Annotated in this window: 52 protein-coding genes, 2 tRNA genes and 3 CRISPR repeat arrays (1 of these 57 only partly in view); of the genes, 11 read left to right on the top strand and 43 right to left on the bottom strand. The window is 39.8% G+C overall.

Annotation, left to right across the window (positions count from 1 at the left end):
- From THETH_RS06180 to THETH_RS06150, 7 genes are all read right to left on the bottom strand, one after another.
- Window positions 1-521, bottom strand: partial view of an ABC transporter permease gene (locus tag THETH_RS06180; RefSeq protein WP_013932511.1) — the 5' portion only. It extends 406 nt beyond the left edge of the window; only the first 521 of its 927 coding nucleotides appear in the window; it begins with the start codon at window positions 519-521; its stop codon lies beyond the left edge, outside the window.
- Window positions 514-1,563, bottom strand: coding sequence for an ABC transporter permease (locus THETH_RS06175; protein WP_013932510.1), 1,050 nt, complete (start codon window positions 1,561-1,563; stop codon window positions 514-516). Before THETH_RS06175 ends, THETH_RS06180 begins: the two co-directional genes overlap by 8 nt.
- Complete coding sequence (locus THETH_RS06170; protein ID WP_013932509.1) at window positions 1,560-3,104, bottom strand: ABC transporter ATP-binding protein; 1,545 nt, start codon at window positions 3,102-3,104, stop codon at window positions 1,560-1,562. Before THETH_RS06170 ends, THETH_RS06175 begins: the two co-directional genes overlap by 4 nt.
- 40 nt (window positions 3,105-3,144) lie before the next feature.
- On the bottom strand, window positions 3,145-4,209 hold the full coding sequence (locus THETH_RS06165; RefSeq protein ID WP_013932508.1) for a BMP family ABC transporter substrate-binding protein: 1,065 nt from the start codon (window positions 4,207-4,209) through the stop codon (window positions 3,145-3,147).
- Complete coding sequence (locus THETH_RS06160; RefSeq protein WP_013932507.1) at window positions 4,206-4,955, bottom strand: nucleoside phosphorylase; 750 nt, start codon at window positions 4,953-4,955, stop codon at window positions 4,206-4,208. The genes THETH_RS06165 and THETH_RS06160 overlap by 4 nt, the downstream gene beginning before the upstream one ends.
- 5 nt (window positions 4,956-4,960) lie before the next feature.
- Window positions 4,961-5,881: a nucleoside hydrolase gene (locus THETH_RS06155; protein ID WP_013932506.1), complete on the bottom strand. Its 921-nt coding sequence runs from the start codon at window positions 5,879-5,881 to the stop codon at window positions 4,961-4,963.
- 144 nt (window positions 5,882-6,025) lie between these two features.
- Window positions 6,026-8,002 (bottom strand): methyl-accepting chemotaxis protein, encoded by a 1,977-nt coding sequence (locus THETH_RS06150; protein ID WP_013932505.1) that lies wholly within the window; start codon window positions 8,000-8,002, stop codon window positions 6,026-6,028.
- Between the two features lie 198 nt (window positions 8,003-8,200).
- On the opposite strand from THETH_RS06150, the gene THETH_RS06145 reads away from it, so the two are divergent.
- A complete protein-coding gene (locus tag THETH_RS06145; protein WP_013932504.1) occupies window positions 8,201-8,572 on the top strand; it encodes a CoA-binding protein in 372 nt (123 codons plus the stop codon).
- Here THETH_RS06145 and THETH_RS06140 read toward each other — a convergent pair.
- From THETH_RS06140 to THETH_RS06110, 7 genes are read right to left on the bottom strand one after another with little or no spacing between them, the layout of a single operon-like run.
- The gene (locus THETH_RS06140; RefSeq protein WP_013932503.1) at window positions 8,569-9,306 is read right to left on the bottom strand and encodes a YdcF family protein; all 738 of its coding nucleotides are present in this window, start codon (window positions 9,304-9,306) and stop codon (window positions 8,569-8,571) included. The two genes, THETH_RS06145 and THETH_RS06140, sit on opposite strands and share 4 nt — an antisense overlap.
- A complete protein-coding gene (locus THETH_RS06135) occupies window positions 9,303-10,481 on the bottom strand; it encodes a M20 metallopeptidase family protein (protein ID WP_013932502.1) in 1,179 nt (392 codons plus the stop codon). Before THETH_RS06135 ends, THETH_RS06140 begins: the two co-directional genes overlap by 4 nt.
- A 42-nt stretch (window positions 10,482-10,523) precedes the next feature.
- Entirely contained in the window at window positions 10,524-10,724 is a 201-nt protein-coding gene (locus THETH_RS06130; protein ID WP_013932501.1) for a ubiquitin family protein, read from the bottom strand.
- Window positions 10,706-11,293 carry a phosphate propanoyltransferase gene (locus tag THETH_RS06125; protein ID WP_013932500.1) on the bottom strand — a complete coding sequence of 196 codons (588 nt, stop codon included), beginning with the start codon at window positions 11,291-11,293 and terminating at the stop codon, window positions 10,706-10,708. The genes THETH_RS06130 and THETH_RS06125 overlap by 19 nt, the downstream gene beginning before the upstream one ends.
- The gene (gene yqeH, locus THETH_RS06120; protein WP_013932499.1) at window positions 11,290-12,408 is read right to left on the bottom strand and encodes a ribosome biogenesis GTPase YqeH; all 1,119 of its coding nucleotides are present in this window, start codon (window positions 12,406-12,408) and stop codon (window positions 11,290-11,292) included. Before yqeH ends, THETH_RS06125 begins: the two co-directional genes overlap by 4 nt.
- 4 nt (window positions 12,409-12,412) lie before the next feature.
- Entirely contained in the window at window positions 12,413-12,886 is a 474-nt protein-coding gene (locus THETH_RS06115; protein ID WP_013932498.1) for a YqeG family HAD IIIA-type phosphatase, read from the bottom strand.
- Complete coding sequence (locus tag THETH_RS06110; RefSeq protein ID WP_013932497.1) at window positions 12,876-13,103, bottom strand: DUF4911 domain-containing protein; 228 nt, start codon at window positions 13,101-13,103, stop codon at window positions 12,876-12,878. The genes THETH_RS06115 and THETH_RS06110 overlap by 11 nt, the downstream gene beginning before the upstream one ends.
- Before the next feature lie 249 nt (window positions 13,104-13,352).
- Here THETH_RS06110 and rplI point away from each other — a divergent pair, with 249 nt between their 5' ends.
- The 7 genes from rplI to trxB all read left to right on the top strand — a co-directional run bounded on the left by rplI (window position 13,353) and on the right by trxB (window position 18,217).
- Entirely contained in the window at window positions 13,353-13,808 is a 456-nt protein-coding gene (gene rplI / locus THETH_RS06105) for a 50S ribosomal protein L9 (protein ID WP_013932496.1), read from the top strand.
- Window positions 13,809-13,814: 6 nt separating this feature from the next.
- On the top strand, window positions 13,815-14,654 hold the full coding sequence (locus THETH_RS06100; RefSeq protein ID WP_013932495.1) for an MBL fold metallo-hydrolase: 840 nt from the start codon (window positions 13,815-13,817) through the stop codon (window positions 14,652-14,654).
- Window positions 14,655-14,672: 18 nt separating this feature from the next.
- Window positions 14,673-15,116 (top strand): NfeD family protein, encoded by a 444-nt coding sequence (locus THETH_RS06095; protein ID WP_013932494.1) that lies wholly within the window; start codon window positions 14,673-14,675, stop codon window positions 15,114-15,116.
- Window positions 15,113-16,036, top strand: a complete 924-nt coding sequence (locus tag THETH_RS06090; protein WP_013932493.1) for an SPFH domain-containing protein — start codon at window positions 15,113-15,115, stop codon at window positions 16,034-16,036. Before THETH_RS06095 ends, THETH_RS06090 begins: the two co-directional genes overlap by 4 nt.
- A complete protein-coding gene (locus tag THETH_RS06085) occupies window positions 16,036-16,542 on the top strand; it encodes a hypothetical protein (RefSeq protein ID WP_013932492.1) in 507 nt (168 codons plus the stop codon). The genes THETH_RS06090 and THETH_RS06085 overlap by 1 nt, the downstream gene beginning before the upstream one ends.
- Before the next feature lie 64 nt (window positions 16,543-16,606).
- Complete coding sequence (pdo, locus tag THETH_RS06080) at window positions 16,607-17,269, top strand: protein disulfide oxidoreductase (protein WP_013932491.1); 663 nt, start codon at window positions 16,607-16,609, stop codon at window positions 17,267-17,269.
- Window positions 17,270-17,272: 3 nt separating this feature from the next.
- The gene (gene trxB / locus THETH_RS06075) at window positions 17,273-18,217 is read left to right on the top strand and encodes a thioredoxin-disulfide reductase (RefSeq protein WP_013932490.1); all 945 of its coding nucleotides are present in this window, start codon (window positions 17,273-17,275) and stop codon (window positions 18,215-18,217) included.
- On the opposite strand, the gene THETH_RS06070 is transcribed toward trxB, so the two are convergent.
- From THETH_RS06070 to THETH_RS06055, 4 genes are read right to left on the bottom strand one after another with little or no spacing between them, the layout of a single operon-like run.
- Window positions 18,214-19,482: a HAMP domain-containing sensor histidine kinase gene (locus THETH_RS06070; RefSeq protein ID WP_013932489.1), complete on the bottom strand. Its 1,269-nt coding sequence runs from the start codon at window positions 19,480-19,482 to the stop codon at window positions 18,214-18,216. The two genes, trxB and THETH_RS06070, sit on opposite strands and share 4 nt — an antisense overlap.
- The gene (locus THETH_RS06065; protein ID WP_013932488.1) at window positions 19,479-20,159 is read right to left on the bottom strand and encodes a response regulator transcription factor; all 681 of its coding nucleotides are present in this window, start codon (window positions 20,157-20,159) and stop codon (window positions 19,479-19,481) included. Before THETH_RS06065 ends, THETH_RS06070 begins: the two co-directional genes overlap by 4 nt.
- 1 nt (window position 20,160) lies before the next feature.
- Complete coding sequence (locus THETH_RS06060) at window positions 20,161-20,661, bottom strand: hypothetical protein (RefSeq protein ID WP_013932487.1); 501 nt, start codon at window positions 20,659-20,661, stop codon at window positions 20,161-20,163.
- Between the two features lie 52 nt (window positions 20,662-20,713).
- Window positions 20,714-21,535, bottom strand: coding sequence for a DegV family protein (locus THETH_RS06055; protein WP_013932486.1), 822 nt, complete (start codon window positions 21,533-21,535; stop codon window positions 20,714-20,716).
- A gap of 118 nt (window positions 21,536-21,653) precedes the next feature.
- On the opposite strand from THETH_RS06055, the gene THETH_RS06050 reads away from it, so the two are divergent.
- A tRNA-Leu gene (locus THETH_RS06050) sits at window positions 21,654-21,744 on the top strand.
- A 52-nt stretch (window positions 21,745-21,796) separates the two neighbouring features.
- Window positions 21,797-21,883, top strand: a tRNA-Leu gene (locus THETH_RS06045).
- Window positions 21,884-21,905: 22 nt separating this feature from the next.
- On the opposite strand, the gene THETH_RS06040 is transcribed toward THETH_RS06045, so the two are convergent.
- Window positions 21,906-23,600 carry a M3 family oligoendopeptidase gene (locus THETH_RS06040; protein WP_407635674.1) on the bottom strand — a complete coding sequence of 565 codons (1,695 nt, stop codon included), beginning with the start codon at window positions 23,598-23,600 and terminating at the stop codon, window positions 21,906-21,908.
- A gap of 58 nt (window positions 23,601-23,658) precedes the next feature.
- On the opposite strand from THETH_RS06040, the gene THETH_RS06035 reads away from it, so the two are divergent.
- Window positions 23,659-24,237: an HAD-IA family hydrolase gene (locus tag THETH_RS06035; RefSeq protein ID WP_013932484.1), complete on the top strand. Its 579-nt coding sequence runs from the start codon at window positions 23,659-23,661 to the stop codon at window positions 24,235-24,237.
- A gap of 262 nt (window positions 24,238-24,499) precedes the next feature.
- On the opposite strand, the gene THETH_RS06030 is transcribed toward THETH_RS06035, so the two are convergent.
- The 24 genes from THETH_RS06030 to cmr1 (THETH_RS05920) all read right to left on the bottom strand — a co-directional run bounded on the left by THETH_RS06030 (window position 24,500) and on the right by cmr1 (THETH_RS05920) (window position 56,957).
- Entirely contained in the window at window positions 24,500-25,852 is a 1,353-nt protein-coding gene (locus THETH_RS06030; protein ID WP_013932483.1) for an ATP-binding protein, read from the bottom strand.
- A 536-nt stretch (window positions 25,853-26,388) separates the two neighbouring features.
- Window positions 26,389-28,356: a CRISPR direct-repeat array (repeat unit 30 nt; unit sequence GTTTCCATTCCTCATAGGTAGTGTCCAAAC).
- A gap of 267 nt (window positions 28,357-28,623) precedes the next feature.
- Window positions 28,624-29,868, bottom strand: coding sequence for a tetratricopeptide repeat protein (locus tag THETH_RS06025; protein ID WP_013932482.1), 1,245 nt, complete (start codon window positions 29,866-29,868; stop codon window positions 28,624-28,626).
- 21 nt (window positions 29,869-29,889) lie between these two features.
- Entirely contained in the window at window positions 29,890-31,107 is a 1,218-nt protein-coding gene (locus THETH_RS06020) for a DUF1998 domain-containing protein (RefSeq protein ID WP_013932481.1), read from the bottom strand.
- A gap of 267 nt (window positions 31,108-31,374) precedes the next feature.
- Complete coding sequence (locus tag THETH_RS10315; RefSeq protein WP_013932479.1) at window positions 31,375-31,794, bottom strand: YkvA family protein; 420 nt, start codon at window positions 31,792-31,794, stop codon at window positions 31,375-31,377.
- A gap of 21 nt (window positions 31,795-31,815) precedes the next feature.
- On the bottom strand, window positions 31,816-32,001 hold the full coding sequence (locus tag THETH_RS06010; RefSeq protein WP_013932478.1) for a hypothetical protein: 186 nt from the start codon (window positions 31,999-32,001) through the stop codon (window positions 31,816-31,818).
- A 28-nt stretch (window positions 32,002-32,029) separates the two neighbouring features.
- Window positions 32,030-32,668 (bottom strand): hypothetical protein, encoded by a 639-nt coding sequence (locus THETH_RS06005; protein ID WP_013932477.1) that lies wholly within the window; start codon window positions 32,666-32,668, stop codon window positions 32,030-32,032.
- Between the two features lie 427 nt (window positions 32,669-33,095).
- Window positions 33,096-34,991: direct repeats of the CRISPR family, unit length 30 nt; unit sequence GTTTCCATTCCTTATAGGTAGGGTTCAAAC.
- 586 nt (window positions 34,992-35,577) lie between these two features.
- Window positions 35,578-35,757, bottom strand: coding sequence for a HEAT repeat domain-containing protein (locus tag THETH_RS10515; RefSeq protein ID WP_013932476.1), 180 nt, complete (start codon window positions 35,755-35,757; stop codon window positions 35,578-35,580).
- Window positions 35,758-35,780: 23 nt separating this feature from the next.
- Window positions 35,781-36,005 carry a HEAT repeat domain-containing protein gene (locus THETH_RS10310; protein ID WP_013932475.1) on the bottom strand — a complete coding sequence of 75 codons (225 nt, stop codon included), beginning with the start codon at window positions 36,003-36,005 and terminating at the stop codon, window positions 35,781-35,783.
- A gap of 196 nt (window positions 36,006-36,201) precedes the next feature.
- Window positions 36,202-37,437 (bottom strand): TIGR02221 family CRISPR-associated protein, encoded by a 1,236-nt coding sequence (gene csx2, locus THETH_RS05995; protein ID WP_013932474.1) that lies wholly within the window; start codon window positions 37,435-37,437, stop codon window positions 36,202-36,204.
- A 21-nt stretch (window positions 37,438-37,458) separates the two neighbouring features.
- A complete protein-coding gene (locus THETH_RS05990) occupies window positions 37,459-38,091 on the bottom strand; it encodes a hypothetical protein (protein WP_013932473.1) in 633 nt (210 codons plus the stop codon).
- Window positions 38,088-39,212, bottom strand: a complete 1,125-nt coding sequence (gene csm5 / locus THETH_RS05985) for a type III-A CRISPR-associated RAMP protein Csm5 (protein ID WP_013932472.1) — start codon at window positions 39,210-39,212, stop codon at window positions 38,088-38,090. Before csm5 ends, THETH_RS05990 begins: the two co-directional genes overlap by 4 nt.
- A complete protein-coding gene (gene csm4 / locus THETH_RS05980; RefSeq protein WP_013932471.1) occupies window positions 39,187-40,185 on the bottom strand; it encodes a type III-A CRISPR-associated RAMP protein Csm4 in 999 nt (332 codons plus the stop codon). Before csm4 ends, csm5 begins: the two co-directional genes overlap by 26 nt.
- Before the next feature lie 6 nt (window positions 40,186-40,191).
- The gene (gene csm3 / locus THETH_RS05975) at window positions 40,192-41,013 is read right to left on the bottom strand and encodes a type III-A CRISPR-associated RAMP protein Csm3 (protein WP_013932470.1); all 822 of its coding nucleotides are present in this window, start codon (window positions 41,011-41,013) and stop codon (window positions 40,192-40,194) included.
- A gap of 10 nt (window positions 41,014-41,023) precedes the next feature.
- Complete coding sequence (csm2, locus tag THETH_RS05970; protein ID WP_013932469.1) at window positions 41,024-41,461, bottom strand: type III-A CRISPR-associated protein Csm2; 438 nt, start codon at window positions 41,459-41,461, stop codon at window positions 41,024-41,026.
- Window positions 41,462-41,464: 3 nt separating this feature from the next.
- A complete protein-coding gene (gene cas10, locus THETH_RS05965) occupies window positions 41,465-43,900 on the bottom strand; it encodes a type III-A CRISPR-associated protein Cas10/Csm1 (protein ID WP_013932468.1) in 2,436 nt (811 codons plus the stop codon).
- A gap of 221 nt (window positions 43,901-44,121) precedes the next feature.
- A CRISPR array of direct repeats spans window positions 44,122-45,336; the repeat unit is 30 nt; unit sequence GTTTCCATTCCTCATAGGTAGTGTCCAAAC.
- 287 nt (window positions 45,337-45,623) lie between these two features.
- Window positions 45,624-46,514: a type III-B CRISPR module RAMP protein Cmr6 gene (cmr6, locus tag THETH_RS05960; protein WP_013932467.1), complete on the bottom strand. Its 891-nt coding sequence runs from the start codon at window positions 46,512-46,514 to the stop codon at window positions 45,624-45,626.
- Between the two features lie 4 nt (window positions 46,515-46,518).
- Window positions 46,519-46,950, bottom strand: coding sequence for a type III-B CRISPR module-associated protein Cmr5 (gene cmr5 / locus THETH_RS05955; RefSeq protein WP_013932466.1), 432 nt, complete (start codon window positions 46,948-46,950; stop codon window positions 46,519-46,521).
- Complete coding sequence (cmr4, locus tag THETH_RS05950; RefSeq protein ID WP_013932465.1) at window positions 46,947-47,861, bottom strand: type III-B CRISPR module RAMP protein Cmr4; 915 nt, start codon at window positions 47,859-47,861, stop codon at window positions 46,947-46,949. Before cmr4 ends, cmr5 begins: the two co-directional genes overlap by 4 nt.
- 31 nt (window positions 47,862-47,892) lie before the next feature.
- The gene (locus THETH_RS05945) at window positions 47,893-49,953 is read right to left on the bottom strand and encodes a putative CRISPR-associated protein (protein ID WP_013932464.1); all 2,061 of its coding nucleotides are present in this window, start codon (window positions 49,951-49,953) and stop codon (window positions 47,893-47,895) included.
- The gene (gene cmr3 / locus THETH_RS05940; RefSeq protein WP_013932463.1) at window positions 49,937-51,040 is read right to left on the bottom strand and encodes a type III-B CRISPR module-associated protein Cmr3; all 1,104 of its coding nucleotides are present in this window, start codon (window positions 51,038-51,040) and stop codon (window positions 49,937-49,939) included. The genes THETH_RS05945 and cmr3 overlap by 17 nt, the downstream gene beginning before the upstream one ends.
- 14 nt (window positions 51,041-51,054) lie before the next feature.
- On the bottom strand, window positions 51,055-53,682 hold the full coding sequence (cas10, locus tag THETH_RS05935) for a type III-B CRISPR-associated protein Cas10/Cmr2 (protein ID WP_013932462.1): 2,628 nt from the start codon (window positions 53,680-53,682) through the stop codon (window positions 51,055-51,057).
- The gene (gene cmr1 / locus THETH_RS05930) at window positions 53,669-54,772 is read right to left on the bottom strand and encodes a type III-B CRISPR module RAMP protein Cmr1 (protein ID WP_041446409.1); all 1,104 of its coding nucleotides are present in this window, start codon (window positions 54,770-54,772) and stop codon (window positions 53,669-53,671) included. Before cmr1 (THETH_RS05930) ends, cas10 (THETH_RS05935) begins: the two co-directional genes overlap by 14 nt.
- Window positions 54,773-55,239: 467 nt before the next feature.
- Entirely contained in the window at window positions 55,240-55,632 is a 393-nt protein-coding gene (locus THETH_RS05925) for an HI0074 family nucleotidyltransferase substrate-binding subunit (protein ID WP_041446620.1), read from the bottom strand.
- Window positions 55,632-56,957: a type III-B CRISPR module RAMP protein Cmr1 gene (gene cmr1, locus THETH_RS05920; RefSeq protein WP_041446408.1), complete on the bottom strand. Its 1,326-nt coding sequence runs from the start codon at window positions 56,955-56,957 to the stop codon at window positions 55,632-55,634. The genes THETH_RS05925 and cmr1 (THETH_RS05920) overlap by 1 nt, the downstream gene beginning before the upstream one ends.
- Window positions 56,958-57,671 lie beyond the last annotated feature (714 nt).

The following is a 57,671-nucleotide window of genomic DNA, read 5'->3' as shown; positions in this document are numbered from 1 at the left end:
GCTGTTTTGGTTATCAAATAGTGAATCAAAAAGACACAAATGATCGCCAAATAAGTCAAAACGTTGTGACCACTTAGAACCTTTCCAACAAACGGAATTTCTCTCAAAATGGGTATCTCAATCCTTGGTATAACGTAGCTTCTCAGCGCAGCGGATGTTCCTTTTTCACCGGTTATTGTAAAGAGTAAAAAGACAGTCAAACCAGAAGAAAGGAGGTTGGTTGCAACCCCAGCTATGACAACATCTGTTTTCAAATTGAGATGAAAGTAAGCAAGCAAAGCCGCAACAACAACGGCTGATGCAACTGCCGAAAGTAAACCAACCCAAGGGTTTTTCGAAAAAGAAGCCACGATTGTCCCCGTGAAAGCAGACATTAACATCATACCTTCTATCCCAATGTTCACCGTTCCTGCGATGGAACAAATCAAAGCCGCCATGGTTCCAAAAAGAAGCGGTGTAGAAACCCTTACAACACTGTACCAAAAAGCAGGATCGAAGAACTGCTGAAGAACACTATTCACCTTTCATCGCCTCTTTCTCAATAACCTTTGTTTTGAATTTTTCCAGCAACGCTTCGGCGGTTATCAAGAATATCATTATCGCCTGCAGAACTATGACTATTTCCGGTGCAATACCGGTGGTTCTAGCCATCACGTTTGCTCCGGTTCTAAGATAAGCTATGAACAAAGCGCTCAAAGGAACAAGCAGCGGGTTGTTTCTTGCAAGTATAGCAACTATTATTCCATCGAATCCATATCCTGGTAAAGATTGCCAGACGAACCTTCGATACATTGCAGATATTTCTATTGCCCCACCGAAACCAGCTATGGCTCCAGATAGAATTTGAACCCAAAAAACCACACTTGATGTCTCTATACCGCTGAAAAAGGCAAACTTTTTGTTTGCACCAACGATTCTTATTTGATAACCAAATTTGCTCCTGTACACGATAAAACCAATCAAAAAGGCAAGCGCCAAATTGATGAACAAACCGCTGTTCAACCTATACCAAGTTAAGGTTGCAAGCCAAGCGGTTTCTGGAAATCTGTAAGAAACAAGTGCACCAGCCGCTTTGTCCCGAAAATAGTTGTTCACCAAGAAAAGGACAAGGTAGTAGGAAATGTAATTCATCATCAAAGAAGAAACAAGTTCGCTTGCCTTCCACTTTGCTTTAAACATTGCTGGAACAGTTGCCCAAATAGCACCAAATGCCGCACCAGTCAGCAAAGTAAGCAAAAGGTGAATATAACTTATGCGTGGAAAAGTCAGTGCACAAAGCATAGCGCCAAAAGCCCCGAAGAAAAATTGACCTTCTGCGCCTATGTTGAAAATTTTCGCTTGGAAAACCAATGCATTTGCAAGCCCAGTTGCAATCAAAGGAGTTGCGTTGTTGAGAAACTCAAAAAATCTTCGCTGCGTTGACAATGGACCAGATATGAAAAACCTAAAAGCTTCGTTTGGATTATCCGTCGTGAAAGACAGAAAAATGTACCCAACCAGCAAAGCGATCAAGATCGTAATTGCAAACCTTGCTAGTTCCAAAAACGCAAGTTTTCCCTTCATGTCAGATGCTCCTTTAAATAATCCCAACTTTGTCTTTTTACACCAAGCATGTAGTGTGCAAGCTCAGTTTCCGATAAATTTTGGTTTGCAAAATGTGCAACAATTTCGCCTTTATACAAAACTGCTACTCTATCAGATATTTGAAGAACTTCTTGAAGATCTGTTGAGATCAACAATACCGCCTTTCCCTCATCTCTCATTTGAAGCAATCTTTTTCTTATAAACTCACTTGAAGCAACATCGATTCCATGGGTCGGTTGACTTGCTATTACGATCTTACAATTGCTGGTGGTTTCTCGTGCAACTATGGTTTTTTGTATATTACCACCGGAAAGAAATCTTACAGAAGTACTTGGAGACTTGGCCTTTATGTTGAACATTTTTATCATTCGCTCGGCAAAGGCTAAAACTTTTGAAGGTCTGTAGATGACTTTCCCGCTGAACGGCTGTTGATAGTACCTATCGCTGATCAAATTCTCAGCCACCGACAAATCCAAAGCGCTTCCAACTTCAACCCTATCTTCCGGTATGTGCGCAAGACCAAGACGTCTTATTTCACCTGGATGCTTGTTCAATATATCAACGCCGTTCAACAATATTCGACCGGTTGCTTTTTCTCTCAAACCCGTGATTATCTCAACAAGTTCTTTTTGACCATTTCCTTCCAAACCAGCTATAGCAAAGATTTCTCCACCACGAACATAAAAATTCACGTTTTTCAAAATATGAGCACCATCTTCTCGGTAGTAGTTCAGATTTTTTACTTCCAATACAATTTTTCCAGGTTTGGCAGGCGTGCGTTCTATCTGGTATTCAACTTTCCTTCCTATCATAAGCTCAACGATATCCGTTTCGCTGACATCCTGGTTTTTGTAGGTACCAACTACATGTCCATTCCTCATAATTGTGATCCTATCGGATATCTGTTTAACCTCGTTTAATTTATGGGTGATGAAAATTACAGTTATTCCTTCTTTGGAAAGCTTTCGCAAAAGTTGAAAGAGTTCTTCAACTTCCTGTGGTGTGAGAACAGAAGAAGGTTCATCCAATATCAGTATCTTTGCCCCTCTAACCAAAGCTTTCAATATTTCAACACGCTGTTTTACTCCAACCGGTAAATCCATTACCTTTTCACAAACAGGTACATCGAAATTCAGCTTTTTTGCATAGTCTAAAACTATCTCTTCCATTTTCTTAAAATCAACAGCAAATGGTCCTTTTTTCGGTGCAATACCGAGCATGACGTTTTCGGCCACCGTGAAAGATGGTACAAGCATGAAATGCTGGTGAACCATACCTATACCATGTTTTATCGCATCCTTTGGAGATGAAAAGTGCACTGTTTTTCCAAAAACTTTTATTTCGCCACTGGTTGGCTTTTCCATCCCAAAGAAAATCTTCATCAAAGTAGTCTTTCCTGCCCCGTTTTCACCAACTATGGCGTGTATTTCTCCAACGTTTATTTGAACATTTACGTTTCGATTCGCAACAACACCGTTTGGATATATCTTTGTGATGTTAACGGCCTCAATCGCAACCACCTTATCACCTCAAAAAAACCGCGAGGAAGCGGGCGCTTCCTCACGGTCTAACGCTCATTCTAAGCTTATTGAGTTCATCTGGTGACATGCCGTAAGCAGAGCTTACTTTGATTTCACCTTTTAGAATCTTTTCCTCTATCTCTTTGATCTTGTTTCTGAACTCTTCTGGTACGATTTCTCTATAGTATTTGTTGTCGGCTACACCGACTCCACCCTCAAGAATTCCCAGTGCCTCAGCCTGCCCATAAATTAGTCTTCCTTCCAAGTGAAGTTTTATGGCTCTAAACAGCGAAAGATCAACATTCTTCATCATCGAAGTCACGATCCTTTTTGCGATCTCTATATCCGTGTCCTCGTAGATCAAAGCCTGATCAGAATCAACACCTATTGCCCACCTGTCGGCTTCTTTTGCTGCTTCCAAAAGTCCTATACCAGTGTTGCCAGCAACGTTGAAGATTATATCCGCACCCTGCCTGTACATTGCCAAGCTGAGCTCCTTACCTTTCGCTGGGTCGTTGAAGCTTCCAACGTATGAGATCAAAACTTTGATGTTTGGATTTATGTACCTTGCTCCTTCGATGTATCCAACAAGAAAGTCGTTTATGACTGGTATGTCCATTCCGCCAAGAAATCCGATGATCGGTTCAGGATTTGTCTTGGGCATACCGGATGTTGTTATTAAAGCGGCAAGAGCTCCTACCAAGAACGAACCTTCGTTTTGCTTGTAAAGTATTGAATAGACGTTGTTTAAACCTTTTTTCGAATAATCAACAGACGTGTCGAAAATTATGTATCTTTTCTTTGGATAGCGTGGGGCAATCTCTTCAAGTATCTCAACCATCTGCCATGTTCCAACAATGATTATGTCAAAGTCTTGGTCTGAGAGATCTTCAAGGTACGGTCTCCAGTTCGCTGGATTATAGCCTGCTTCGACTATTCTTATTTGAACACCAAGCATGTCTCTAGCCATGTAAACTCCTCTTGCAGCAGAATCAAAGAAAGACTTATCTCCAAGGTTTCCGTTGACTAACAATGCTACTTTCAATGGTTTTGCGAAAGTAGCCAATGTTAAAACCAAAAGCAATACAACCAGCAACTTCTTCATACCATCAAACCTCCTTTTATAAGAATTTCAATGGCTTTAATGGCTATCTTTATGGAATTTTCCAAACCTTGTTCGAATTTTGGCCCCGCTTGGATATAACCTTCCTCTGATAACTCTTCTCTTACAGTTAACACCGATCCTGTGAGAAGCCCTTTCAGTGCACCTATCACGTACAAAGCTCCCAACTCCATTTCAACAGCAAGAACACCCGCTTTTTCAAGTTGTTTTCCAATGTAAGAATGCCTTTCGGGGTCGAATTTTCTTCCGTAATATGAATCGGTGGACAACACAATTCCAACATGATATGGGTTTCCAACAACTTTAGCTGCCTCAATTAATGCCTTAACTACGCGAAAATCTGCAACAGCAGGAAACTCAGGCATTATATATTGTGCGGTTGTTCCATCCATTCTCACAGCAGCAGTCGCGATAACACTGTCCCCCAGTTTTAAATGCTTTTGAATCGCACCGGTTGTCCCAACCCTTATGATAACTTTGGCATTGGTTGTGGCAAGTTCTTCAATGCCTATTGCCATTGCTGGTGCACCCATTCCAGTTGACATAACACTAACTTTTTCCCCAAGTAAATATCCTGTGTAAGTTAAATACTCTCTGTTTTCTCCCACTTTTGTTGGATTCTCCAAATATTTTGCGACCCTTTCAACTCTGCCTCGGTCTCCAACGACTATTACATATTTTCCTATCGCATCTGGTTCTACTCTTATGTGATATCTTGGATCTTCCACAGCAATTACCCCCTCAGCTGAGAGATTTTTTCAAAGAAGATCTCAAAAAATTTTCCTCGATTAACTTTTGTTAAAACCCTTGCGTTCGGTCTTTTACCGCTTCTTTTCCAAATATCAACAACAGTTTGTCCACACGTGAGTTCACCTTTGGTTTCCACATCCACATAATAATCATCAAACTCAAAGATATCCGGTCTTACAAGGTACATGATCGTAGCAGGGTCGTGCAACGGTACTCCTTCTATTCCAAAAATATTTCTATAAGTTGATTTGAAAAATGTCAACAGGTCAGCCAAGATGTTGAATTTATCACCCATTTTTCTTAAACGTTCAACTTCTCTGTCTGTCGCAATTATCTGATGTGTCAAATCTAGCGGAGCCATAACAATCGGTACACCAGAGTTGAAAACGATCTTGGCTGCCTCGGGGTCAACAAAAATGTTAAATTCAGCAACTGGAGTAATGTTTCCAAACGCTATTCCCCCGCCCATGAGCACAATAGAGGATATTTTTTTGACAAGATGAGGGTATTTCAACATAAAAAGCGCAACATTTGTGAGTGGACCAGTTGGAACCAATACAACATCATCGTATTTTTCCAACATTTGAGCGATAAAGTCAACTGCATGAAGACTCTCTATACTCCTTTTTGGTTGGGGAAGCTGGGCTCCATCAAGTCCGGTGCTACCATGAATCTCCGGGGCAGTTACAAGCTCACGCAAAATAGGTTTTGCACAACCTGGATAAACCGGAACATCGATATCGAACATATCAAGAACTATCCTTGCGTTACGAGAAGTGTTAAAAAGTGTCGAATTGCCAGCAACTGTAGTTACACCAAGAAGTTCTATCTCTTTGCTCGACGCTGCAAGCAATATTGCAAAAGCATCATCGTGCCCCGGATCGCAATCGAGTATTATTCTCACGTTTTTTCCTCCTTTTTGCCGTGTTGTCACAGTTGTCACAATTGATTCTATCATAATATCAAAATTAAAGCCATCCAACTACTCATTGAAGAGAGCTGGATGGCCTGAAGTGTGACTTTTAAAGTTGAAAAGCTATTTCAACCATCAAAGCTTGTACTTCGAAGCTAACTGCTGCAAATCTTTAACAATTTGGTTGAGCTCATCCACCGCATTTGTTAGACCTTTCGTCTCATTCACTTGTTGTTCTATAGCCGTTGAAACCTCGACAAACGATTGTTTTAAAACCTCCATGTTGCGCACTATTTTGTCCATAGCGGCTGATATTTCTTGAACAGCCCCACTTTGCTCTTCACTTGTGGCGGCCAAATCATTTGTAAGCGAAGAGAATTTGCTAACTTCTTCAACCATTTCGATGATATTTTGAACGGCTTCGTTCATGATTTTAATCACATTCTTAAGCTCTCCTGCTACGTATTCTCCGCCTTTGGCAACAACAGCTGTTAAATCCCTTATTTCTTTTAAGGTCTCGGAAATGCTTTGGGTTGACCTTCTGCTTTCTTCTGCAAGCTTTCTTATTTCGTCGGCAACAACGGCAAATCCTCTTCCGGCTTCACCAGCCCTTGCAGCTTCTATGGCGGCGTTGAGAGCAAGCAAGTTGGTCTGCTCGGCTATATTGGATATGGTGTTTGTGATAGTTTCGATTCTTTGCGACATTTGAACGAGTTTTTCCATCGTTGTCACGGTTTCTTCAGTTGTTTTTGACATAGCGTTTATATTTTCCGCAAGCTTTTGTATTGAAGAAGAGGTTTTTTGACCTTTAGTTCTAAGTTCCTCAGCCTTTTCCGAAAGTTTTGCGGCATTCTTGGCAACGTTTTCAGCACCGGAAGATATTTCCTCAATACCACTGTTGACTTCGCCTGCAGATTCTGAAATTTCTTCAAGCATTCTGCGAGCATCGCTGGCCAAGTTGTTTATCTTATCTGAAAGTTCTGTGCTTTTTTCTATGTTGTCTTTCAATTTTCCAGCAAATTCGTTCGCAGTCTTTCCAAGCCCAAGTATTTTTGAAACGCTGTCTTTCAAATCGTGAACCAAACTTTCAAAAGCTTTTGATAGCTGACCAACCTCGTCTTTGCTTTGAACGGAAATCGTTTTGGTTAGATCACCTGAAGCTATTCCCCTTGAAAACTCTGCAAGATTTACTATTGGCTTTGTCAACCTTCTTCCAAAGATAAAACCTATCAAAACGCTTACGACGATTGCCGCTGCAGTTGCAAGAAAGCTATTTCTGAGAGATTCGATAAACGGCTCGTTCAATTCTGATTCCAAAACCGCAATATTCAGCATCCAGTCTGCGTTCTTAATCGGCGCCATGGCAACCATTCTTTTAGCTTTATCAAGGGTATACGAATAATGTGAAACTTTTGCCTTTGAAACTTCTTCTTCAAGACCTTTTAGAGCTGAATCTATTTCACTCAGCTTTTTTGAAACATATTTCTCATTCGGATGGGCGATTATTCTACCTGAAAGATCACATACATATGCATATCCTGTTTTTCCATATTTGATGGGGGAAATTACATCTTGTAAAGCTTTCTGTGGAAGAACTGCTCCAAGGATACCAGCCGCTCCTCCTTCATCGGAAGGAATCATCACTGCAAACACTATAGATCTTTCACCTTGCCAATCGATTGGAGCCACATAGTGAGTCGCTCCTCTTTCAAAAATAGCCTTGAAGAAATCTTTTTGCGACAAATCAAGTTCTAAGTCACTTGATGAAAAGGCTTTTCCTTGAGAATTAACCACAAACCAATCTGTGAAATCTGCCACCTCAAAATTTTTGCGTTTTCCGCTCAAAAGTGAAACCATCATAAGACGTTGGAACAAAGTATCTATAACTACATATGCTTGAAAATCTGGAGCAATAGTATTCAAAAGGGAAATTTTCGATTCAATCCAATTTCCCAACACGACAGCCTCTTTTTCAGCTTTTTGTTTTAGAGCATCTATTGCAAAATTTAACAGTTGCTTTCGAGATTGAAGAATATTTATAGTTGTCAGCACAACCGCTGTTAAAACAACTAAGACCAGCAATATCCCGACTACTTTGAACCTAATTCCCATTTTTCAAACCTCCTTCTTTGTTAAATTTTGTATTATATTCAAAATAAATCTACTAAATGCTTTTATATTCCAAATGTCATTGTACCACATCTTTTTTGCCTGTGAGCGTTTAATAAAAGTTAATTTTTCAAACACAACACAAGGAAAAAGAATTGTGCGGTTGCAATATTATAATAACTTGAGAAAGGAGGTGTTTGCATGAACCCAAAAGAGTTTAAAAAAATAGCAGTCATAGGAGCCAGTAGAAACAGAGAAAAATACGGCAACAAAATAGTTAGAGACCTTGCCTCAAAAGGTTTCGAAGTTTATCCAGTCAACGCATACGCCGACGAAATAGAAGGTATGAAGTGTTTCAAATCTTTGGAAGAGCTTCCAAAAGAAGTTGAACTTTTGGTTTTCGTCATACCCCCAGATCAGGGATTTCAAGAAGTCCAAAAAGCAGTTGAACTTGGTTTTAGAAGATTTTGGTTCCAACCAGGAGCTGGTTCCAAGGAAATAGAAAATTTTCTAAAAAGCCGGAATATTCAGTATGCAATGGGAAGATGCATAATGGTTGAAACAAGCTTTTAAAGCTCAAGAAGCTTGTAATAAATCATTCCAACAAGTTCGTGAATTGCAGAAAGGTTGGCATTCAAAGCATCTTTATTCGGTAGCAAGTCAATCCAACCTATGCTGTAATCGTAAAGATAGTTTGCAGGATACGGTGCTATCTCAAGCGTGGTTTTCTTGAAAGATAAAATTGATCTTTTCAGATGAACGGCGGATGTGACCAAATACAATCGCTTGAAACCGTATTTTTCTGCTATTTGTTCGGTGTACTTTGCATTTTGTCTTGTATTCTGCGCGGCAGGTTCTACAACGATCATTTGTTCGGGCATATAATTTTTTGCAAAATCTTTCATAACAACAGCTTCTGGAATCTTTTTCGTTCCAGGTATGTATCCCCCTGAAACTATCAAAGGAACTTGGTATTTTGTTGCAAGATTTATACCTGTAAGCATTCTAAAAACGCTGTTTGGACCAAGTTGATAACCGCTTGGAGTTTTTATAACTCCTCCTCCAAAAACCACCACCGCGTCTGGTTCAAAAGGTTCAACCCAGCTGAATTCTTTCTCAAGCGGCTGAACAAAAATCAAAATCCCCACGGCACTGCTCAATACATAAAACAAAACGCCTGTGAAAAACAAAACCATTGCCAAAGATTTCTTCAGCTTGTAAACCTTAAAGCCTAATGCAACCATTATGGTTACAAACAAGCCTGGTGGAAGAACAAAAGCTTCTAAAACTTTAACTATTGCAATCATACTTTGCAAAGTAAATTTTTCACTACTTGAACGTGCATTTCTACACCTATGGGTAAGCAGTCTTCGTCTATGTCGAAATACGGTGAATGATGGGGCTTATCCAATCCCTTCTTTTTGTTGGCAGAGCCAAGTAGATAAAAACAACCAGGAACTTTTTGCAAAAAGAACGAAAAATCTTCCCCACCCATAGTTGGTGGAACTAAAACCACGTTTTTCTTACCCACGACCTTTTCAGCCACCTTTGCGACAAACTGCGTCATTTTTTCGTCGTTCACAAGCGGTGGTGTGCCGTCTTTGTAATCTATTTCAGCTTTCAAGTGGTGTGCATCGGCAATCTTTTTGACTAAGTGTTGAATCTCTTTTTTGACCAACAATCTCGTTTCTTCTTTTAAAGCTCGTACCGTTCCTTCCATTACGGCATGTTCTGGAATTATGTTGAAAGCCGTTCCAGATTCGACTTTTCCAACGGTTACAACCGCGCTGTCAAGTGGATCTACTCTTCTGCTCACAATTGTTTGTAAAGCCATAACCAAGTTGCAGGCTCCAACTATTGGATCGTTGCAAACATGAGGAGTGGCTCCATGTCCCCCCTTTCCCACAAGAACTATTTTAAATTCGTCGGCACAAGCCATCATTGGACCAGGTCTAACACCGATCTTTCCACATTCCAAAGCATTCCAAACGTGTATTCCAAAGGCATAATCCACTTTCGGATCATCCAAAACTCCTTCTTCAATCATCGGCAAAGCTCCACCGGGAGGAAATTTTTCTTCGGAAGGTTGAAAAACAAAAACCACATTACCTTGTATTTCACTCGCGTGATCTTTCAAAATTTTTGCCGCAACAAGTAAAATGGCGGTGTGAGCATCGTGACCACATGCGTGCATTGCTCCATCGATCTTTGATCTATAAGGAACCTCGTTAAGTTCTTGCAATGGAAGCGCATCCATGTCGGCTCTTAAAAGTACCGTTTTTCCCTTTTTTGCACCTCTCAACACAGCTACAACACCTGTTTTGGCAACGTTTCTTTTGACCTCCAATCCCAATTTTTCAAGATAATCGGCCACAAACTGCGAGGTTTTGTAAAGATCAAAACCAATTTCTGGATACATGTGAAAATGTCTACGAAGTTCAACAACTTCGTCTTTCAAAGCTAAAGTTTCATTGCTCAACATTCTATAACACCCCCTATAAAAAACCGGCAAACCCTTTGAAGGTTAGCCGGCCGAGGTGACCTTTTTTATAACAACCTTTGAACCGCTTTTCACAACTCTGTCTTCGGTGTAAATTTCGTCGTTGACTATGACAACATGTTCCAACGGGTTGAGGTTCAGATCTTTCAATATGTCTATAACTCTTTTCGGTTTTTCGTATTCGTAAACCTTTCCTTTGTACTCAACTAAAATTCTACTATCCATACCAAATCACCGTTGTTCAGCATGGCAGCATTTGCCTCATCGGTGTCGATGTGAAAATCCAAAGCAAACTTGTCGCTCACTCTGACGACCACATCGTCGAATATGATCCTTCGTTCTGGCTTTTCGGCAAGGACTTTGACTATTTGCTTGTCCTTTACTCCATAATGTTCAGCATCCTTTGGATGCATGTGAATGTGTCTTTTTGCTATGATAACACCTTTTTCAACGACAACCACACCCTTTAGACCTATTATAACAATACCAGGCGTACCTTCGATATCACCAGATTCCCTGACGGGTGCGTTTATACCAAGTTTGAACGCATCAGTTCTTGAAATTTCAACCTGCGTTTCTTTTCTGACTGGTCCAAGAATTCTTACGTTTTCAATAGCTCCTTTTGGGCCAACGATGGTAACAGTTTCCTTACAAGCGAATTGTCCTGGTTGACTTAATGGCTTTAGCTCGGTAAGCTGATAGCCAACACCAAAAAGTGCCTCGAGATCTTTTTGAGAAAGATGAACGTGCCTGTTGCTCACTCCAACGTTGATACCAGGTTCTTTTTTGATCATATTTGCTCCTCCTTTCGAAGATTTCTGTATGGATTAACAAGTGCATTTCTTTTCTTGACCAAAACCGTTTCGGGAAGAGTCACCTTAACCTTGAAAGGTCCTCGTCGAACGCTCAACCAACCCAAGCCAGCGATTGAAAGCTCTTGGCCAATATCCAAGTCAAAGAATCGTTCAACCCATTTGACTTTTTCTTTCGAAGGCTGCGAAGATTTGCAGGGTGGAACAAGCATTTTTCCATAATGTTTTTCCCAAATTTGATCTTTCTTTGTTATGTTTGTAAGATGAAACTTCACCTTTTCGCTTGCAAAGAATTGGAAAATGGGTCTAAATGGTCCTTCGAAATCAAATTCAAAAACACACATTCCTCCAACGAAAAGAACGTTATCTTTGTCCGGTTTAAAAGTCATTCTGCTCAATTTTTTCACGGCCCAAATTTCAGCTTGGCATTCCACAGGAAGAAAGTCCATCAGCCGCTGGGAGGTTATCAAACCGGGTGTGTCGAAGATTTTGGTTTGAGAATCTTTAAGTTTAGCGCTTATTATATCAAGCGTTGTGCCAGGAAGAGATGTCACGGTAGCCTTTTTCCCCGACAGTTTGTTGAATATCGAAGATTTTCCAACGTTTGTCACACCAACAAAACACACTTTGTTGAACTTTTCAAGGAATCTATACAAGGAATTTATTCCGTAGTTTTTCTCAGCACTCAAAAGGAATATTTTTTCAAAATCATCAACGTTGACGCATGTTTTAAGCCAGCTTCTTATTTCGTCAATTTTAACGGCTTTTGGAATCAAATCGATTTTGTTCACAACAAGCGCAACTTTTTTTCTAGCCAAAAGTTTTTTGATTCTTTCATCGTAACTTCCTTCGAAATCCGAAATATCTATTATCCAAACTACTAATTCGCTTTCTTTTACAACCTTCTCAAGACTTTCCAAAACGTTTTGATCGATTCTCACAGGTTTTACCTTACGATAATGTTTTAGCCAAAAACACCTTTGACACAGGATTTCCTTTCCTTCCGCCTTTCTTTTTTTGAAAGCTTCAAGCGGAATGTAACCAGGTTTGTATTCATCGTCGTGCTGCAGTTCTACTCCACATCCAGGACACTTCATATTATCACCTTTTCCAAAGTGGTTTTGTTATCAATTCCAAAAATCGAAAGAACTTCGTGCCGAAAAATTCCTTTTTGCTAAGCGGTTCGACTTTTATCGTGTAAGCCTTCAAAAACTTTCCCACCAAAACATCGGTGAAAATTTGATCGCCAATCATCACAATTTGATCGTTTTTAACTCCTTTTTCCTTCAAAACTTTTCTTAACTTGAAGGCAAAAGGTTTTCCAGATCTCCAAAAAACCTCAACACCATCTAGACAAAGCTTTCTTGGTTTTCCGTTTGAAGCTATTAAAACCTCTCCTCCTGCTTCCTTGATTTTTTGAAGAATCTTTTCAAATCCATCGAGTATCTTTGAAGATCTCCAATAACCAAGCGTGTTGTCAAAATCGAATATGAAAAAGGTTTTCCCTTGTTTGATAAGTTTTTCAAAGTCTATATCGTCAACTTTTTCAACGATCATGTCGGGTTTAAATATCACCGTTGTTCACCCTCACATCCACCACTTCAAGCGGAATAAAGTTTTTCAACTCGTTGAGAAAATCAAGAACCTCATCCTTCAATCCCTCGGTCGTCAATATTCTCAAAAGCCCATTTTCGTACTTTCGAATGTTGACTAAATTGTCCTCAGCTTCAACTATGTATCCAAGGGTGTGAACATCTTCTCTTGCCATCTTCACATAGATGTCGTATTCCACAAACAACCACTCCTTCCAAAAAACATTATAAGTTATATTTTGAATGGTTGACACGGTTTTTGAAAATTTTGAGAAAAAGAAACAACCATCTAAGTTTCCTTGTCGAAAAACATCCACTTGCAATAGCAAAAAATGGCAAAATGGATTATATCAATTGGTGGCAAAATCGTGTTTTATAAAGTACAATATTTTTGAGAGATTTCAAGACATTATTTTATGATGAAGTATCAACCAAGGAGGGTGAAAAATATGAAAGTGATTCTTCTAAAAGATGTTCCAAATTTGGGAAAAGCGGGTGAACTTAAGGAAGTAAAAGATGGATACGCCAGAAATTACTTGATTCCAAACGGATTGGCGAAAATTGCAACCGATTCGGAGATAAAAAAATTAGAACATGAAAAAGCAATGAAAGCTCAAAAGGAAGAAGCAATTAAAAGAAAAAGCGAAGAACTTCTTAGAACACTGCAAAAATCGGTTCATAAGATTTCTGCAAAAGCCGGTGGAGGTGGTAAACTCTTTGGGGCTATAACCGGCGCCAATTTAGCAGAAATACTTTCCCAGCAAACAGGTTTGGAGATCGATAAAAAGTGGATCAACTTGGAAAAGCCCATAAAGGAAGTCGGACTGTACGATGTGGAGTTTCGACTGCCCGGTGGTGTGAAGGGAATTGTAAAAGTTGAAATTGTCGCCGAAGAGAAAGGGTGAAATTGATTGATACTGCAAATATACTCCAAAGCTTTGTATTCCACATGGGTTTATTACGCACCTGAAAGAATTCTTTTTGACGCTGGTGAAGGCGTTTCTTTAACGATGTCAAACAGAATTTACGCGGTGAAGTACGTCTTTTTAACGCATGGGCACATCGACCACATCGCAGGTCTTTGGTCAATTGTCAACACCAGGAACAACTCGATGGGAGATAGGGAAAAGCCACTTTATGTTTTTTATCCAAAAGGAAACAAAGCCATAGAAGAATGGCTTCAGTTCATTCGAAAAACGAGTGATGATTTGAGGTTTGAGTTGATCGATCAACCTGTTTCAGCCGGCGAGAGAATTTTCTTAAGACAAGCAGGGGGTTTTTCAAGGTACGTTGTTCCATTCAAAGTTCGTCACACAGGTTCAGATCCATGTTTTGGATACAGCGTGATAGAAACCAGAAAAAAGCTCAAAGACGAATACAAAAATCTTCCAGAAAGCGAGATCGCAAAACTTGCAAGAACACTTGGTTCAGATGCAATCACCGAAATTTACGAAAAAAAGTTGCTAACAATATCTGGCGATACCTACGGTATAGATCCACAAGATGCAAAGGACAGTGAAATTTTGGTACACGATTGTACCTTTTTGAAAGTATCAGACAGGAAGATGAACGCCCATGCATCCATAGAAGAAGTCATAGAAATAGCCAAACAAGCCAACGTTGAAAAGTTAATTCTTTACCACATATCCACGCGCTACAGTGGTAAAATAGAAAGGTACCTCAAGAATATCAAATTCGATGGAAACTTTCAGCTGATGTACGTCGATCCGGAAAGTCTTTTCACCTATTGAAGAGGGGGTGAAAAATAAATGGAACCTTTTGTCGTTTGGCTGATACTTGGCGTGCTGCTTGTAATTGGAGAAATACTAACCCCGACTTTCTTTCTGCTTTGGTTTGCAATAGCAGCCTTTGTCACGTCGGCCGTCAGCACGATGTTTGGAACACTTGTACAACTTTTAACCTTCATAGCTGTAAGTGCAATCCTTGTCATTCTTACAAGACCACTTGCGAAAAAGTTGGTTAAGCAAGAACCAAGAAAAATCCATATCGACGAAATCATTGGTAAAATAGCAACAGTTGTGGAAACCATTGACAACAAAGCTGGCAAAGGCCTTGTGAAAATCCAAGGTGATATTTGGAGAGCCTACTCTGAAGACGACACTGTAATCGAAGAAGGCAAAAAAGTTCAAGTGCTCAAAGTTGAAGGTGCCCATGTTGTTGTTAGAAAGGTAGAAGGAGGTGAACAGGGATGATAATAGCGTTGGGTGTGCTTGTTTTATTGATTCTCATAATAGCCGCAACTGGTATCAAAATCGTTAGACCTTACCAAAGAGGACTTGTAGAAAGGCTTGGAAAATTCCACAGAGAAGTCGGCCCAGGTTTACATTTCATCATCCCATTTTTTGACAGAATGACAAAAGTGGACATGAGAGAAATGGTCATCGACGTTCCACCACAAGAAGTCATAACCAAAGACAACGTCGTCGTAACAGTCGACGCCGTCATATACTACGAAGTCACGGATGCATACAAAGTTGTTTACAACGTAAACAACTTCCAATTTGCCACTTTAAAGCTCGCCCAAACGAACCTGAGAAACGTCATAGGTGAGCTAGAACTGGATCAAACGCTTACAAGTAGGGAAAAGATCAACGCAAAGCTTAGAACAGTTCTCGACGATGCAACGGACAAATGGGGAGTTAGAATCACAAGAGTTGAAATCAAAAAGATCGATCCTCCAAAAGACATAACCGACGCGATGAGCAAGCAAATGAAAGCTGAAAGAACAAAACGCGCTGCCATACTTGAGGCAGAAGGTATAAAACAAGCCGAAATATTGAAAGCCGAAGGTGAAAGGAACGCCGCGATATTGAGGGCAGAAGGAGAAGCGGAAGCGATCAAAAAGGTGGCTGAGGCAAACAGGTACAAACTCATCGCGGAGGCCGAAGGACAAGCCGAGGCAATTTTGAAAATCTTCAAAGCCATTCACGAAGGCAACCCAACCAACGACTTGATAGCAATCAGATACCTTGAGGCTTTGAAAGAAATAGCTAATGGAAAAGCAACGAAAATCTTCCTGCCGTTTGAGGCATCTGGTATACTTTCAAGCATAGCTGGAATTGCCGAAATTTTGAGAAAAAATGAAAAAGAGGAGGAAAGCCAAAAACAGTGATGGAAATTGTAACTGATTTAATCCTCGGTCTTATTTGTTCGTCCATTGGAATAGTAGGAGCGCTTTTACTTGCTTGGCTTCAGTTCACAGAAACTGTGATTTTTTCCCTGTCACCGTTTTCATCGATCAACTTCCTTGTGGTGACAGGGCTTTTGATCATGTACAATTCTTCATTCAGCAAAAACAGCATAGGAAGCGTTGTTATATACTGCATCATAGCCTTTCTTTACCACATAGGAAGGATAACAGAATATCTGGAAAAAGAAGACAAACGATTCCGAATTCTTTTCCTTTCCTTTGGATATACCAAAAAGGAATACGTTGGGATGTACCTGTTTAGAAAATCAACACACAGAAACCTTTCGTCGCTTCTTTCGTGCTGGGGACTTTTAACTACAGGCCTAGTTTTGTCAGACTTTTACGCCAACGCGTCGGGTAAGTTGATCTTAGGAGGATTGTTGATTATCCTAGGATTTACATCGGCTTTACTGGACAGAAAAGAATAAATTCCGACTAATATGGTAGAATTTTTATGGAAAACGAAGGCAAAACTTTCGGAGGTGCAAGAACATGGCATTGTTGAGCGAAAAAGACGTACAGTACTTGAAAAGAGCTTTTGAAGAACAGTTGAAAGACAAAGTGAAGATTTTGTTGTTCGTAGACGATGCAACTGAATGTGAATACTGCGATCTGACAAACCAAGTTTTAAACGAGCTTGCAAGCATAGACAACAGAATTGAGGTGACAACGTACCACATTAAAAGGGACAAAGAAGTTGCACAAAGATACAACATTGACAAAACGCCTGCCATTGTTATGCTCGACAAAAACGGTAACGACACAAGGATAAGGTTTTTCGGTATACCCTCTGGACATGAATTTTCAACCTTACTTCAAGATATAGTCGCTGTTTCAACTGGAAAACCCGTTTTATTCAACCAAAAGCAGATAGAAGAAATTAAATCGATAAACAAACCTGTGAACATCAAAGTCTTTGTCACACCGACTTGTCCGTACTGTCCAAAAGCGGTCTTGCTAGCTCACATGGCTGCCTTGGTGAATCCAAACATAGTTGGAGAAATGATCGAAGCAAACGAGTTTCCAGAGTTAAGTATCCGATATGGCATCGCGTCGGTACCTCATACTTTCATCAACGACAAAGTTGACTTCATCGGAGCCTATCCTGAAGGTGCGTTCATCAGAGAGCTTTTGAGGGCTGTAGGAGGCGCATAAAAAATGTTCTTTGATTTTCAGTTTGCAAAGCAAATCAAAGACTATTACGACGTTGTGATCGTTGGTGGTGGACCTGCTGCGCTTGGCGCAGCGGTCTACGCTCGTCGAGCAGGCTTGAGCGTGCTTGTTGTGGAAAAAGTTCTTGAGGGAGGGCAATTGAACTTCACAACAACTATAGACAACTACCTTGGCTTTCCAAACATCGAAGGAAAAGAGTTGGCTTCGAAGATGAAAGAACACGCCGAATACCTTGGCACAGAATTTCTTAACGAGACTGTTGAAGAGGTAATCTTGAATGGAGACTTGAAAGCCATTAGAACTGATTCTGAGAGAATTGTGAGCGGCAAAGTTTTGATGATCGCAACTGGGGCTGAACCAAAAAAGCTTTCCGTTGAAGGTGAAAAAGAACTTGCGGGAAAAGGAGTTTCTTACTGCGCAACCTGCGATGGTTATTTTTTCAAAGACAAAAAGGTCGCGGTTGTGGGAGGAGGAGATACGGCCATAAGCGATGCGCTCTATCTTGCAAGAATTGCTGAAAGCGTTACAGTCATCCACAGGCGCGACAAACTTAGAGCTGTGAAAAGCCTTCAAGAAAAAGCTTTTGCAACTCCAAAAATCAAGTTCATGTGGGATACGGTGGTTGAAAAATTCGAAGGCGATCAATACCTTAGAGCCGTTGTTGTGAAAAACGTCAAAACTGGAGAAACAAGCAAGTTAGAAGTCGATGGAGTCTTTATAGCCATAGGATTAACACCAAACTCTGGGCTAGTCAAAGACATAGTTCAACTCGACGAACAAGGCTATATAATCACCAACGAGTGGATGGAAACATCAGTTAAAGGGATTTACGCCATAGGTGATGTCAGAAAGAAAAACGTTAGGCAGATAATAACCGCTGTGGCCGATGGAGCTATAGCTGCCATCCACGCAGCGGAAAATTATTTCTAATCATTGAACAAAACTTCAAAGACATTCTTTCCTTGATCGTGGTAATACCTTATCTGTCCTTTATGAAGTTCAACGATGGCTTTTGCTATTGGCAAACCCAAGCCAAGCCCTTCTCCTTTTGTTTTTGAACCTCTGAAAAATCTTTCAAAGATTTTGTTTCTTTCTTCTTCTGGTATCGCTCTTCCAAAGTTTTCAACTTTGAAAATCACCGTGCTGTCGTCTTTATAAAGTCTTACAAAAACTTGGTTTGAACCTTCACAGTACTTGCAAGCGTTTTCCACTAAGTTTGTAAAAACATGTTCCATCAAATCTTTTATGCACGAGAAAGTCACCTTCGGTTGTATGTCAAGCTCGAATTCTATATGTGGAAACTTCTGCATGAGCTGTTCCAAAGATTCCATCAAAATTGAAGACAAATCCTCCTGCACGAAGTTCCCTTCCTTTTGATGTTGAATCCTAGCCAGCAAAAGCAATCCTTCAATGATTCGAACCATTTTGTTCAGATTTTTCAAGACAGATTCCAGTTCCTGGGAATGTTCTTGGTATGAAAGCAAAAATTCAACCTGCGCTTTTGCACTTGCAAGGGGATTTCTAAGCTGGTGAGACAAATACGAAGCAAAACTTCTGAGTTCTTCCATGGTTTTCTTCAACCGATCCAAAGCTTCGTTGATCTGAGTTTGAAGTTTAAAAACCTCCTTGCTGGTGGCTTGAACCTCTATTTTTTCCCTTAAACCTTTTGAAACTTCGTCCATCTGTAGCCCGATATCTTCAATTGGTTTAACAAGCTTTTCAACAAGCTTGCTTCCAAAGTACATTGCAAGCAGAATGACTCCAACCAAGGTTGAAATCAAACTGAACGCAAGCGTTAAAAGCATTGTATTCCTTTGCTTTGTGCTTTTTACTATTATCACTTTGTAAACCTCGAAAGGTTTTACAAAAACCTTGTAGCCTGAAAAGAAGCGAAAACCTTCTTGAAAAGAAACAAGCTGAAAAATCAAGTCGCTTGGGATTTGAAAACTTGCAATGGTTTTACCGTCTTCAACAACCAAAAATCCAACGTCCCTTTTGCCAAACAACGCCACAGGTTCTTTCGTCGGTTCTTCAAGATATCTGATCAAATCCGCCATGAAATATTCAAGTTCTCTGTCGATTTGATTTATTGAAAGTCTTTCCACCACGAAAAACAAAACCAAGGCTATCGAACAAAGGCTGATGATGAGAATCGACAGGTAGAACTTCTCTATACTCTTTCGAAGAGATTTCATAACCTTTCTTCCCATCGGAATCTATACCCAAGGGTTGGCACAGTTTCTATATACTTATCGTACCCAAAATCTCTCAACTTATTTCTAAGGTACGAAATATACACGTCCACCACGTTGCTTCTGATGTACCTTTCATTCTGCCAAACTTTTTCAAGAATTTCTTCCCTAGTGAAAACCACGTTTGGATTTCTAAGGAAAAACTCCAAAAGTTCGTATTCTCTTTTGCTAAGCTTAAGTTCAACATCTTTTATTCGAACGCTTTTAGCCTTCGTGTTGATTTTAAGATCTTTGAACTTCAACTCTTCGCCTTTAACCATTTGAGATCTTCGAATCAAGCTCGCTATTCTTGCCGAAAGCTCTCTCAAATCGAAAGGTTTCGTCAAATAATCGTCCGCGCCAAGAGAAAGCCCTTTTACCTTGTCTTCCACAGCATCCAAAGCGGTAAGCATCAGAACAGGAACTTCTATGCCACTTTCCCTCAACGCCTTGACGAACTCAAAGCCATCGATCCCTGGGAGCATTATGTCCAAAACTATGCAATCGTAACGATTTTCAAAGGCTTTATCCAACCCTTCATCGCCATCGGTTGCCGTATCAACCACATAACCTTCTTTTTCAAGAAACTTTTTAACGGTTTTGAGCAAATCTTCGTTGTCCTCGACGATTAGAATTCGCATGTCAACCACCTTGCACCTTCAAACTTTCAAAGTATTCACGTCTATCCTTTATCCAAATCACCGCAGTCGTTTTCATACTGACGGCTGCTACTTTTTCTTTAGTTCCAACTATCCAGCCTTCGTGAGTTGGATATGCAAACAAAACATTCTTTCCGATCGAAAGAATAGCCAAAGAAATCGCATTTTGAAGGTTAATGGAATAACTGTAATTGTCCATCTTTAAAGTAGACCTCGCAAGCATTCTTCCATCAATTGCAGAAATTTCAACTCTTTCCACAACGCTTAGAACAACCCAAACGTATTCATCTTTTGAAAGATCAAGGTAACAAACCATTGGATCCTTAATACCGCTTATCCTTACTGCATCCAAAATCGATACTTTTACCAAACTCAAGTCAAGAGCATCGTAAAAAGCTTGAATTTCTTTTATCCTAGCAAGAAAATCTTGCGAAAAATTGACCAGGGAAATGCACACCAAAATAAGCACAAAAATTTTTCTCACAAGCTTCACCCTTTTTTGTTTACCAAAAAGTGCTTAAAAAACGATTAAAGCCTCATTCTTTAACCACCAAAACACCAAAGGTTTCAGGTCCTGCGTGCGCAGCCACCGCTGGTCCTATCCGAGCAAGTCCAGCTATCTTCCCAAGTTTTTCCTGAAGCTTGAAAACAAGCCTTTCCATGGTCTTTTTTCCATATCCAGCGTAAACGGTTCGTCTGTCTGGTGCGAAACGTTCAACAAGCTCAACTATCTTGTCGATCATTTGCTCTTCACTTTTGGCAGTTGTGACTTTGTAAACTTCGCCTTCTTCGTCTATAGAAAGAATGGGCTTGAGGTTGAAAAGCTTTCCCATAAAAGCGCTCAGCTTTCCTATCCTTCCTCCTTTTTTGAGGTATTCAAGGGAATTTAAAACGAACAGCATCAAGGAACTTTTGTTGTATTCAAGTATCTTTTCTTGGGTGATTTTCTCGCCTTTAAGCAAATCTGCGGCAACGCGTTGAACTATATGAAAAATTTTCCCACTCACAGCTTTAGTATCAAAAACGTTGACTTTCTTCAAGCTCATTTGTTCGACCAACATTTTTATCATGTTGAAGGTTCCGCTCAGCTTACTGGAAACAGTTAAAACAACTATTTGCTCAAACTGTTTGCTCAACTTTTGCAGCAAACTCAAAGCGTCAGAAGGACTCGGTAAGGACGTGGTGATTTTCTTTCCTTTCTCGAGTTCTTCATAAATTTCCTCACAAGAGATATCCACTCGATCTTTGTATTCTTTGTTATCGATGAATATTCTAAGTGGCAAGATGTACAACGGAATCGGGCAAACGTAATCTTCAGGTATATCTATGGTGCTATCAACAACGATTGCACAATTCATTTTTCCTACCTCCAACATGAAAGTTTTTCATTTCAATTTTACAGCTTTTGCCGCGCATTTGTATTTAGATTTGCCCCCTTGAACTAAAAAAGATCGTGTGGTAGAATTATCAACGAGTGCCGAGGTGGCGGAACTGGCAGACGCGACTGACTCAAAATCAGTTGAGGGTTGACCCCCTCGTGCGGGTTCGACTCCCGCCCTCGGCACCAGCTATAGACAAATTGACTTTTAACATTTCAAATGTTAAAATAGTGTTGTAGTGCCGAGGTGGCGGAATTGGCAGACGCGCATGGTTGAGGTCCATGTGGGTTCTAGCCCGTGCGGGTTCAAGTCCCGCCCTCGGCACCAACCCCGCCAAAAAGGCGGGGTTTTATATTTTTTGTTTTTCGAGCCACAAGACAACCTTCTCTGCGACCTTTTTAATCGTCTCTTCCTCGAACGGTGAACTTAAATTTGCAAGTTTAACGAGTTCCATGAAGGATTTGCTTCCACCTGCATCGCAAAGCTTAAGGTAATCTTCGAAGGCTTTTTTCCTATTTTCTTCCCATTTGATCCAAAATTGGAAGGCACATATTTGTGCAAGAACATAGTCGATGTAGTAAAATGGGCTTTCAAAAATGTGAGTCTGTCTGTGCCACCTTCCACCGTTTTCCAAAAATTTATTTCCATCGTAATCGAGTTCTGGCATGTATATCTTCTCAAGACTTCTCCAAAGTTTTTTCCTTTGCTGCGGCGTCATCGATGGATTTTCGTAGACCAAATGCTGAAATTCATCCACAAGGGTTCCATAAGGTATGAAGAAAAGCGCAGACGAAAGATGTACAAACTTGGCTTTTTCGGCATCTTGACCGTAGAACAGCTCAAGCCATGGCCATGCAAAAAATTCCATGCTCATGGAATGAATCTCGCAAGATTCGGTCGTTGGCCAATAATATTCTGGAACCGTGAAATTTCTGCTTCGATAAACTTGGAAAGCATGCCCTGCCTCGTGTGTTAATACTTCCACATCGTCCTGCGTACCGTTGAAGTTGGCAAATATGAAAGGCGATTTGTAGTTGGGTATGAAATGGCAAAATCCTCCTGGATATTTACCTTCCCTGCTTTTCAAATCCATCAGCTCGTCTTCGAGCATGAAGTTGAAAAACTCACCGGTTTCCGGCGACATTTCTTCGTACATCTGCCTTGCCTTTTGAATTATTTCATCTGGTTCTCCCTTTGGCTTTGGATTTCCCTCTTTCAACACAACGCTGAAATCGTAGTACTTAAGAACATCCACTTCCAATCGTTTTCTTTGCTCTTCCCTAAGTTCTGAAACAACCGGTACAATGTACTTTTTTATCGCTTCTCTGAATTTTGCAACCATTTTTGGATTGTAATCGGATCTACCCAATCTATCGTAAGCAAGTTGAACGAAATTTTCATACCCCAATTTGTGTGCTATCTTTGTTCTAACCTCAACAAGCTGATCGTAAATCTTATCTGTTTTCTCTTCATTTCTCTCAAAAAACGAAAAGTAAGCCTCAGCTGCCTTCTTTCGAACCTGTCGATCTGCAACTTGCATGAAAGCCGCAACCTGCGGCAAGGTAAGGTTTTGCCCTTCAAAAGGTATCTTGGCCGAAGAAACTAGGTTTGAATACTCAGTTCCAAGTTTGTTTTCAAGAATTAGATCCTCAAGCACCTCTGGTTTGAATGTTTTTGTTTGAAGCTGAGCTATGGTGAAAAGCTGATTTCCAAATTCCTTTTGAAGTTGATCTTTAAACGGTGAACTCACAAGCGCTTTGTAAAGCTCGACGATTACACCCTCCATTCTTGGTGACGCTTCATCGAAGTATTCTTTCTCCTTTTTGTAAAAATCATCCAAAGTGTTCATGCAGTACCTTATGGTTGCAATAGCTGAAGCCGTTGAAAAATCGTTCCTAAGCTGGTTGATCTGGTTTAAAATATCCCGCGCTTGTTCAAAGCTGTTTGCTTTTTTGAAGCTTTCGATCAAATTTCTAAGCTTTTCCTCCAGTTGATCAACGTTCGGCCTTTGATAAACAAATTCTGAAAACTTCAAATCTATCACCTCCAAATACTATTTTATTGATAGAATAACTGGCAGATAAAACTAAAGGAGAGATGGGATGAAACTTTTCATCTTCGATGTTGGCAACGTTGTTTATTCAAACACCTCTGTGGCACCTAAGATAGCAAAATATCTTGGTATAACCTTAGAAGAATTCCTAAAGTTGGCAAAGTCAAGCGGGCTTGATTTGCTTCAAAAAGGTTTGATCAGCGTGGAAGATTTTTGGAGTAATTTTTCCAAACTTTTTGGCAAAAGCATTTCAGAAGATCTTTGGGCAAAATTTTTCGATCCATTGCCGATCGATGGAACAATTGAGCTCATCAAAAAGCTAAGAAAGCATTTTAGAGTGGTGGCAGGAACAAACACCATTTTATCACATTATGAAATACATCTGAAAAAAGGTCATTATGATATATTCGACGCAGTTTATGCATCACACGTGATACATTACACCAAACCAGATCCCAATTTTTTCATGTACATCCTTAAAAGTGAAAATGCCGCTCCGGAAGAAACGTTTTTCACTGATGACGATCCAAAAAACGTTCAATGCGCCTTAGCCTTGAAAATCAACGCCTTTGTTTTCACTGATCCTAAGGAGCTTGAAAGCAAGTTGAAACAGCTGCTTGGACATTGAATTTTGTAGCGGCGCTCCATTCTTCATAGATAGTATCCAAAATTTCAGCGTTTTTGTACGTTTTACACAGTTTATTCGTTTCTGTTCCCTATAAGTAGACCAAACGAACATTCGTTGAGACATTAAATTTTGAAAAGGAAGTGTTTCCATCCCTCATAGGTGGTCTGCAAGTCGTGGATGAACGCAAGTCTGCTTGTCGTCGGCCTCCAGTAGTTTTTGCATTATCATAGGTCGACGACAAGTTAGCTTTGCGAAGTAGTTGTTATTTGAAAATTTCCTCAAGATCAATCAGTTTTAATTCCTCAGATTCTTTGAGGTTTTCAAATCCGCTTTTTGAGTAAAGACAATAAACAACGTTGAGGTTATCCATCTGAAGTTCTTTCAAAAGATAGGGAACTTTACCTTTAAGTTTGTTCAGAGTTCTGTTGTCAACCTTTTTGTTGGTCCATTTGCATTCTCCAACGTATAAAATATCATTCTTTATGGCAACCAAATCTATTTCCACATCCTTTGACCACCATCTTCCAACCTTTTCTACACCAAACTTTCTTAAAAGATGCTGTCGAGCTATTTTTTCAAATGTGAAAGAGACATGTTGGTCAAAAGATGCAAGTATTTTTTCTTTTACTTCTTCTTTCTTCCCTCGGTGTATTAGATCCTTATAAACATGGAGGTATCTGAAATAAAACCTCAAATACTCATCCGAAATGCGGTAATGCGGCTTTTGCTTTGGTTTTTTGCTAATTGAAAATGGGAATTCCTTTTCCACAAACTTCAGATCAACCAATTTTGAAAGATAAACGTTTATGCTTTTGTAATCAACACCGGAATCTGCGGCTATTTCATTTGGCGTAGTCTTACCGTTGGCTATTGAAACGAGGATGGAAAAATAGTTCGAAGGATCGTTGAATTCCTCCAAGGTGATGAATTTTCCTTCGTCGACTAAAAATTCTCCAGGAGAAAGGATTTTTTCCATCAAAGCGGTTTCAAAGTCTTTGTATTCTGCAAATTCAAGAAGATAAATCGGTATGCCGTCTGTGATACTGTAGGCTTTCACATAATCTTCTTTGCTTTCGAAACTTAGAAATTTGATCGAATCAAAAAAATCAAGCGGGAGAATTTCATATTGCCCAGTTCTTCTTCCATACAGTGGGCTGTTTTGAGAAAGAGCAATTTTCTCAATTATTCCAACGTATGAACCACATAAGATGATTTTCACTTTCATCTTTGAAAAGACTTCGTCCCACCATCTTTGAAAGATACTCATAAAGCTTTCATCACGCATGGGAATGTATTGAAATTCATCAAATACGATGGTCTTTAAATTATTTCTTGATTCAAAAACATTCTTAAGAAGAGCAAAAAATTCGTCCCAAGAGGATATTCTCAAGGTTGGTGGTAGCTTCAAAATGTCTTTTATTTCATCGAGAAATCGGTTCATCAACTGCAGATTGTTCGAAAGATCAGCGGTGAAGAACAAAGCATTCTGCAAACAATTCTGGAGCAAAAAGGTTTTTCCAACTCGCCTTCTACCGTATATGACCAAAAGCTCGGCTTTGTTGCTCGCTACTTTTTTCCTCAAAAATTCACATTCCTTTTCCCTGTTTATGAGCATCTCCTCACCCCGTTGATATTATACACTTTGCAGAATCAAGATTTACCAAATTTGCATTTAATAAATTGGAATTTATACTTTTTCCAAAAAATGCATCTTATTCTGATTCAGATTTCGTTTCTCAAGCTTGGCTTGTGATATTACTGCTATTGTTAAGTTCTCGAAAGTCTTTTGAGTTCCCCCTTGCTAACCACCCGATTAAGGTTTGGATTTTCAAAACGTTGAAGTTCAATTCCAGGACTCCGGCAAGGTGGGCTATCTAAGCAGCCTTTATCCATTTTCTTTTTGCGGTGTACAAATAAGCGTATTAACATCCGTTAGATAAGGCGCTGACGAGTCTCTAAACTCCTTAGGTGCTGTTCGAACGAATGAATGATTAACATGCTCATAGATGAATTAACAGTTTCCCATTACTCATAGGTAGTATTCAGACAGCTAAAAAGAGGGTACACGCAGATGCGATGTTAGCGTTTCAGTTTCTCATCGTTATGCTCAAACAACCGACCTCTCTACCTGCCATGCGACCTGAATATATTGTTTCCACTCCTCATGGGTAGGGTTCAAACCCTTTATTCAGCACGGTTTCAACGTTTAAATTGGGGTTTCCATTCCTCATAGGTAGGGTTCAAACGGGTAATCGCGGCCAAAGCCGCCGAGAACCTTATTTCGGTAGTTTCCATTCCTCATAGGTAGGGTTCAAACCTGCTTCAACGAGCAGGTTGTGGTCCATTTGGTAGAAACGTTTCCATTCCTCATAGGTAGGGTTCAAACAACTTTCCAAGTACTATCTACTGCATACAGACACACGGTTTCCATTCCTCATAGGTAGGGTTCAAACCAGGGTGGATCCCTGCTGGGATCTGTCAATCCGTTACTGTTTCCATTCCTCATAGGTAGGGTTCAAACTTGAATTGTCCGTGGTATGGACCAATACGATCATCACTGTTTCCATTCCTCATAGGTAGGGTTCAAACATTACAAATTGGATTGCGGAAAATGTTAGTGCGTATGTTTCCATTCCTCATAGGTAGGGTTCAAACGTGAAAATATTGGTGATGAAATAGCCGCAGGAGGCTTAGTTTCCATTCCTCATAGGTAGGGTTCAAACTTTTTACTTGTCACAGATACCAGGGAGAAATTCCCGTTTCCATTCCTTATAGGTAGGGTTCAAACCCCCCCATACCCATGGCGGGCGCAAAATCTCAGAAGGTTTCCATTCCTTATAGGTAGGGTTCAAACCAGGGGTTCAGGATGTTCAGGTTCGTACTGGAAACGAAGTTTCCATTCCTTATAGGTAGGGTTCAAACTCGATGGTGTTCCGGGAAAGGTCAAAGGTATGAAACGTTTCCATTCCTTATAGGTAGGGTTCAAACGCATTAACGAGCGGGTTGCGGTCTGGTTGGTTGAAAAGTTTCCATTCCTCATAGGTAGGGTTCAAACTATATCTTATATCACACCACGACCAACTTTCTAATAGTTTCCATTCCTCATAGGTAGGGTTCAAACGGTATTGATGGATTTCGTTTTTGAATTGTTTATAGAGGTTTCCATTCCTCATAGGTAGGGTTCAAACCTATACAGATTTCCACATTCCGTCGTGGTCGCTCAAGTTTCCATTCCTCATAGGTAGGGTTCAAACTAGATGTGAGTGGTTCTGTAAACGACGAGGAACTCAAGTTTCCATTCCTCATAGGTAGGGTTCAAACCCGACTGGGAAGATAAGTTTTTTCTCGATTGGATGTTTAAAGTTTCCATTCCTCATAGGTAGGGTTCAAACCACTTACTCGAGAAACAACCTTTCTGCAGATTTCGAGTTTCCATTCCTCATAGGTAGGGTTCAAACGCGATACAATATAGTAAACGCCTTCCTGCTTTTCTGGGTTTCCATTCCTCATAGGTAGGGTTCAAACTCTTGCAAACGTAGCACTATATGCAATCAAGAAAAGGTTTCCATTCCTCATAGGTAGTGTCCAAACTTTCTTTATTAGAAAGTGATGTTTATGCTAAAAAAGTTTCCATTCCTCATAGGTAGTGTCCAAACACTAAATCTGCGCCCAAAATCAGGGCGCTAAAACAAGTTTCCATTCCTCATAGGTAGTGTCCAAACGTAGGTGTTAAAAGCGAATATGTCCCGGCAGGATTGTTTCCATTCCTCATAGGTAGTGTCCAAACCTTGACTGGATTATAGTTGGTATGAACGAATACGGCAGTTTCCATTCCTCATAGGTAGTGTCCAAACTAATTATGCGCTCATAAATAATTGTACCACATTCCCGTTTCCATTCCTCATAGGTAGTGTCCAAACAATTGGAAAAGTACCAAAGTTTTGTGAATTGGTATGCGTTTCCATTCCTCATAGGTAGTGTCCAAACCAGATTCCGATGTTGTTGGTGCAATGCTGTATGCTGGTTTCCATTCCTCATAGGTAGTGTCCAAACGGACAGTCTTCCGGCATTGGCATTGGAAGAAGAACTGTTTCCATTCCTCATAGGTAGTGTCCAAACCCGTTTTTTCTATATGTGATTATACCAGCATTTTTGGATTCTGGTCAAATTATATCACTTTTGCTTTTGCCAAGTCAACTTTTTGGAAATTCGTATAGCTAATTTGTCGTCGACCTGGGGGGTGAAGGTGGACTTGTGAGTGAGAGTTAAAAATATCTAACTTGAGTTTTGTCAGTCGTAGAGAATAAAAACTGTTTGTCGTCGACCTCCAGTAGTTTTTGCATTATCATAGGTCGACGACAAGTTCGCATAGCGAATAAATTTTGCCTACTCAACAACCACTATTCCCACAGCAGCCCAGCTTTCCATGCCCTTCTTTTTGTCATAGCTTTTGGTGGGATAGAATTTGACTTTTTTGTTTCGCAACTCGTGAGCGCTTTTTGGGGCATTTTCCACATCCTCTAACTTGAAATAGTAGCTTTGAGAGTCAGAAGATTTTATGAATCCAGCACCGTTGTTGATAACTTTTGCGACCGTACCTTCAAGTTGCTTTTCGTTTCTGAATTTGTTATCTTTCCAAAACTTCGCCAGTTCTGATCTGACATCTTGTTCTCTCATTTTTACGACGTTCTTGTCGGTCAAACTGCCATAGACTCTCTTGACATTTGTGTCGTTTTTCTGACCATCCTTCATCTTTTCCAAGGTTTTTAGATAGAGATAATAGTGCAAGTCCGCTTCACGTTTGTAGTTATGTGCCTTGAGAAAATCCGCGAAATTCAGGTAGAACGTCAACTTTTGCGAGTCACTTGCACTGTTAAGGGCGGTTCTGCATCCATATTTCAGCGCATTGTCAAAGTCTTTCATCTTAGCGTATATTTCAAAGAAAAGTTTTTGAACATACCAGTCATCTTTGTAAAGTAACACTTTTTCCAAGGCTTCGAGACCTTCTTCGTATTTTCCAATGTAAGAACTTGCACAGGCGATTCTATAATAAAACCATACCGGATCAATTAAATTTGATACTTTTAAAGCATTTCTACACTGTTGAATACATTCGTCGTACTTTTTAAGGACAAGCAGAATCTTGGTTTTCAATTGATACCATTTTTCTCTTTCAGATGGAAGCACCTTGTTTTTACCTGCTTTATCTTTATACTTTGAACTTTCCAACGGTTTGTCGCTGAGTTCATCAACATTTATCTTGTCCAACAGTTCATTCGCCGATTGCAAGATTTGCAATCCCTTTTTACGATCAGCCTTTTTAAGGGTTTCCGAGGCAAGAATAGAAACTGAGCGCAAAACAAAACCGTTCTTTCTCTCGCTCAGCGTTACTATCGTTTCAACGGTTTGGTGCAATTCTTCTAAGGATATTCGTTGGGATTTCAGCTTGAGGTTGAACAAAATCCAAGGAAGGTATCTGTTGACTTGCTTCGTCCAAAATGGGTCATTCTCATTCAAGATCGCAGTCGCAATCTCATAAGCTTTTTGAAAATCCTTAGCATTAAGATGGGTCTTCAACGAATTATACATCTCTCTGAGCATTTGATTGCTTCTTTTTGGTTGTTGATTCAAACGCCCCACCTCCAAGAATCATTATATCTTTATTCCAACAACGTTTTTATAGGCAAGTCGGTAAAAACAAAATTCATCAATGTAAGTGTCGTCAGAGGACGTCAGAAAGTTGATCTTTTCAACAACCCATTGCTGTTTTGATTTTATAACAATTTCATCAGCTCTTCCACAATATAGCTTGAGAATTTTTGCAAGATTTTTGTATTCCAAGTTGACTTTCTTCTGCTTATCCAAAGTGCTCTCGTAATATTCGAATTCCCGATTAATCAAAGAAGATTGCACACGGAACTTGCCCGTATTTGGCTCGGAGATTACAGTAACCTCTTCAACAACGGCAGATTCTTCATCACAGTATTTCGTTGTTTCATCCCTTTCAAATATGGATAGCTTCAAAGCTTTGATAGCTTTTTGTTTATCGAATATATACTCATAGTCAACCCTGCGGATCGCCATACAATTCGTGCAACCTTTAACGCAGTTGCACGTGTTAAGAGAATCGTACGCAACTTTAAGAATGTCCATAAAATTTTCTGCGATGGTCTCAAACTCGATCTCTTCGTTTCCTGTTCTATCGTAGAATAAAGCGAAAATGTGGTCTGAATCGTTGAGGTTCATTTTCTCATCCACAAGGAAAAAGAGCTCGTTTTCACCGTAGTTGAAAAGTTTCTCAATTGCCTTGCAGACTGCCGAGCAAAGGTTAATCACCATTGTGTAGTTGAAAAATCGCTTATCAAATCTAATAACTAAGCAATCTCTTGCGATCTCACAACCTATTGCTCCCGTGAGGTTACCATCCTCAGTTTTAACTTCGAAAGGTATGACGTTGTAATTTGATTTACCTGCAATGCGTTTTCCACATTCCCTGCCATTGTTTATGTACCTTATTCTGCATTTTTTTGCCAACCAAAACTTCATTGGGCTTTTTTCGTTTGAATCTTCCTGTACGTCGAAAGAGGAACATTTGACTTCAACGTACCTGTCATAGATGTATTTTTTCCTTTTTCTTGGCACATCGCTTTCTTCGATTTTGTAATGGATGAATTTATAGGTTAAAAGAGTTCTGTTAACTAGCACGTGATAATAACTGATTAAAGAGAACATTAAGAAAATCATTTTCAAAATACTTTTAGGCAATTTGGTATAAACATATGAAGATTCGCTATCTAAACTCATATATGGTCTAGGACCTGTCAACTTAAGAAGGAAAACTGCACCAATAAAAGAAATTGAAATAACCACTTCACCAGCTCCTCATCACTTCTGTTGTACCATAACCGGTTCCTGTTAAAACACCTCAGCTTGTGTCTGTAATGCTCCCAGAGTCTTTGAAGAATCTCATATCTTCAACTATTCTCCTCACTCAAACCTGCAGCCTTTAATCTCGATAAAACAAAACCCAAATAATGCTTCTTTAATTCAGCCGCAATCTCAAGCATTTCTCCCCCCATCGCATCACCGCCTCAGCCAATCCTTTCACTTTGTAAGCTGCCAACGTACGATTTGCACTCAGCAACCAAGTTGGATAAGTTTTCTGTAAATCTCTCTGCTTGGTTTTTGCTTTATGCGCTGTTGTTGGAAACGCTTTATCATCCTTCTGAAAATCGTTTGAAAATTGTACACTCCAGCGGCGATCATTTCCATGGCTGTTATTATGAGTAAAACATCGTCAAGCAAGCCGAAAAACGGAATGAAATCTGGGCAAAGATCAAGAGGCAATAGCACATAACCAAGCACCAACGAAGCGATGAGCAAAGCCTTTGGCTTGCCAATTAATCTAAGGAAAACCATAAAACGACGTACTATATAGACAATTTCTGGTACGTGATACCTTCTCAAATATCTCAAAACCTCGTTGAAAAGTTCATCAAGTCTTTTGTTCGAAACGAGATTTTTCAGACGATTGAAGAAATCACCCAAGCTTGCCATCTTAAGCACCCCCCAAAGTGTTTATTTCCTCTGTTTAAGCTCTTTCAAACCCAGTATACCTTTGACGATGAAAAAGACCGCAAGGCACACCACGAATATTCCAAAAATGTATGTTGTTACGATGATAATCACGGGTAAGGCAATCAACAGGATAACGGCGATACTTATCAAACCTATGGATCGAAGTGCATGAAGAAAATTCTTCAAAGTACACACCCCCTTGGTTTAGAGAAAATCACTCTTCCACCATGGATTTGCTCATCCTTACGTATAACTCTGTTGCCTTTACAATTAAACCGTAAATTTTCTTGAACGCCTCCTGTGCCTCGTCTCTCAGGTTCTGTACTTCTATTGTATAACCTCGTTCAGTCGGTAGCAAATTTGCTAAACTCTCAAGTTCTTGGACAGACAGATGAAGTACATTCAACGCGTCCTCCGTAACCTCACTGAATTTACTCAAAGCCTTCAGAAAATCCGACACGACCGAACTACCTCCTTTCATCAACCCAAGATAATTGTCCTCGTTACTGTAGACTTCCAAGTCGGTGTTTTCCGACATAGTTTTCATAATCGAGTCCACTTCGTTAATCACGATCGGTGTCTTGTACACGATACAACCTGGTTTTATCAGCGCACGCGTAAGCATTTTGATTGTTTTCTGCTTTTTCTTGTTCTTGATAATAGCCGTACCTATGACCAAGACTTCTTGCTGAGTCTGTGCCAGCACACCGAAGATTTTGAAGTATGCTTCAACATCTGACTCAAAATCCAATGGTTCGAGCATCATTGGTAGGCGTCCTTCGTTGTCCATTCCAGATAAATCCTTTAACCTTTGGTATTCCTCATCGCTCAGAGCATAGATGGGTTTGACCACCATCTCACCTCCTTTTTCCTCGCACAACAAACAATTTGCTCTCAGTTAGTCGAGAGTCATCCCAAAGATGCGTATGTTTGCAATGAGGAACAAAGCAAGCGAGAAGGCAAGAGCAAAATCTGGCAGGTTCGAAATGATTTCTTCGACTTTCAAAGAAGACTGAACGTCACACCGTATAGAGAATTTACACCGTATCTTGGGATTCTAAAATAGTAGCTTTTGAACAATTTTTAGTAGCAAATTATTACCAATAACCGTTCAACTTCAAGGTGTGCTTTTTGCTTTATTTTAAGCAGTTTCAATAAATGACATGCGCATTGCTGTTATCCACAAGATCTATTAGGTATCAGGATGGTGGTGTTTTCATTCCTTTTAGGTGACGCACACACGTTTGTTGCGGACATTACACTTTTGTGCCTGTAATACCGTTTCCATTCTTCATAGGTAGGGTCCAAACAAAAGCGTAAGGCAATCAATTGGTAACGGAAGACCGTTTCCATTCCTTATAGGTAGGGTTCAAACACGACAGAAGCAAGCTCGCACGGCTCGCACGACGAGTTTCCATTCCTTATAGGTAGGGTTCAAACACGGTAGGTCTTATTAGGGGTGATTATGAACGGACGTGGTTTCCATTCCTTATAGGTAGGGTTCAAACTTTGCACAGTTCCGAACTTACTGGTATACTCGAAAAATTTCCATTCCTTATAGGTAGGGTTCAAACGTTGAGGATTCCGTGCTTAAGGCGCTAAACATCAGGAACAAGTTTCCATTCCTTATAGGTAGGGTTCAAACTGTGATTCAAATTTATCAGACGTTTGTGTATACGTAGTTTCCATTCCTTATAGGTAGGGTTCAAACGCTCGCCCGCCTTCGCAGCGCCCGCTAAAACCAAAGTTTCCATTCCTTATAGGTAGGGTTCAAACGGATTTCAAATTGTACGTGACACCGTGTTCTGAATACGTTTCCATTCCTTATAGGTAGGGTTCAAACGTCAGAGATAAAAATGTGGTCACAGTCTATCACAATAGTTTCCATTCCTTATAGGTAGGGTTCAAACCTTAGCATACAATCTGCGCCAAGTGCAGACAAGCTGTTTCCATTCCTTATAGGTAGGGTTCAAACGATGCTTAACGAAAGACCAGATGCAGTAACAGATCCGTTTCCATTCCTTATAGGTAGGGTTCAAACAAGAATATAGACTAAGCGTAGGAACGGCGAAGAAAAGTTTCCATTCCTTATAGGTAGGGTTCAAACACAGCGGTTGGATAGATTGCCGGCATGTACTAGTACTGTTTCCATTCCTTATAGGTAGGGTTCAAACAATCTTTCAAGGCACTATCTCTTACACTCAGATACAGTTTCCATTCCTTATAGGTAGGGTTCAAACATTTTCCGAGTGATTACGGATTTCACGCGTATATATCAGTTTCCATTCCTTATAGGTAGGGTTCAAACCCAGAGAAGCCTGTTGAATTAACAAATTTGTCTAACGCGTTTCCATTCCTTATAGGTAGGGTTCAAACCTTTATAAAGCAAAAAATAAAAGTTACCGAATCAAAGTTTCCATTCCTTATAGGTAGGGTTCAAACTTTGCACAGTTCCGAACTTACTGGTATACTCGAAAAATTTCCATTCCTTATAGGTAGGGTTCAAACGTTGAGGATTCCGTGCTTAAGGCGCTAAACATCAGGAACAAGTTTCCATTCCTTATAGGTAGGGTTCAAACTGTGATTCAAATTTATCAGACGTTTGTGTATACGTAGTTTCCATTCCTTATAGGTAGGGTTCAAACACCTGGTCCATAGTACGAACGAACACATCATATGGTGTTTCCATTCCTTATAGGTAGGGTTCAAACTGAACGGGATCGATTGGACGCATTGGTGGAAAACATGTTTCCATTCCTTATAGGTAGGGTTCAAACTCATTTCGTGTATCGAATCAATTTTGCAAAAAAACAAGTTTCCATTCCTTATAGGTAGGGTTCAAACCAATGGCGGAAATTATCATCGGAGACTATACGTACGTTTCCATTCCTTATAGGTAGGGTTCAAACGATTGGAGGTGGTTGAATGATTACAATGAATGTAGGTTTCCATTCCTTATAGGTAGGGTTCAAACGTTAAGTGCTTCACTGTTGTTCAAAGATGGAAAGTTTGTGTTTCCATTCCTTATAGGTAGGGTTCAAACTGCATTAACATTTGAAGGTGGTGGAAGAATCAATCCTGTTTCCATTCCTTATAGGTAGGGTTCAAACTCAGCAATATATCCCGACAGATTCGAAGTTAGAGTTGTTTCCATTCCTTATAGGTAGGGTTCAAACCCGTTTTCTCTATATGTGATTATACCAGCATTTTTGGATTCCAGTCAAATTATATCACTTTTGCTTTTGTCAAGTCAACTTTTGGAATGTTTGCATAACTAATTTGTCGTCGACCTTGGGGGTGAAGGAGGTCTTGCGATTCAGAGTTAAAAATATCTAACTTGAGTTTTGTCAGTTGTAGTGTATAAAAACTGTTTGTCGTCGACCTCCAGTAGTTTTTGCATTATCGTAGGTCGACGACAAGTTCGACTTACGAACAAAATTACTGCGTACCAAAACCTTTGGCATGAAAGCTTAGAAAAAAAACAACGTGCAAAAGTTTATATGGCAGAGCAGGACAAGTTGAAAGCAGTGAAAGGATGCGTGTTTCTACTAAATATCAAACGCTTCTTTCTCATAGGTAGCAATCAAGTGTAGTTTATAAGTTTGACACCATTGTCATAGCAGTAGTTTCTACGTTATCATCGGTTATCAAGCAAAAAGAGTGATTTTGCTATTGCTTGTCATTGAAGAAAACAATCGAATTGACACAATTAGTCTTAAATCATTTCGAAAAATACTTGCCAGCTGATTTGCATCCATTTGTTCAGTACTTTTGACCAGTTATTTTCTCGAGCGCTTTTGATGCCGAACTGCGAACATTTTCATCATCATCCTTTAACGCTTGTATCAAAGGTTCAACAGCCCTTGAATCACCTATTTTGCCAAGAGCTTCGGCTGTTGATTTGCGAACGTATGGGTCACTATCCTTCAATCGTTCAATCAACGGCTCAACAGCCTTAGGATCACCTATTCTACCAAGAGCTTCAGCGCTAATTTTCTAAGAATTGAATCATTATCTTCCAGTGCTTGAATCAAAGGTTCAACGGCTTTTGGATCACCTGTTTTTCCAAGTGTTTCAGCTGCTAACCTGCGAATACGCCAATCACCATCCTCTAGTGCTTGAATTAGCTTTTCAATTCCTTTTGAACTGGCTATTTCGCTAAATTGATTGGTTTGTTGATTTTCAAACATCTCAAAATTCCCCTTTAATATGATAAGCTGATTATATTGTTTTTTGCTCTCATCAAGTCAGCTTTTGTAAGATTTTTTACGAATGATTTTGGGTTGATCTCAAAATAGTAAAATGAGTCGACAATAACTCAGCATAGCGAATAAATTCTGTTGCGATGTCTTTTTGAAAATGTATCCAAAAGGTTCGGGATTTTACCTATTCGCTGATGTGATCAAGCAATCTCCTAAGTTCGTCATAGATTCCCTTAGCTTTTTCGACAGCTGTATCTGCACGGATAGGTGATTCGCGCATTCCACAATGGGCTATGTCGTTTCTGACAGTTGATATATCCTTCCAAATTCGCCCCAAGGACGCTTTCAATTCATCTGGGCAGCTTGGTTCTATCCTACCATCTTTTTGCGATTCTTCCCTCTGTTCTTGTGCATATGAGTTAATCAATTTTTCTATCTCTTCCCTTTCACGTTGTTTTAACCATCGATCCTTCATACCACACGAAAAAAACAAGCAGTTGATGGCAAGCTCTCTCGCCAGCGTTAAGGCTTGAATTATCAGATTTTTCCTAATGCAGTAGGCAATTATGGCGAGTTGTTTTTCCAGGTTCTGTTTGGTTAATTTTTCTGCTTCCGCGTACGCAAGCTCAGAGATTTCCTTACTGAGAGTTTTGGCAATTGCAGCAAACGGTTTTGCCCAAGTTTGCAATTCAGCCTGAGCCCTGCCCAACATTGACAAAAGATCGTTGGCATCTTTCATCACTTCAATCGGGCGATTCATATGAAGGTTTAAAGATAAAGTCCGGAGCTTTTTACCTATTTCTTGTAAATGCGTTGGCAATTCAGAGGAGATTGTTCCACCACCCATTCGTAGTTTTTTCTGAGTATGAACAAGCTTTTCTGCAAAAATCTCTGCTGCTGCATAATTTACAAAGGCGTTCACACCGTTGATCCAATCCAAAAGATCAACCATAGCTGTAAGGTCAAAAATCGGGGCACAGTTATTCTCATCCCTTGCTTCGAAGGCTCCATACACAATGTGCTTGACTGTCACATTTTTGGTCTGTCTTAAGTACATCGCAACCGTAAAGACAATCAGCGGAAGACTTCTAAAGGCATGTGTTATATCAAGAATGATTTCATCTCCGTCCTTGACAATGTCTGCGCACTTTTCGAATATTTCCCAGAGCTGCCCTTCCGATTTGCCATCTGGTATATCCACTGGGTACAGTTTGTCTTTGAGCCGTTCTTGAAGCTTCGGTAGGTAACGCTCTTTGGCTTCTTTGGTGACGAATACATAAACCATGGAAGGTTCAAAAATGTGGTAAACAGCCTCTGGAAAAAGCTCTGTTGAATAGCTTTTTGCATTGCCATCGGTATCCACCCATGTGTATGTCACGGCTTGGTATTTGCCGGTGCCTAAAAAGCACAGCGCTTTCATACCCATCACCTTGCTTTGAATTCATCTTAAGCTAAACATTTCACAAAAGGTTTTGGCAAGTTCATCGGACGAAAAAATCTGTACGTCTCCGAAAAACTCCAATCTATCTGCCAAAAGTTTTTGCTTTCTTATCTCACCTTTCAATCTAATGAAGAATCGTACATCGTCGGGAATTGTGCCATATTTCAGCTTGTGGATTTGAAGTAAATACTGCCTCAAACACTCGGAAAACAATTCCGGAGATTGTTCATAGTCTATGCATCTTCCATCGAGATTTGCAAAAACACCGCTGAGAAGTTTTCCAGTTTTTCTAACCGGTGCGCTTCTGAGAACCACCTGGCTCAATTCAATTCCCTCGTGGTAGGCATTAAGGATTTCGTGAAAGTCAACAAAGTTTCTCCCGACTGACTCTATGAATGGACTTACCAAATATACTCGAAAATCCTTGAAAACCCACAGCCCATCCTGAACCTCTTTTTTGTTTTTCGTGATAATAGGACTGATTGAGAAGATGTCCGTTTTCATGATGTTTCGGACGATTTCAAAAAAGTCAGCATAGTATGAGAAGGGGAGAAAAATCCCATCCTCCCTTGCCACAAAGTGGAGGATCGCATAGTAATAGATTAGCTTTGTTTCGGTGATTTTGGATATCACATTATCTTTACCCTGATCCATCCTGGAATAGCTAAAATTTTCCCGTTGTTAAATACTATGCGTCTTGTTTTTGGGAATAGCTCAGGTTTGGCATTTCTGTAAGCAATTTCAGCAACTCTTTTGAGAGAATCTGGTTTTAGCAACATTCCAACGGTCTTTGAAAGATAGCCAGTTGAAAAACCAACCTGCAAAATGAACTCGTTTTCTCTAAGTTTTGGCATGTTGTCGAGAATCTTTTGATAAAGATCGGCAATCTCATAGATGCCGTATTTCTTGTAGAAATTCATCTCATTTTCTATATAATGCTTTGCAGCATGGTTGATCAACTTTGCCAGGAATTTGACAGGATCATCTACCTGAACTTCTACCTTTTCTTTCAATTTTTCAACAAACTGCGGATCGATTTTTATGGAACCAGTTACGCTCATTTTTGAAGGTAGTCCTTCAACAAAGTTCGAGAGAGCATCTTTGGGATTCTCAACGTTTTGAGGCTTTGCATACCATTTTGCTCTTCCATTGCATATGTTCAATATCTTGACTTCGAAAACTTCCAAATTTTCAGGCGAAATAGGATTCGAATCGCTGATTTGAAGATACTTGAAAACGGAAGCATACGGATCTCCGAATACTTGCCTTTCAACACCAGCATCGCTGATTTTATCATTAGTTTTAACTCTGGCTATTTCGTTATCGTAAAGTGCGATAAATTTCTTTTGAAGTGCCTTAGTTATGAAAGATCTTATGGCTCCTTTCAAAGATGAACCGGGTATGTAAACCTTCCCAGCGGTTTTGACAAAGCACGCAATCTCTTTCCTTGTTCCTGAGGGAAAAGTACCCCGAAAGTTCATCGCGTATCTTTTGCATTGTTCGACTTTTATTTGATACTTTTGAAGAATTCTTTTAAGATCGAACGACGCCACAGAGCCTTCAAGACCTAACAAAATCTCATCGAGCAACCTTTCGTTGTTCTTTGTCAAAGAAAGCAGTTTGTCAAAATCGATGACAACGATTTTGCCGTTTTCAAGGAAAAAATCTATCTCTGTCAGCTTGTCTCTAAGGTCTGAACATATGAAAAGTGGTGTGAGAACTGTTATCTCATAAGTTTTCGAGTGAGTTATCAATGAAACTCACCTCCTTGGGGAGGGGTACAGGAAACGTCAAACCGTACCTCAATGCTGGATGTTCCTTAAAGCTTGGTGGAGTTACATCAACGGCACGACCAAAAGCTTCCCCTTCAAAAACACTTCCCTCGATAAACATCCTCACAGCTTTTCGCTTGATGCCTTGATCTCCCTTGGAGTACAGATAACCAGACCTGTTAACAATATCGTAGTACCTGAATTTTTCTGCCTCTCCTTTGCGAGGATTTACCAGCGACAAAGTTGTGTAAAGTTGTGTTTCATCGTGCTGAGCGAATGGCAAATCCATCGGAACCGGAGCCGTTGCAAGCTCGAAGAACCCCAATCCAATTGACCTATCTCCACCTAAACCTTCATCTCCGAGTAGTTTAATTGCTGCAAAAATTTCCTTTTCCACGGATTCATCCAGTATTTCAATGTAGAACCACAAACCGGAGTTTTTGTGGTAGGAGTAAGTTGGAAAATAGTAAACATTTGAGGCTGAGCTGGTTCTATCAAGACTCACTCTAACTCTTTCCTGGGGAATTGCAAACGGTGTGAGTTTGTCAGCATCTTCCTTTTTGACAAACAATTCTCCAACCGTCGTGAATGAACCTTTGAAACCATTTAAAAGATTCTCTTCAGGGATATACTTGGCCTTTTTCAGTTTCTTTTCTTCTTCGTCTGGTGCATAGATTTTCAAATTCATCCCAAGCGGCTTGAATACAAAGAAGATATCATTTATGTAAGGCATCGTGGACGAGATTCTGAACGGAGGTTGACCTTCTAAGAAAGCTTGAACTAGTTTGGTTGTTCTTTCATCTCCGTATAACAAAGAATGACAGTTCATTATTCCGCTGAAGAGTGTGTCGGAATGGGATATGGTATCAACGGAACCGTGGGTTTTCTCCTTTCTTCCAAGATGAAATGGCGAATTAAGTTTTAGCTTGATCTTATAGACTTTTCCCCTTTTCATAGACGATCATTCCTTGGAGGAAATCTTTTGAGCAAAATCAGCCAGCTTTTCAGTCAATTGTTGGAGATTATCAGCCTGCAGTATTTCTTCCTCTTTTTTAGAACCTTCGTAGTACTCCTTACTTCTATAAGAAAGCTTTATATTCACGAACCTAACCTTACCTGATCCTCTTGATCCATGCCCTCCAAGATAATCGTCTTCGAGCAACTTCATAGCTTGAATGAGCTTCTCGATGAACTTTGTTCCATCATCTTGATTATCTACAACCAATCTGTTGACCACAAATTCTGCACTAAACTTAGCTCCGGCTGGTATTCTTTCAGTTTGCCTTGGGTTTGCTTTTGATGTAATTCTATCCAATGAGTTCTCCCACTTTACCTCAGTCCATTCCATATCCAAATAATCTTTCATTTCTTCACTGATCGAGTCTTCTACGAGTTTTGCGTCCCTAACAAGTAATCGTGTTGGAAGTACAGATTTTGTGAAATCACGCTTTTGACCGTTCTTAAATGTGTGATCACCATGGTTTCGACCAAACAACCCACACACTACACAATCTGGATCGTCGCACATGTGCATGTATATTTCTCCTTTTTTGCCCTCAATCAAAAGATTTTCCTTGACCTTTTCCTCGGCAAATTCCATAAGCGACCTCATCTTACCTTTTAAAGATGATCCTGGTATATATGGTTTCCCTTCAGCATCCTTGATAACGGGATTGTCATTTCCCCCTATTTCCATGCTGTTTCTGCCTGTGCCTATGTGAAGACCTGTTACGGCTTCTATTTCACAACTGACAACAAACTTACCTTTCAAAATCACGTTCATCGTGCTCACCTCACTTCACTGAAAAATACTTGTGATAAGCCACGATTGCCTCAAAGAAGTCTAAAAACCTTTTAAAATTCTCTGCATTTTTCTCTGCGACCGTAATCGCTTTCTTGACAATTTCGGCGAATTCTTTTAGTTCTGAGAACCTTCCAGCAGCATATGCAACCCTTGCTCGTACAAGTTTCATCTTGTACTTGTACGCAGGATCATTTGCCGAGAGTCTTTTGACCTCGGTGAAAATCCTCCTGAGCTGCGTTGGATTCACATTCGATATGAACCTCCCTGTTCCTTCCGCTACTTCAGAAAACACATTTCCATCTGGATCTTTCTGTGGATCGAGGGCAGTGTCAAGATTCTGCAAAATCGTCGAAAGTAATTCCTGAGTTGGTCCTCTGCCTTCCCGCCCCCTTGTTTGCTGATTAGCCCTTGGATCAAACTGAGGCATGCTTTATTCCCCTCCTTTCGATCTGGTTTCAAGTTCAGCCCACCGTGTTGAAAGGTAGGCGTGTTTATACAAAGTGTTTGTTTGTTTTTCAATCAACCATTTGTACAAAAGCTCCTCAAGTTCCTTTTTCAAGTCCTTGTAACGGTCCATCATCCTGGCTATGTAGTAAACCAACCTCCAAGATTTGAAAACCTCTTTTTCCCTTTTGGCTTCTTCCTCGAGCATGCAGGTCTTGTAGATGGAGTTTATAAGAGATCTTGCTACACCCTTGACTTCGAGAAGCTCAACAAGTTTTTCCTTAAGGTCTTTCATCTTATCGAATTCTTCCCAACCAACTTGATTTCCACCAAAGCAAATGCAGTCCTTCTTTTTACCGTTCTGTCGCACATAGGCTTTCGCTTTTTCAAGACTTTCACCGCATGCTACGGCTACTCTGTATATTGGGAATTTTCTGCTTTCAGAGATCTCAAAGCCCATTGAAACCGTTATATCTGGGTTGCTGCAAACGTATTTGGAAAAGTCTTCACGAATCAACCTTGCAAGATAAGGCAAATCCGACCAAGGACCTATGACACAAAAATCGTCCCCACCGGCGTAGACGACTATGGAATAATAGCTTTCTTCCTTCACAAGCTTGTTGAAATGATAACCAAAGAAAAGTGAAAACTCCTGAGAGAGCGTCATGATTCTTGAAAGAGAGTTTCTTTCCCCGAGACCTTCCTTGAAGATTTTCCCAAGACTGTCTACGTCTCCTCTGAGCATCCCCCAGGTTTCAACACCCTTGGCATACTTGACTATGTCATCAAGGGAAAGTATTTGACCTCCACCTGCAAATGGTGCCGTTAGTGGGGCATGGGTTGAAAGGTCCAGAGCTTCATAAATGTAGAATTCTTCGGCAGGTTGACCGTATTTTTCTTGGATTTTTGCCATATCTATTACTGTGGTATTTGAGATCTTATCTTCCTCTTCCACCAATTGCACCTTTCTACCAAACTCGGCGAAAACCTCTAAAACGTTCTTTGGTTTTTGACTGACCTTTTCCATTTGCCACTCTTCTTTGATAAACTGCGATTTTATCAACAGATCTCCGAGTTCTACAAAGCTTTCGCAGTATCTACAATTTCCTTCACTGGCTGTATTCGTGGTCATCGGATTTCCGCAGTAAGGACACGCATTCTCCGGATCGATAAAAGGTTCAAAAAAGTCCTCACGCTTCATAAGTTGGTTGAGTTTCTTAACCTTCTTTATCTGTAGTTTTCTTGTGATCGAATCAAACTTGGTTCCCATGTTTTGCTGAAAATCGTTCAAAGAAACCTCAATACCTTCGATGAACACGTTTAGAGATCCGTTGTGGGCTTTGAAAAGTACTTCATCGATTTTGGATTGAAAGTCATTCAGAGATTCTTCAGAATACTTCGGCAATAAAAGATAAAAATGACCGCCGCCGTTGTAAAGCATGTTGCAAATTGGCAAGTTGATTTCTTTGAGAATATACTTTGCAATCGTGTCTAAGAGATAAGAGATATAGAAAGATTTGCCTTTCAAGGCTTTAAGTGCACCTTCAGTTGAGGTATCAAAGACGAAATCTTGAATACCCGACGCATCACCTTTGACAAGTAGAAACTGAATATTTTCATCGGAAAGAGGTGCTCTGTTGTTCAGCTTTTCTACCATTTGTTCGAGTTTGCGTTTCATAAGATCTTTGTTGCCACCAAAGACCATTTTCAGCTGTCGATCCAAACAGAAAGCGATTGCTGCGGTTGATTTGCTGTGAGCCCAAAGAGAGATATCCGGTTTGCTGTAATAATACGCTGAAGGTATGTTGTAGGTGTAAACCTGAATTAAGTTGTAAACAGCGGTTACATAGTCGTTCAGGTCGATAAAACTTCGTTCGTATGAATCTTTCAACTTTCTCATTTGCGATTCGAAAGACTTCCAAAGTTTCTTGTAAGCGTCAGCCAGATTATTCGCAGCAGAGGGGCTGGGAAATCTTACGTCGTACTTTGCAACAAGTTCCTTGAAATGAACAGGAGTGGTATTTGAATCCGTAAGCTTGATGCTTGAGAACACGGAGGTCATTTGCGCGATTCTTTCTTCAAACTGGTTTTGGTCGTATGATTCTCTATCAACAGACGCAGAGAGTTTGTCCGCCACAGCGACAAGTAGTTCTTCGTAAGAAGATGGTTTATGGTGATTCAAAACGATCGATTGCACTCCTTTAAGTGAGCTTGGAAGAACCTGCTCAACAAAATAAGCCCCCCAATGTTGATGCATAGGTGCGTACGAGCCTTCTTGTTGAATGAAATAACTGTATTTTTCGCTCACACGGGATTTTGTGGTTTGATCTTCTGTTCTCATGTAGAACTTGCCGATATCATGCAAGAGTGCTCCAAGGAGGATAAAAAGATCATTTTCGGAAGTTTGTTTAAAGACAACCATCTTTCCATCACCCCTTACGGCTCAGATAATTCACTCTGAAAAACACAAATAACCCCCACGAAAACAAGATATCAAGACGCGATGAAAAGATCGTCTAATTCAGATTATACAAAAATTCGCCTTCGATTAACAACTTCACCACATTGCTTTCAGTGACTTGTCTGTCTTCCCAACAGTGTAAATTCAAAACGCAGAAACAGCCTCCCAAGCCCCTAAGGCTTGTTTCTATTCCTCATAGGTAAGGTTCAAAAACGCACTACAGAGTCTGGATAGGGTTTCCATTCCTCATAGGTAGTGTCCAAACGGGAGGTGAGTGGAGTGAAAGTTGCTGTTGTAGGCGTTTCCATTCCTCATAGGTAGGGTTCAAACAGGAATGGGCAGACATATGTCTGCCCTGCAAAGCAACGTTTCCATTCCTCATAGGTAGTGTCCAAACACATTTGTTCAGACTCGCTAAATCTAAACTTGGAAAGTTTCCATTCCTCATAGGTAGTGTCCAAACTTGATTGCAGTTGGCCTCAGACACAGAGAGGCAAGCGTGTTTCCATTCCTCATAGGTAGTGTCCAAACCGTATAGAATACTTCTTAGTTTTCATCGAATAAACGCTGGTTTCCATTCCTCATAGGTAGTGTCCAAACTTGGTGCTGATACATCACAACCAATTATGTTGAAAGGTTTCCATTCCTCATAGGTAGTGTCCAAACAATCAACACAAACGTCAGTGCAATAAGTCAAAAAGCGTTTCCATTCCTCATAGGTAGTGTCCAAACGAGGTGAACGTGAACACACGTGTAGATGTTACGTAGTGTTTCCATTCCTCATAGGTAGTGTCCAAACTCGTAACAGTGACAGGCGAACACACGCAAACGGAAATGTTTCCATTCCTCATAGGTAGTGTCCAAACTAAGTCTTTTGATTCAAAACTTGCGCCCACATACCCAGTTTCCATTCCTCATAGGTAGTGTCCAAACTAGAGTGGATCGAAGGTGATGTTATAAGAATTCACAAGTTTCCATTCCTCATAGGTAGTGTCCAAACGAATCTGTGTCGCAGTAGTATACAGTTCCTCCCATTGTTTCCATTCCTCATAGGTAGTGTCCAAACTTGAACCGACGTTGCCAGTTGAGCCGAAAAAGCCTCGTTTCCATTCCTCATAGGTAGTGTCCAAACGCAATCACCGCAAAACTGCTTGAAGAAGCAAACGAGCGTTTCCATTCCTCATAGGTAGTGTCCAAACGGATATTCTCTTAGTCTGCCCGCAAGGCGTTCAAGTGTTTCCATTCCTCATAGGTAGTGTCCAAACTGTAGTGGGATTTGTAATATCTAGAAAGCATGAATGGTTTCCATTCCTCATAGGTAGTGTCCAAACACAATATCCAGACCCTTCATCACTTGTGTATACAAAGTTTCCATTCCTCATAGGTAGTGTCCAAACCCGTTTTTTCTATATGTGATTATACCAGCATCTTTGGATTCTGGTCAAATTATATCACTTTTGCTTTTGCCAAGTCAACTTTTTGGAAATTCGTATAGCTAATTTGTCGTCGACCTGGGGGGTGAAAGAGGTCTTGCGATTCAGAGTTAAAAATATCTAACTCGAGTTTGGTCAGTCATAGAGAGTAAAAACTGTTTGTCGTCGACCTCCAGTAGTTTTTGCATTATCGTAGGTCGACGACAAGTTTGTTTGGCGAACTTTTTGTGTTCTTTACTTTAATAGCCAATTTATAAGATTTCGAACAATCCGTATCCTAGTGATGTTTTTGCACCTATTCCTATGGCTTGAAGGGCTTGTTTTAGATATCTTTCAGCTTCAATAACGATTTTTTCGTTCTCGCCTGCCAACACAAATAAGAAATTTGTGTTTGCAACGGTTAGAAATTTGATCGGGTTAGGATTTTGATAGTCCGCAGGTGGTTTGTTCCCGGAGTAGTAATCCGGATAATGTGGATTAATGATGTCAAGCACGAGATTTATTTCTCCTACGGGAAAGGCATCGAAGAATATCACTTTTCCTTGGTATTCTTGCGTACCAAAAATGTTCGAGTAGAGATCGACAAGTTCTCTGTCGTAATACTCTGGAAGTTGATTCTTTGCGCTTTTTGGATTGTAATTCTCGAGTCCTGCGACGAATTTACTTAGATCTATATTCTCCGAAACCAAAGCTTTTTTAACCTTTTCAAACCAATCGAGTATGAACATAGATCTTGTGACACCTTTTATCGAGCTTCCTGGAATGTATGGAAATCCATATACGTGGTGCAATATCATGGATGTTTCTTGAGGATGAGTTCCTCCAAGACCGACAACCATTCTCCAGCAGGGCTTTGCGGTGAATTCTATCACCTTATAACCGAATTTTTCGAGCGTTAATATGCTTTTCTTTCTTCTCTCGTTTATGTCGGAAATAATGCTTTTCTGGCTGGTGAAAATACTTTTGCCTACCTTATCTATGTCGTTTATTATCTCTATTTTGATCTTTCTTTCTCCTTTCTTTTCTGATTCCGTAATCTCAGGAAACCTAAACCGCAGTGCGAAATTATCTATTGCGAAATTATCTATTTTGTTAATGACAGACTTTATCTCATCTCTTATGATCACATCTTCTTTTTTCATGTGTTTACACCTCACTATCCTCTATCATTCCTTCGGCGAATCGTTTTACCCAGCTTAAAAATGCAAGAACTTCTTTTGTTGCCGCCCGATAGGTCTCCTTATCGCAGCTTATTATCCACTTGGTCAGTTCTTCATTGCCAATGTCGAACTTTCTGATGCTGTGGTTGCATAGATATTCTTTAATATGCTTATACAACATACCCCAAGCGTTTGTTTCTTTTTTCTTTGAAAAGACAAAAGCAAGCGCTTGAGCCAGTCCATTTGTCAGTATCATCATTGGCAATTTTTTGGAATACGATTTGTAATCCTCTGCAAGGTCTTTGCCTATATCCTTGCTTTTTTCTATAACATTTTCAACGCATTTATAAGCAAATTCCGCTCGGCCAAATTCGATTTTGCTTTTTCTGTCTTTGTCTTGTTCAATTAAGCTCGTCATTTTCCATCACCTTCCTGGTTGGATTCGTAAAGTTTCACTCTAACCAACCCTTTGCCAACGGTTTGATTTCCACCTATTTGCATCACCAAATTGTCGATTACTTTGAATTTTTCAAAGACTTCATTTTCATCTTTCAACGTGGCTCCCTTTTTCCTTGGTTCGGATGCTAACACAAAAGAGTACAAAATGGTATCCTGAGGCAAGTACTCCTCGGTCCAAAGAGCTCCCCTCTGTACGGTTCCTGTGGTGGTATCAATCTTTATCCTGGTTACCACTTCCGTGGAGTTTGTGACAAAGTCGCGAAAATCATTATCAGGAAGTATCACCAAGCTTTTTTGAAGCTTTTCTCGCCAGAACTTGTAGGCAGGATCATTTGGAAATACCAGATTTGAAAGTTCTTTCGCGATATTTGTTGTACCTTCATCCTCACCCACATCGAACGAAAATTCCTCAAGAATAATGCTTTTACTATCTACTAATAAGTCTGATCCCATACACACAGTTGACTCTTTTATCTGTACATTTTCAAAAACTTTTCCACCAAGTATGCTTGAAAACTCTTTTTTGAACCTATTCAGGGTGAGAGGGCAAGTAACGTACGCAAAAACTCCTTTAACGGATTTGACTGGAAACAAAAGCAGCTTTGCATCAGTTATAGATATCGCACCGGCATAAGCTTCTTCGCCTATTTCTTCCGGTCCAAAAATCTCTTCTACGATGGCAAAACTATTCTTTTGCATTCTTCTAAACGTTTCTCTTAAGCATCCCTTCAAACTTGTGCTTTCAATCTTTGGAAAATTTGTGTGTACCTCTCTTTGAATTGGTAGATCAACAATACCTATGCTCGAACCACTTCCAGGATGAACCGACGTCTCACAAGCTATGAACATAGCACATCTTTTTTTCCACATTCCCATCAACCCCCATTTCTAAATTTTTTTCTTAAGTTAGTACTATCAAACCGTCCTTACAAAGTTTACACAATCTGTATCCACCGACCTTCAGAATCTTTTCAGCACTTTCTCGACATTTATTGACGTATTCATTCTCGGCGTTGTGAACTTCTTTACCTATGTAAAATTCGTTGACATACACTTTGTAAGTGTTGTACAACTCGGTTTTTTCGCATTTCCAAATTATTCTCAGCTGGAGTCTTTCTTTTTCGTCTTTGAAAATGCAGAAACCCTTTTTCTTCAACTCTTCACAGCCGACATCGTGACACAATTTGTCTCTGCTTTTGAAGTTTTCACCAACATTGTGCAACTCCTTTAGAAGTTCTTTCAGCGATTTTTCAAAAGCTGTAGAGTGGTTCTCGTCACTCTTCTTAAGCTTCTCATATTTTTTAAGCGCTGAGTCCGACAGATAAAGTGCATGAATATCGTTGATTTCCAAATATTTTTTCCAAAGAATCCTTCCAACACCTGTAAACACGTATTTATCTCCGGATTTTTCAACCAAGGATCTTAATTCTTCGTATGATTGTTTACTGATACAACAATCGCCGAATTCAACTTCCAAAAGGTTTTTTTCATTATTCTTGATCAAACTCCAATCTATGCTGATAGGTAAAGGCGGTATTTGGAAAAGCTCATCTGCCAATTCAAATTTGTAAAAAATCCTGCTTTTGTTTACCATAGCAAGAAACGTAAGGTACGGAACGATAGATTTGAAGCCTGTGGTGATGTTGAAACAAACCTTTTTCCAATTGCGATCCGCGATCTTGTACACCTCGTTCAAAAGGTTCACAAGTCCCATTTTGATGAATTTATCCGAATCATCTATCCGTAGTCCTTGAATTACCGACGATTTGGATTTTATTCCCATCTTTTCGAGCCTATTCTTCACATACTCAGCTGCCAATTTTGAAATCAAAGTATCGGTGTATAGTAAATATATTTCTACCCTTGAGTGATCAATGTTGTTCTTTTTCAAAATTGTCATTATGGAATCTAACTCGGCGCAGTTGAGATTTTCATTTTGTTTATCTTTTAACTTTTTCTCAAGTTTTTTGCATTCTCTTTCTTCACAGTTGGCAGGTGATCTTTCCGCTTTCTCTATATCGTCCTTGCCGAGTAGTTCGTTCCTTTCAAAAACAGAACTACCTACAACGGTGATTATCCTTTCGATTTCCTCGTAGCTTGAATGTTCATAGGTTTCCAGGAAACTTTTGCTATCAAGAGCATATTTTCCGCATTTTTTGAAAAGCTCTTTAGCAAACGGATTCAAATAATAAAACTTGCCATTTTCATTTTCGTCAAGGATGTCCAACAATTCTTCCGGAAAACCATTTGGAATTTCATTTTCTGGGACGATACCATCCTTTTGAAATAGTTCTTTGTATTTTTCAAAGAATGCGAGATCTGGTCTTATAGGTGCTGGAGGGATTTCTATCAAGCAGTCTGTGTCTTCGTAAACGTAAAAAGCAGGAGATTGATTGATCTGCGCAAGTATTGATAAAACAGCTATAACGCTTTTATAACCACCGGTTATGTCAAACACAAGCTTACCCTTGTCAAAAAAGCTTGAAACCTCACAAACCAAGTTTTTAATCCCCTGTCGAAATGTTTTTGGATTTTCTAAATTCAAATCCTTTATGAATTTCTTAGAAATTTGAAGCTGGATGTTCTCTTGAAGAACAGACCCTAAAACATCTGGTAAGACTTTTAATAAAACTTCTACAGATATGTGGCAACCAATTGTGTCAGATTTGATCAAAACAACCTCCAAAGCCTGATTACTGCTTTTGTTTTCGAGCCGTCTAACAATTTTCTCTAAACTTTTTATCTCAGCACAACAGTTGATACACTCTTTTTCTTCAAGTTTTGAGATCCATGATTTTATATCTCGTTTTTCAATTTCATCTTTGTATATGTGACAATTTTCGCTCTTGCTTTTCTGCAGTAAATCGCTTGAAAGGTACGCAGTTCCCCCGTTTTTTGAATAATTTTCAACCAGCGATAGTCCCACCGAAGTTATCACGAAGATTTTATCTTCCATCGCCATTTACTACCCCCACCACGGAAAAACCAAATCCTTCTTCGGAAAACTCATCGGAAATGTTTTTAAAGTGGAATGTTTCGAAAACATCTTTTTCATCGCCTTCCAGCAATTTAAAGTAATAAACTGCGCCAGCTGGAACGGCTTTCTTCAAAGGTTTGGGCTTGTTTCTTGCAAGATCCCACCCACCAACTTTGATGTACCTTCCAGTCGCAGCCGCAACAAGCTTTACCTTCAATTTACCGATTTTGCCTTCCTTTGTAGCTTCATCTATCCAGCTTGGTAACCATCCTTTCTTAAAAACTGTCGGTGTCAGCAGACAAACTTTAAAAAAGCCGTCCTTAAGATCAACGTTCAAATCTTTCAAATCGTTTAAATCATCGTCGATATCAGTTTTGTCAATTTCAAAAACAGCGGATTTTCTTTCTCCACCAAGTTGCAACATATCTACTTCTTTGTCAAACAAGCATCTCAATGAATCCTCAAGAACAGCGGATATGCAAACATCGCGCTCAAGTTGAACAAGTGGTATTTTGTAAATGTAAGATTCCTTGGATGATAACGATTTCTCATCCCTTGCAATGCCTATTTTTTCACTTATTTTGTAGAAAGAATTCTTGCTAACCGTTGCATCCTTTCCGGTAAGATATTTTTTCAATTCATAGGTATCAATCCATCCACTTGGTTCTTCGACTTTTTCTCCTCCACGGTAGAAAAGTACGTATTCCAAAGGATAGTTTGAAATCATCAACTTCGGTTTTTCCATAAGTTCTAAGGTTTTTAATTTGTCTTTGCCTTCTATCAACACCGAGTCGTACGGAATCTTAAAATAAAGGGTACCGTCTTTGTTTAAAAATATCCCCTTGAGTTTGAATTTTCCATATGTATCAATTGTTCCAAGATCTTCTTCGAATTTTCCTTGTTTAAACTCTTCTATGCTGCCTTTTTGCAAGATCAAGTAGGTTCTCAAAGCTCCGTAAACGGTTCTTGGCAAGGGAGGAAACACGATCTCAGCCCAGTTTTCTCCCCCCACTTCAAAAGGTTTTGAATTTCTGAAGAACAAAGTATCAACAGGTTTGATGTTTATAACCATTTCCAATCCCCCGCTCAAAGTAGATAATCGCTCAAAAATGCAGCAAGATAAATGAAGCAAATAAACGATCCAAAGTTGTAATGGAAAGAAGCGTAAGTCAATTTATGGAGTTTTTCGGCTAAGCTTTCAATTTCCTCGTTTGTTATTTTGTTTGGATCAGAGGATCTTTTTATCAAACGTTTGAGCTCGTATTCCAGCATTTTTCCACGAAGGCGAAGCTGCCCATTGGTACTATTCACAGTCTTAACAACTGAATCGTAAACTTTGGACACAAAGGTTTTTGAAAGCTTTTCTTCCTTGAAATACCTCAAGATATTCTCAAGCTCGCTTAAAACATCTGTCTTATTATCTTCAACGAACCATTTACTCACTATTATCCTTTCTTTGCCTCGTCTTATTAAGTTGATTGCGAATGAATTTCTATCATTTTGCTTGGCTTTTTCTTCCATTTCTCGAACCTTGTTCAAGACGTACTTCAACGGCTCTTTGTAGTGTGCAATCACAACTCCACATGAAGCAGTTGCATTTGGTCCCATTGTTAAGATCAGTTTGTCGTCCTTTTCAACGAATCCTGTTTTGTTGTCAGACTTGACTTGAATTCTTCCATCGACAATTTCAACCTGTCCACTGAACGCAGCCCTGAGTTTTCTTAGAACGGGTATTAGATCCTTCAGATTAACGAAAGCAAGTACGTCGTCCCCACCGGCGTAGACGAGCTTTCCAAGATGTTCTTTTTCAACTATAGGTTTGACAAACTCTATAGCATAGTTTCTTAAAGCATGTGAAATAGAAGCATGAATGGCAGGAGTTAGCAGCTTTCTTTCGGGTAGATTATTTTTAAAGCTATCAGAGAAGCTTTCATAAACTTCGGTGTTGTAACTGTATCTAATATCAGGTAAAAGCTCGCCGGAAAGCCATTTTCCCATGTTGTCACCATCGAGCATGATCACCGCATAGTAAGGTGATGGCTTACCCACCTTTTTGTGCAGCTCTTTCAGCCGTTCTCTAAGCTCTGGAAGATTTTTCTCAATTCTCTCAACTTCACCAAGCTCCTCTTTAATCTTTCTTTGAGTTAGATTTTCCTCAAATAGCCATTCACCATAGATGTTTTCAGCTATCTTATCAAAGTCATCTTTCAACTTGGGCACGACGGAATCTTTAACAATTCTCACAGACAAAAGTTTTGAAAATTCTTTTGAAAATTCCTCATACGCAGTTCTGCAGTCTTCGCTAGAAAGAATCTTTTCTCTAAAGTCTGCAAGACATATTTCCGCTGTCGATGGAAAGCCGCCAAATGTGGCACCGGGGAATTCTTTTTTCTCCAAATACTCATCCAGCATTCTTTTTGCAAAGCAGTTTACGCACAAACATTCTTTATCTTTCAAAATATGCTTTTTGTCGGGCTTAACGTTACCTTGTGAAACTACTCCTTCACGTTCGCCACAAATGGTACATTTTTTCCCATATTCTTCAGTTTGCACAAAGTTTCTCAACTGCTTTCTTGCTTTGAGGAATTTTTCACCAAGAGAATAGATCAAAGGATAGTATATTCCAACGTTTACAGGAAGGGACTGCTTCTTGAGAGTTTTTATGATCTTCTCAATAGTCTCGGTTTCTATTTTTAATTCTCTGAAAGCTTCAATCTGCACTTCTTTTCCATTTATTCTCCATGGAACAATAACCCAGTAAATTTCTGGAAAGTCTTTGATTTGTCTGTCAATTATCTCTTGCTGTGGTTTGGATGTGAGGAAATTATCAAGTACATATTCGACTATATCGTTCCATTTTTCTCTTACTTCCTTTTCGCATTTTTTTACTATATCTTCCAACTCTTCTTGTTTTGAGGTTGGAAGTATCGCAACAAATTTGTTTGGTATGGTTGCAAGATCAACCAAGCTTGAAAGTGAGTTTTTAACTTCAATTTGCTTCTTCTTTTCCAAAAACCAATCGAACAAAGGCTGTCCATAAAGTTCGGGATAAATTATGGACATTGGGCCATATTCTTCCGCAACTACCCAAGTAGCGACAAATGTTAAATAGGAAAGCAAATAACTTGAGTTGTACAAATCCTGCGTTTTTCGTGACTGCGAAATGAACGATTGAACAGGCCCAATCGAGAAGAAGAATAAGGAATTATCTTGGTATTTTTCATACGAGTTTATCGCAGAAGCAATTTTCAAATGCTCGAATATTGAATGATCAGGTACACGGGTATCCGCAGGCAAAATCGGCATGTATTTTGAAAGCTCTACATCGCCTTTGACTTTAAGCTTTGCCACTACTTCGTCTATGTAGTTGCGGTAAAGCCAATAAACCATTTCCTCTGGTTGAAGATATTTTATTTTCTTAAGAACATCCTCTAAAATCTCTGGAATGCCTTCTGGAAAACCTTCTGGTACATCAAGCTTTCCTTCGCACAACGGATGACGAATTTCGGTAAACGGTTGAATCTTTTCAGTATCTTCAAGCAAAGTTCTTTCCATAGCAGCGGCAATCATATCCGAGTCTTTGGCTTCTTCAAAACCAGAGATTCCAAGAATTTCCATGCACATTTTGGCTCTACCCACGTGACCTGGAATCCTTAAAACTTTGTCAATTGGATCGTGAAGAAAGCCTTTTAAAATCCTTTCACAGTTTTTCATACTCGATCACCACGGCATTAAGAAATTTTGTAAACTCTTTTGTAAACTCGTCGATAACAGAAAAGTTGAGTTTTTTCCTCTCATTTACGGTTGCTGTCATCCATCTTTTCCCGTCTTTGCTCTCTTTTCCAGCGAAAATTGGATCGACCGTAAGATGAATCAGAACAGGGAAGTATTTACCGTTTGACCTTACGATTTTTATTATCAAAGGTGAGGCGAATCTATCAGAAATCCTTCCTTTTTGATCATATGGGACAAGCCTAACGGAGAATTGGTTATGATGAATGGGCATGCCAAAGGCTGCCATATCGAAAATTTTACCTTTATTCTTGCTTCTGTATTCTTTGAATACTATCCCGACTTCTTCAAGAGCGTCAATCCAAGTTGGCTTAGGATCAGCTATGTATATCTTAGCCTTCGAAAGATTTGAATATCGACCAGTTTTCGCAGGCTGAATGACTTTTTTGATTTCAGCTAAGTTTTTTCTGTACCAGTTTTCCAGTTCCTCTTTTGTTGAACCCTTTGGATTAAAGTCCAAAAAATCAAATGCAAAGTCATGAGATATCACGTTAACACTACCAGCACCTCTTCTTGAACGCGAACCAAATGCTCCAAGGTACATCGCAAGCCAGAATGAAGCAAGAACTGCTTTAATCTTTTCGTCGTTATCATCGCGAAACGAAAGAATCAATTTAAACCTACTGCCAGGTTTTAAATAGCCCTTTATCAACCTTTTTCCACCAGATTTGAGAGAAAAAGTTGAATACAAAAGATACTTAATGCCTTGGTAGTTATTTCCTTGCTGGGAGTTTATCAAATCTAGTATATTGTTCCCGGCTTTCAAACTTTCTCTTTCGATGATTACACTCACAGAACTTTTGAGACTTTTCGTATTGCCTTGATCCATTCCACCAAAAATCTCAGTTTCTTCCTTCTTCAAGCTACTTAGATCATCCAGTGCCCTAGCTGCACGCCACCAAAAGCGCATCATACCTTTGATTTCCGACGGTCTCAGTTCAGCAGTCATCGTATCCGAACCAGACATGAACATTGGTGTAATTATTTCACACTCGAAGGATAACCTCTTCACCGCTGTCCCCCCAACAACAATATGGATTTCGATAATTACGATACCGCCTTTCACAATAAGAATCTCTTACCATTTTTTCAGGAACTCTTCTCAAACATAAATTTATACGTACGTGTTTTCAGGATACCGTTTCCGCGACTAACATGCGGGACTCAAACCTAAACAATTTGAAACATGTTATTTCAGCTGTCTATATGCTTTTATTCCTTATAGGTAGGGTTCAAGTGTGTGCGACTCGACGTTGGATAGGACCTGACGATTAGATATTGGGTATTTCCGTTCCTCATAGGTAGGGTCCAAACCCGTTTTCTCTATAAGAGATTATACCAGCGTCTTTGAGTTTTGGTCAAATTGTATCATTTTTGCTCTTCTCAAGCCAACTTTTGAAGTGTTAGCGTAGTCAATTTGCCGTCGATCTCGGAAGTGAAGGTCGACGACAAGTTTGTAGTGCGAACTAATAGACGAAATCAGATTTGCCCTGCGTTCAATATTTTATCATAGAGGTATTTGAGCTCATGAAGGAACTTTTCTTTTATGTCGATGAACATTTCCCTGGATTCTTCAGCTGAGTAAGTGCGTACAAGTCTGTTTCTGGCGTCTATCATTTCCATCCATATTTGATCGTTTGCTATCAATCCATTTTGATAAGCTAACCTAAAACAGTCTCTTGGATTTTTGCAAATAAGTCCAAGGTCTGCCAAATATTCCTTTATTAGTTTCCAGCTGAGTTCATAGCAAAGTTCAAACCTTTTTATTGTTCCATCGATTTCTATATCTGTTTTTGCGTACTGTACTGCCTCTTCCAGATTTCGCAAAGCATTCTGAAATTGTGTAAAGTATTGTTGCACCCTTTCTCTCATCACAGCTCGATCCCTTCTTTGATTATCTTTTCCCTCAAATCATTGCTGACTTTGTTCAGATTTACCAAGTCAACATTCGCTATTTTCTCGAAATTGGAAACTGCTTTGCCTGTTACAACAGCAATGTCAATGTCTGATTTTTTAGTCGCATCTCCACGAGCTCTTGAACCAAAAAGTATCACTTTTCTTGCATCAAGTTCTTTTTTGATCTCAGCCGCAAGTTTGTTCAAGGTTTCAGGAACTGACAGAATATCTTCAACTGCATGTTCTTTCAAAATATTCCAAAACTCATCTATCAAAGAAAAGTCGGGCTTTTGTGTTCTACCTGACAAATTCAAAACAGATCCTTCGGGAAGAAATTCTCCACTCATACGAAGCACCATCCAGCGGTATTTGTTGCCAAATCTAAAGACCTTGAAAATGAGAGGAGAAGTTCGCCGATCATGGTCAGAGTCTTCATTTTGATCATTGACCTTTTTCCAAGTGATTCTCGTCCTCCTGTAATTGACCGGCAGTCCAAAAACCCCAATCTGAGGCTTTTTGGAAGAATTTTTCCTTCTGAAATCTATGTATTTTTTCCCAAGATCGTCCAAAGCATCTTCCCAGCTGTTGAAACTCTCCTTGCTTATCAAGAACCTTGACAAAGAAAGATTAGAATAGGAAGAGCAAAAATCCTTACAACCGTTGATGATCTTTCTCACTACATAAAAATTATCAACGATCCACTTTGTTACGTTATTATCGTCGTCCTTTACAAAACTCAGTGTTTCTTCTCTTAGTTTTAACTCTTTAGGTTGCAGAATCCTTATGTCTCCTGCGCCTCTTTTCGACCTTGTTCTAAGTCCTCCCAAATTAACGGTCAGCCAAAAGGCAGCAAGAACTTTTTGAAATTTTTCGTAATCATCGTCTCGGCATGACAGAATCAGCTCAAATTTCGTTCCAGGTTGTAGGTATTTTCTTACAAGCCTCTCGCCAGCAAACTTCAAAGAAAAGGTCGAATAAAACAGATACTTAATGCCAGCTCGCTGATTTATTCTACCTTGAATGTTTTCTCCCAACTTGACAGCCTTTTGTTCCGATGTATCATTCAAGTTTTGAATAATTCTTATGCTCACGGGGCTCTTCAGATTAGTTGGCTTTATTCCTCCAAAAATATCGGTTTCTTCCTCTCGCAATTTTTCCTTGTCATCCAGTGCCTTGACAGCGCGCCACCAAAAGCGCATCATTCCCTTTATCTCGGAAGGTCTAAGCTCAAAAGTCTGTACATTAGATCCTGACATAAACAGCGGAGTAATCACTTCACACAAGAAAGACACCGTTTTCACCCTTGTCACCCCGTTATGACAATGAAGTGAAAGTGCAACAATCTATCCAAAATTATACACTCGCGTTTTCCTTCTCCTATGGGTGGTATTCAAAAGGGCGCAGGCGCAATGGGGATAAGAATCTGAGAGGAGTATTTCCATTCCTCATAGGTAGTGTCCAAACGTGGCAAATGTATCGCTCTTACATACTGTAGGCGAAGAGATCAACAGAGATGTGTTTGAGTGGGACGGGACAAGAATCTCGGATGTAATTATCCGCGGAAAGGGACCGCATTCTTTTGTGTTGGCGTCAAAGTTGTGGATACGTCGCTCAAGCTAAGGTTTACTGTGGATAAATGCAAAGTGTTCGTGAATCTAGATAATTTGGTCCTTGCCACAGACAAAGGTTCATGCGTAATAATGCCAGAAGGTTACTACCCGAACAAAGCAATCACGCTGAATAACCTTAAAGAAAGTACAGAAATATGAATTTAAGACCGCTGCCAGGCCGTATTATTAGTTTGGGCAATTTCAGGGAAGGTAAATATCCAAGTTTGGCCCTGCAAAACGCAGGGTCTTTTTTTGCTAATATTTAGTCGAGGAGGGGTTTTATGTATTTTGTTTTGTTTCCGGAGGCTTTGTTGGGTCTAATAGTCGTGAGTCTGATTTTGGTCGGTGTCGGATTAATCATCAACGCAAAGAATAAGAAAGATAAGAAGTGAGCACAGGAGGTGG

It is taken from the genome of Pseudothermotoga thermarum DSM 5069 (assembly GCF_000217815.1).
In the GTDB taxonomy this organism is placed as follows: domain Bacteria; phylum Thermotogota; class Thermotogae; order Thermotogales; family DSM-5069; genus Pseudothermotoga; species Pseudothermotoga thermarum.
The sequence above is the reverse complement of the archived record's forward strand: the minus strand, read 5'-3'. Positions and strand labels throughout refer to the sequence as shown.

Excerpts from the sequence above, each read along its gene's own strand:
- pdo (WP_013932491.1), top strand. The coding sequence starts at position 16,607 with ATGGCATTGTTGAGCGAAAAAGACGTACAGTACTTGAAAAGAGCTTTT.
- THETH_RS06055 (WP_013932486.1), bottom strand. The coding sequence starts at position 21,535 with ATGAATTGTGCAATCGTTGTTGATAGCACCATAGATATACCTGAAGAT.
- cmr3 (WP_013932463.1), bottom strand. The coding sequence starts at position 51,040 with ATGGTTATAAACATCAAACCTGTTGATACTTTGTTCTTCAGAAATTCA.
- THETH_RS06035 (WP_013932484.1), top strand. The coding sequence starts at position 23,659 with ATGAAACTTTTCATCTTCGATGTTGGCAACGTTGTTTATTCAAACACC.
- csm4 (WP_013932471.1), bottom strand. The coding sequence starts at position 40,185 with ATGAAAAGGGGAAAAGTCTATAAGATCAAGCTAAAACTTAATTCGCCA.
- trxB (WP_013932490.1), top strand. The coding sequence starts at position 17,273 with ATGTTCTTTGATTTTCAGTTTGCAAAGCAAATCAAAGACTATTACGAC.
- THETH_RS06085 (WP_013932492.1), top strand. The coding sequence starts at position 16,036 with ATGGAAATTGTAACTGATTTAATCCTCGGTCTTATTTGTTCGTCCATT.
- THETH_RS10310 (WP_013932475.1), bottom strand. The coding sequence starts at position 36,005 with ATGTTTGAAAATCAACAAACCAATCAATTTAGCGAAATAGCCAGTTCA.
- THETH_RS05945 (WP_013932464.1), bottom strand. The coding sequence starts at position 49,953 with ATGGCGATGGAAGATAAAATCTTCGTGATAACTTCGGTGGGACTATCG.
- THETH_RS06130 (WP_013932501.1), bottom strand. The coding sequence starts at position 10,724 with ATGGATAGTAGAATTTTAGTTGAGTACAAAGGAAAGGTTTACGAATAC.
- THETH_RS06070 (WP_013932489.1), bottom strand. The coding sequence starts at position 19,482 with ATGAAATCTCTTCGAAAGAGTATAGAGAAGTTCTACCTGTCGATTCTC.
- THETH_RS06065 (WP_013932488.1), bottom strand. The coding sequence starts at position 20,159 with ATGCGAATTCTAATCGTCGAGGACAACGAAGATTTGCTCAAAACCGTT.
- THETH_RS06090 (WP_013932493.1), top strand. The coding sequence starts at position 15,113 with ATGATAATAGCGTTGGGTGTGCTTGTTTTATTGATTCTCATAATAGCC.
- THETH_RS06165 (WP_013932508.1), bottom strand. The coding sequence starts at position 4,209 with ATGAAGAAGTTGCTGGTTGTATTGCTTTTGGTTTTAACATTGGCTACT.
- csm2 (WP_013932469.1), bottom strand. The coding sequence starts at position 41,461 with ATGCCTCAGTTTGATCCAAGGGCTAATCAGCAAACAAGGGGGCGGGAA.
- THETH_RS06030 (WP_013932483.1), bottom strand. The coding sequence starts at position 25,852 with ATGCTCATAAACAGGGAAAAGGAATGTGAATTTTTGAGGAAAAAAGTA.
- cas10 (WP_013932468.1), bottom strand. The coding sequence starts at position 43,900 with ATGGTTGTCTTTAAACAAACTTCCGAAAATGATCTTTTTATCCTCCTT.
- csm3 (WP_013932470.1), bottom strand. The coding sequence starts at position 41,013 with ATGAACGTGATTTTGAAAGGTAAGTTTGTTGTCAGTTGTGAAATAGAA.
- cmr5 (WP_013932466.1), bottom strand. The coding sequence starts at position 46,950 with ATGACGAGCTTAATTGAACAAGACAAAGACAGAAAAAGCAAAATCGAA.
- THETH_RS06125 (WP_013932500.1), bottom strand. The coding sequence starts at position 11,293 with ATGATCAAAAAAGAACCTGGTATCAACGTTGGAGTGAGCAACAGGCAC.
- csx2 (WP_013932474.1), bottom strand. The coding sequence starts at position 37,437 with ATGAAAGCGCTGTGCTTTTTAGGCACCGGCAAATACCAAGCCGTGACA.
- cmr6 (WP_013932467.1), bottom strand. The coding sequence starts at position 46,514 with ATGAAAAAAGAAGATGTGATCATAAGAGATGAGATAAAGTCTGTCATT.
- THETH_RS06140 (WP_013932503.1), bottom strand. The coding sequence starts at position 9,306 with ATGATTGCAATAGTTAAAGTTTTAGAAGCTTTTGTTCTTCCACCAGGC.
- yqeH (WP_013932499.1), bottom strand. The coding sequence starts at position 12,408 with ATGAAGTGTCCTGGATGTGGAGTAGAACTGCAGCACGACGATGAATAC.
- THETH_RS10315 (WP_013932479.1), bottom strand. The coding sequence starts at position 31,794 with ATGGCAAGCTTGGGTGATTTCTTCAATCGTCTGAAAAATCTCGTTTCG.
- rplI (WP_013932496.1), top strand. The coding sequence starts at position 13,353 with ATGAAAGTGATTCTTCTAAAAGATGTTCCAAATTTGGGAAAAGCGGGT.
- cmr4 (WP_013932465.1), bottom strand. The coding sequence starts at position 47,861 with ATGTGGAAAAAAAGATGTGCTATGTTCATAGCTTGTGAGACGTCGGTT.
- THETH_RS06150 (WP_013932505.1), bottom strand. The coding sequence starts at position 8,002 with ATGGGAATTAGGTTCAAAGTAGTCGGGATATTGCTGGTCTTAGTTGTT.
- THETH_RS06095 (WP_013932494.1), top strand. The coding sequence starts at position 14,673 with ATGGAACCTTTTGTCGTTTGGCTGATACTTGGCGTGCTGCTTGTAATT.
- THETH_RS06135 (WP_013932502.1), bottom strand. The coding sequence starts at position 10,481 with ATGTTGAGCAATGAAACTTTAGCTTTGAAAGACGAAGTTGTTGAACTT.
- THETH_RS06175 (WP_013932510.1), bottom strand. The coding sequence starts at position 1,563 with ATGAAGGGAAAACTTGCGTTTTTGGAACTAGCAAGGTTTGCAATTACG.
- cas10 (WP_013932462.1), bottom strand. The coding sequence starts at position 53,682 with ATGAAAAACTGTGAAAGGATTTTAAAAGGCTTTCTTCACGATCCAATT.
- THETH_RS05925 (WP_041446620.1), bottom strand. The coding sequence starts at position 55,632 with ATGAGAGAAAGGGTGCAACAATACTTTACACAATTTCAGAATGCTTTG.
- THETH_RS06145 (WP_013932504.1), top strand. The coding sequence starts at position 8,201 with ATGAACCCAAAAGAGTTTAAAAAAATAGCAGTCATAGGAGCCAGTAGA.